The sequence below is a fragment of the Chryseobacterium sp. CFS15 genome, assembly GCF_031118795.1.
Lineage (GTDB): Bacteria > Bacteroidota > Bacteroidia > Flavobacteriales > Weeksellaceae > Chryseobacterium > Chryseobacterium indoltheticum.
On the sequence record NZ_JAVHYL010000007.1, the window covers coordinates 1 to 57,671 of the forward strand.

At 34.1% G+C, this 57,671-nt stretch carries 52 protein-coding genes; 31 read left to right on the forward strand and 21 right to left on the reverse strand.

The window, feature by feature from the left end:
• Window positions 1-342: 342 nt before the first annotated feature.
• The 13 genes from OH814_RS12140 to OH814_RS12200 form a co-directional block, all read right to left on the reverse strand.
• A complete protein-coding gene (locus tag OH814_RS12140; protein ID WP_123886708.1) occupies window positions 343-1,026 on the reverse strand; it encodes a hypothetical protein in 684 nt (227 codons plus the stop codon).
• A gap of 1 nt (window position 1,027) precedes the next feature.
• Window positions 1,028-1,888 carry a dTDP-4-dehydrorhamnose reductase gene (gene rfbD, locus OH814_RS12145; RefSeq protein ID WP_115621006.1) on the reverse strand — a complete coding sequence of 287 codons (861 nt, stop codon included), beginning with the start codon at window positions 1,886-1,888 and terminating at the stop codon, window positions 1,028-1,030.
• Between the two features lie 10 nt (window positions 1,889-1,898).
• Window positions 1,899-2,384: an acyl-CoA thioesterase gene (locus tag OH814_RS12150; protein ID WP_308828321.1), complete on the reverse strand. Its 486-nt coding sequence runs from the start codon at window positions 2,382-2,384 to the stop codon at window positions 1,899-1,901.
• A 69-nt stretch (window positions 2,385-2,453) separates the two neighbouring features.
• Window positions 2,454-2,957 carry an OmpH family outer membrane protein gene (locus OH814_RS12155; protein WP_115621004.1) on the reverse strand — a complete coding sequence of 168 codons (504 nt, stop codon included), beginning with the start codon at window positions 2,955-2,957 and terminating at the stop codon, window positions 2,454-2,456.
• Between the two features lie 74 nt (window positions 2,958-3,031).
• Window positions 3,032-3,577 (reverse strand): OmpH family outer membrane protein, encoded by a 546-nt coding sequence (locus OH814_RS12160; protein WP_279196810.1) that lies wholly within the window; start codon window positions 3,575-3,577, stop codon window positions 3,032-3,034.
• Window positions 3,578-3,581: 4 nt separating this feature from the next.
• On the reverse strand, window positions 3,582-6,122 hold the full coding sequence (locus OH814_RS12165) for a POTRA domain-containing protein (RefSeq protein ID WP_308828322.1): 2,541 nt from the start codon (window positions 6,120-6,122) through the stop codon (window positions 3,582-3,584).
• A gap of 28 nt (window positions 6,123-6,150) precedes the next feature.
• Window positions 6,151-6,900 carry a polyprenyl diphosphate synthase gene (gene uppS, locus OH814_RS12170; protein WP_076561895.1) on the reverse strand — a complete coding sequence of 250 codons (750 nt, stop codon included), beginning with the start codon at window positions 6,898-6,900 and terminating at the stop codon, window positions 6,151-6,153.
• A 6-nt stretch (window positions 6,901-6,906) separates the two neighbouring features.
• The gene (locus OH814_RS12175; protein ID WP_308828323.1) at window positions 6,907-7,800 is read right to left on the reverse strand and encodes a DUF6089 family protein; all 894 of its coding nucleotides are present in this window, start codon (window positions 7,798-7,800) and stop codon (window positions 6,907-6,909) included.
• A gap of 217 nt (window positions 7,801-8,017) precedes the next feature.
• Window positions 8,018-10,510: a polysaccharide biosynthesis tyrosine autokinase gene (locus OH814_RS12180; protein WP_308828324.1), complete on the reverse strand. Its 2,493-nt coding sequence runs from the start codon at window positions 10,508-10,510 to the stop codon at window positions 8,018-8,020.
• A gap of 3 nt (window positions 10,511-10,513) precedes the next feature.
• Entirely contained in the window at window positions 10,514-11,353 is an 840-nt protein-coding gene (locus tag OH814_RS12185) for a polysaccharide biosynthesis/export family protein (RefSeq protein WP_076561898.1), read from the reverse strand.
• Between the two features lie 30 nt (window positions 11,354-11,383).
• A complete protein-coding gene (locus tag OH814_RS12190; protein ID WP_076561899.1) occupies window positions 11,384-12,514 on the reverse strand; it encodes a glycosyltransferase family 4 protein in 1,131 nt (376 codons plus the stop codon).
• Window positions 12,515-12,613: 99 nt separating this feature from the next.
• The gene (locus tag OH814_RS12195) at window positions 12,614-13,615 is read right to left on the reverse strand and encodes a glycosyltransferase (protein WP_308828325.1); all 1,002 of its coding nucleotides are present in this window, start codon (window positions 13,613-13,615) and stop codon (window positions 12,614-12,616) included.
• A 3-nt stretch (window positions 13,616-13,618) separates the two neighbouring features.
• Window positions 13,619-14,689 (reverse strand): formimidoylglutamase, encoded by a 1,071-nt coding sequence (locus tag OH814_RS12200; protein WP_308828326.1) that lies wholly within the window; start codon window positions 14,687-14,689, stop codon window positions 13,619-13,621.
• Between the two features lie 131 nt (window positions 14,690-14,820).
• On the opposite strand from OH814_RS12200, the gene OH814_RS12205 reads away from it, so the two are divergent.
• Window positions 14,821-15,987 (forward strand): aspartyl protease family protein, encoded by a 1,167-nt coding sequence (locus tag OH814_RS12205; RefSeq protein WP_308828327.1) that lies wholly within the window; start codon window positions 14,821-14,823, stop codon window positions 15,985-15,987.
• Between the two features lie 42 nt (window positions 15,988-16,029).
• Here OH814_RS12205 and OH814_RS12210 read toward each other — a convergent pair whose 3' ends face one another.
• Window positions 16,030-17,115: a glycoside hydrolase family protein gene (locus OH814_RS12210; RefSeq protein ID WP_308828328.1), complete on the reverse strand. Its 1,086-nt coding sequence runs from the start codon at window positions 17,113-17,115 to the stop codon at window positions 16,030-16,032.
• A gap of 227 nt (window positions 17,116-17,342) precedes the next feature.
• On the opposite strand from OH814_RS12210, the gene OH814_RS12215 reads away from it, so the two are divergent.
• The 3 genes from OH814_RS12215 (at window position 17,343) to OH814_RS12225 (ending at window position 19,511) form a co-directional block, all read left to right on the forward strand.
• Window positions 17,343-17,822: a hypothetical protein gene (locus OH814_RS12215; RefSeq protein ID WP_308828329.1), complete on the forward strand. Its 480-nt coding sequence runs from the start codon at window positions 17,343-17,345 to the stop codon at window positions 17,820-17,822.
• Window positions 17,823-18,181: 359 nt separating this feature from the next.
• Window positions 18,182-18,937, forward strand: a complete 756-nt coding sequence (locus tag OH814_RS12220; protein WP_308828330.1) for a DUF6348 family protein — start codon at window positions 18,182-18,184, stop codon at window positions 18,935-18,937.
• A complete protein-coding gene (locus OH814_RS12225) occupies window positions 18,930-19,511 on the forward strand; it encodes a hypothetical protein (RefSeq protein WP_308828331.1) in 582 nt (193 codons plus the stop codon). The genes OH814_RS12220 and OH814_RS12225 overlap by 8 nt, the downstream gene beginning before the upstream one ends.
• A gap of 134 nt (window positions 19,512-19,645) precedes the next feature.
• On the opposite strand, the gene topA is transcribed toward OH814_RS12225, so the two are convergent.
• The 4 genes from topA to OH814_RS12245 form a co-directional block, all read right to left on the reverse strand.
• The gene (gene topA, locus OH814_RS12230; protein ID WP_308828332.1) at window positions 19,646-22,216 is read right to left on the reverse strand and encodes a type I DNA topoisomerase; all 2,571 of its coding nucleotides are present in this window, start codon (window positions 22,214-22,216) and stop codon (window positions 19,646-19,648) included.
• Between the two features lie 271 nt (window positions 22,217-22,487).
• A complete protein-coding gene (locus OH814_RS12235; RefSeq protein WP_308828333.1) occupies window positions 22,488-25,934 on the reverse strand; it encodes a T9SS type A sorting domain-containing protein in 3,447 nt (1,148 codons plus the stop codon).
• A 252-nt stretch (window positions 25,935-26,186) separates the two neighbouring features.
• Window positions 26,187-27,326: an EpsG family protein gene (locus tag OH814_RS12240; protein ID WP_308828334.1), complete on the reverse strand. Its 1,140-nt coding sequence runs from the start codon at window positions 27,324-27,326 to the stop codon at window positions 26,187-26,189.
• 3 nt (window positions 27,327-27,329) lie between these two features.
• Window positions 27,330-28,427, reverse strand: a complete 1,098-nt coding sequence (locus tag OH814_RS12245) for a hypothetical protein (protein WP_308828335.1) — start codon at window positions 28,425-28,427, stop codon at window positions 27,330-27,332.
• A 101-nt stretch (window positions 28,428-28,528) separates the two neighbouring features.
• On the opposite strand from OH814_RS12245, the gene OH814_RS12250 reads away from it, so the two are divergent.
• From OH814_RS12250 to OH814_RS12275, 6 genes are all read left to right on the forward strand, one after another.
• Window positions 28,529-32,182: an MMPL family transporter gene (locus tag OH814_RS12250; protein WP_308828336.1), complete on the forward strand. Its 3,654-nt coding sequence runs from the start codon at window positions 28,529-28,531 to the stop codon at window positions 32,180-32,182.
• A 42-nt stretch (window positions 32,183-32,224) separates the two neighbouring features.
• A complete protein-coding gene (locus OH814_RS12255) occupies window positions 32,225-33,139 on the forward strand; it encodes a hypothetical protein (RefSeq protein ID WP_115620991.1) in 915 nt (304 codons plus the stop codon).
• A gap of 2 nt (window positions 33,140-33,141) precedes the next feature.
• Window positions 33,142-34,281 (forward strand): beta-ketoacyl-ACP synthase III, encoded by a 1,140-nt coding sequence (locus tag OH814_RS12260; RefSeq protein WP_076561911.1) that lies wholly within the window; start codon window positions 33,142-33,144, stop codon window positions 34,279-34,281.
• Window positions 34,281-34,712, forward strand: coding sequence for a hypothetical protein (locus OH814_RS12265; RefSeq protein ID WP_308828337.1), 432 nt, complete (start codon window positions 34,281-34,283; stop codon window positions 34,710-34,712). The genes OH814_RS12260 and OH814_RS12265 overlap by 1 nt, the downstream gene beginning before the upstream one ends.
• 135 nt (window positions 34,713-34,847) lie before the next feature.
• On the forward strand, window positions 34,848-35,291 hold the full coding sequence (locus OH814_RS12270; RefSeq protein ID WP_308828338.1) for an ABC transporter permease: 444 nt from the start codon (window positions 34,848-34,850) through the stop codon (window positions 35,289-35,291).
• 88 nt (window positions 35,292-35,379) lie between these two features.
• The gene (locus tag OH814_RS12275) at window positions 35,380-35,646 is read left to right on the forward strand and encodes a hypothetical protein (RefSeq protein ID WP_123886690.1); all 267 of its coding nucleotides are present in this window, start codon (window positions 35,380-35,382) and stop codon (window positions 35,644-35,646) included.
• A 76-nt stretch (window positions 35,647-35,722) separates the two neighbouring features.
• On the opposite strand, the gene OH814_RS12280 is transcribed toward OH814_RS12275, so the two are convergent.
• A complete protein-coding gene (locus OH814_RS12280; RefSeq protein ID WP_308828339.1) occupies window positions 35,723-38,635 on the reverse strand; it encodes an insulinase family protein in 2,913 nt (970 codons plus the stop codon).
• Between the two features lie 109 nt (window positions 38,636-38,744).
• On the opposite strand from OH814_RS12280, the gene OH814_RS12285 reads away from it, so the two are divergent.
• From OH814_RS12285 to OH814_RS12385, 21 genes are all read left to right on the forward strand, one after another.
• The gene (locus OH814_RS12285) at window positions 38,745-38,951 is read left to right on the forward strand and encodes a hypothetical protein (RefSeq protein WP_279196828.1); all 207 of its coding nucleotides are present in this window, start codon (window positions 38,745-38,747) and stop codon (window positions 38,949-38,951) included.
• A gap of 169 nt (window positions 38,952-39,120) precedes the next feature.
• Entirely contained in the window at window positions 39,121-39,525 is a 405-nt protein-coding gene (locus OH814_RS12290; RefSeq protein ID WP_308828340.1) for a hypothetical protein, read from the forward strand.
• 2 nt (window positions 39,526-39,527) lie between these two features.
• Entirely contained in the window at window positions 39,528-40,523 is a 996-nt protein-coding gene (locus OH814_RS12295; RefSeq protein WP_279196829.1) for a BtrH N-terminal domain-containing protein, read from the forward strand.
• Window positions 40,524-40,565: 42 nt separating this feature from the next.
• Window positions 40,566-41,618 carry a hypothetical protein gene (locus OH814_RS12300; RefSeq protein WP_308828341.1) on the forward strand — a complete coding sequence of 351 codons (1,053 nt, stop codon included), beginning with the start codon at window positions 40,566-40,568 and terminating at the stop codon, window positions 41,616-41,618.
• 72 nt (window positions 41,619-41,690) lie between these two features.
• Window positions 41,691-42,446, forward strand: coding sequence for an ABC transporter ATP-binding protein (locus tag OH814_RS12305; RefSeq protein WP_279196832.1), 756 nt, complete (start codon window positions 41,691-41,693; stop codon window positions 42,444-42,446).
• Entirely contained in the window at window positions 42,436-43,698 is a 1,263-nt protein-coding gene (locus OH814_RS12310) for an ABC transporter permease (protein WP_308828342.1), read from the forward strand. The genes OH814_RS12305 and OH814_RS12310 overlap by 11 nt, the downstream gene beginning before the upstream one ends.
• Complete coding sequence (locus OH814_RS12315; RefSeq protein WP_115620981.1) at window positions 43,688-44,107, forward strand: thioesterase family protein; 420 nt, start codon at window positions 43,688-43,690, stop codon at window positions 44,105-44,107. Before OH814_RS12310 ends, OH814_RS12315 begins: the two co-directional genes overlap by 11 nt.
• Window positions 44,108-44,159: 52 nt before the next feature.
• Entirely contained in the window at window positions 44,160-45,305 is a 1,146-nt protein-coding gene (locus tag OH814_RS12320) for a beta-ketoacyl synthase N-terminal-like domain-containing protein (RefSeq protein WP_308828343.1), read from the forward strand.
• A gap of 51 nt (window positions 45,306-45,356) precedes the next feature.
• The gene (locus tag OH814_RS12325; protein WP_076561924.1) at window positions 45,357-45,956 is read left to right on the forward strand and encodes a Uma2 family endonuclease; all 600 of its coding nucleotides are present in this window, start codon (window positions 45,357-45,359) and stop codon (window positions 45,954-45,956) included.
• Window positions 45,957-45,980: 24 nt separating this feature from the next.
• Entirely contained in the window at window positions 45,981-46,223 is a 243-nt protein-coding gene (locus tag OH814_RS12330) for an addiction module family protein (protein WP_308828344.1), read from the forward strand.
• Window positions 46,213-46,500: a type II toxin-antitoxin system RelE/ParE family toxin gene (locus OH814_RS12335; RefSeq protein WP_308828345.1), complete on the forward strand. Its 288-nt coding sequence runs from the start codon at window positions 46,213-46,215 to the stop codon at window positions 46,498-46,500. The genes OH814_RS12330 and OH814_RS12335 overlap by 11 nt, the downstream gene beginning before the upstream one ends.
• An 18-nt stretch (window positions 46,501-46,518) precedes the next feature.
• Window positions 46,519-47,058: a 3-oxoacyl-ACP synthase gene (locus OH814_RS12340; protein WP_308828346.1), complete on the forward strand. Its 540-nt coding sequence runs from the start codon at window positions 46,519-46,521 to the stop codon at window positions 47,056-47,058.
• Window positions 47,059-47,164: 106 nt separating this feature from the next.
• On the forward strand, window positions 47,165-47,422 hold the full coding sequence (locus tag OH814_RS12345) for a phosphopantetheine-binding protein (protein ID WP_123886679.1): 258 nt from the start codon (window positions 47,165-47,167) through the stop codon (window positions 47,420-47,422).
• 81 nt (window positions 47,423-47,503) lie between these two features.
• A complete protein-coding gene (locus tag OH814_RS12350; RefSeq protein ID WP_308828347.1) occupies window positions 47,504-48,703 on the forward strand; it encodes a beta-ketoacyl-[acyl-carrier-protein] synthase family protein in 1,200 nt (399 codons plus the stop codon).
• On the forward strand, window positions 48,700-49,761 hold the full coding sequence (locus OH814_RS12355; protein WP_308828348.1) for a beta-ketoacyl synthase N-terminal-like domain-containing protein: 1,062 nt from the start codon (window positions 48,700-48,702) through the stop codon (window positions 49,759-49,761). The genes OH814_RS12350 and OH814_RS12355 overlap by 4 nt, the downstream gene beginning before the upstream one ends.
• Window positions 49,762-49,889: 128 nt before the next feature.
• The gene (locus OH814_RS12360) at window positions 49,890-50,621 is read left to right on the forward strand and encodes a polysaccharide deacetylase family protein (protein WP_308828349.1); all 732 of its coding nucleotides are present in this window, start codon (window positions 49,890-49,892) and stop codon (window positions 50,619-50,621) included.
• 79 nt (window positions 50,622-50,700) lie between these two features.
• The gene (locus OH814_RS12365; RefSeq protein ID WP_308828350.1) at window positions 50,701-51,327 is read left to right on the forward strand and encodes an outer membrane lipoprotein carrier protein LolA; all 627 of its coding nucleotides are present in this window, start codon (window positions 50,701-50,703) and stop codon (window positions 51,325-51,327) included.
• Between the two features lie 130 nt (window positions 51,328-51,457).
• The gene (locus OH814_RS12370; RefSeq protein WP_308828351.1) at window positions 51,458-51,928 is read left to right on the forward strand and encodes a hypothetical protein; all 471 of its coding nucleotides are present in this window, start codon (window positions 51,458-51,460) and stop codon (window positions 51,926-51,928) included.
• Window positions 51,929-51,931: 3 nt separating this feature from the next.
• Window positions 51,932-52,303, forward strand: a complete 372-nt coding sequence (locus tag OH814_RS12375; RefSeq protein ID WP_201133145.1) for a 3-hydroxyacyl-ACP dehydratase — start codon at window positions 51,932-51,934, stop codon at window positions 52,301-52,303.
• Between the two features lie 5 nt (window positions 52,304-52,308).
• Window positions 52,309-52,785, forward strand: coding sequence for a hypothetical protein (locus OH814_RS12380; protein WP_076561933.1), 477 nt, complete (start codon window positions 52,309-52,311; stop codon window positions 52,783-52,785).
• Window positions 52,786-52,789: 4 nt separating this feature from the next.
• Window positions 52,790-53,974: a DUF2062 domain-containing protein gene (locus OH814_RS12385; protein WP_308828352.1), complete on the forward strand. Its 1,185-nt coding sequence runs from the start codon at window positions 52,790-52,792 to the stop codon at window positions 53,972-53,974.
• A gap of 111 nt (window positions 53,975-54,085) precedes the next feature.
• On the opposite strand, the gene OH814_RS12390 is transcribed toward OH814_RS12385, so the two are convergent.
• Together OH814_RS12390 and OH814_RS12395 are read right to left on the reverse strand one after the other, a co-directional pair.
• Window positions 54,086-55,843 (reverse strand): C45 family peptidase, encoded by a 1,758-nt coding sequence (locus OH814_RS12390; protein ID WP_308828353.1) that lies wholly within the window; start codon window positions 55,841-55,843, stop codon window positions 54,086-54,088.
• Window positions 55,833-57,368 (reverse strand): NAD(P)-binding protein, encoded by a 1,536-nt coding sequence (locus tag OH814_RS12395; protein ID WP_308828354.1) that lies wholly within the window; start codon window positions 57,366-57,368, stop codon window positions 55,833-55,835. Before OH814_RS12395 ends, OH814_RS12390 begins: the two co-directional genes overlap by 11 nt.
• Window positions 57,369-57,671: the final 303 nt, after the last annotated feature.

Consider the following 57,671-nt stretch of genomic DNA (forward strand, 5'->3'; position numbering starts at 1 on the left):
AGCAGCAGGGGAATAAAATCCGGGGCGATATCTTAGTATCAGTGAAGCGTCTGCCTTTATCCTGCTGCTTTTGCTCTTTGGTTGATTTTTTTAACCAAATTATTAATCTATTTTTACTAATGCAAACTTACCATTGAACGGCATGTCTGAGCTCTTTTTGCCGCAAAGGAAAAGCACGGCGCAAAAAAGCGAGTAGTGAAAGCCGGAAATAGCTACAAGAAAAAAGTTGGAGCGTTGGAGAATGGAAGGGTTGGAAAGTTTTAGTTGGAAAATTTTATCGGAATAGGTAATACTTATATAAAAAATACCTCCGAAAGTTCAGAGGTAAATGTATGGGTAAATTTATTTGTTTTCAGTGTAAATCATTCTTAGAAAATCACCAAACGACTTGTCGAGGCCAAGAATGTCTCCCGATTTTAGACTGATACCCGGCTCACCAAAAGTGTTTGACTTAATTTTGGTAGCAGAGATTTGAAAATATTGAGCCGGAGCATTTGCATTTACCGAAATCTTAATGGTAGAACCTAAGAATTTTTTGGTTGAAACTGTATAAATTTCTCCAGGAATGCCTTGAATCGTTGTAAACGATCTAGGTGGCAAAGTATAATCTTTTCTGTTGACGCTTATGGTCTGGGGTTTTGAAGATGATGAAAAAAAGTATATTGAATTTGATGGCTTTAATAATTCTTCTTTTGTACTATAATAAAGCTCCAGCCGATAATTTGCTGGATTGAATGGCTGAGTTTTTTCATCAACACTTTCAAATGGTTTGTAGGAAAAGGCATTGGCTCCGATTTCTTTTGCTTTTTTATAGATTGCTGCAAATACTGAAGCATCATCACTTGAAAACCCTTGCACATCAATCTCACCCAAATATTCTACAGTAGAGTTTTTGGGATCTATCTGATAAAAATATTTGTCTTTATTATCTTTCGTTTTTTCAACTTTAGACAAGTAAACATTTTGGGCACTCATGAAGCTCACGGCCATCAAGAGAATGAATATGGCGATATTTTTAATCTTCATTTTAATTGGAAAGTATATTAACACAATCTTCTAAACTGTTTTCCCAATGTTTTGACTCAATTTTGTAGATGTTTTCAATCTTGTCGAGACACATTGTGCTTCTTTTGGGTCTTTTTGCCGGAGTTGGATATTGCTCTGTTGTCAATGCATTCAGTTTTACTGATGACTTGGAGAACTCGGCAATTTTTTTTGCAAACTCAAACCACGTTGTTTCCGGATAGTTGGAAAAATGGAAAACACCAAAAGTTTTGTTTGGGTTTTCGATAATGCTCATAATAGCTTCTGCCAAATCGTTTGCATTAGTAGGCTGGCCAAACTGATCGCCAACAATTCCTAATTCATCTTTTTGCGAAAATAAGTTAAGCATTGTTTTCACAAAATTTTTGTTGAACTCTGAATACAACCAAGACGTTCTTAAAATAATGGTCTTTGGATTATTTTCTAAAGCTAGCTCCTCTCCTTTTAACTTGGATGCTCCGTAAATTCCTATAGGATTTGTGAAGTCATCTTCAGAGTAATCTAAATTGGTTTCACCATCAAAAACATAATCAGTAGAAACGTGAATGAATACTGTCTTGTAATCAGCACATGCTTTTGCAAGGTTTCCGACACCTTCTGCGTTTACGGCAAAGGCTTTTTCTTCTTCTTTCTCAGCTAAATCTACCGCAGTATATGCTGAAGCATTGATACAGAAATCTGGTTTCTGATCATAAAAGAAATCATTAATCTGATCTTCGTCTGTAATATCTAAAGATTGGGAATCTGTAAAAATAAATTCATAATGAGTTTCAAAATCTGGAGCAATTTTTCTGATGCAGTTTCCCAACTGGCCATTACTTCCTATTACAAGTATTTTTTTCATTTAAATAGTTTTATGAATTTTTTGCGTTCTGTGATCTTAAAAACTTAACTCTTAACTGGAAGTCTTTTTGTTCTAAGTCAACATAAAATTTTCCAAAAGTCTGCATGATGTCTTGCGGATGAACTTCAGAACGTCTTGTTTTTATATTAAAATAAATTACCGTCACCCAAAGTACTGCGTGAATCGTTTTCTCATCAACACTTTTCATTAGGATTTCTACTTTAGAAATTCGGTCTCCTATTTCGATGGTTTTACTGCTGATGACAACCCGGGTATTGTATTTTACTTCTTTAAGGTACGCTATTTCATTTTGAATAGCGATCCATGTACAACCCGTTTTTTTGGTATATTCTTCGTAGGTAAATCCATAAAAAGTTTCTACATGATCTTCTCTTGCATTGAACATGTAATCTAGATATTTGACATTATTTAAATGCCCAATCGGATCACAATCGCTGAATCTTACTTTTACGGTCGTTGAGACTTCTTTTTCCATAGCGCAAAAATAAAAAAACCACTTCTAAATGAAGTGGTAGTTTTTATAAATCTTTGTTAATTTCAGAAATTATTGAAGACCTAACTCTTTTTTAACAGCTGGCGTAGCATCAGGACCTCCTTTGTAGATAAGACCTGTAGAATTTACATCCATCACATACTCATAACTGTTTGCTTTTGCCACTTTGTTTACAGCATCCATCACTTTCTTTTCGATAGGAGCGTAAGCTAGTTTTTCTTTTTCAGCAAGATCTTTTTGTGCTCTTTCGCTCATTTGCTGAGCTTCAGTCTGCAATTTCTGCATTTCTTCTTGTCTTGCTTTGTTTTCAGCTTCAGTTTTTGTAGGAGCTTCTTTAGTATACAAAGCATACTTGGTTTGCATTACATCAGTCTTCTTTTTTATTTCACTTTCTTTAGCATCAAGGAAAGCTTTTAAATCTGTATCTGCTTTTTTCTTTTCAGGCATTGCATTAAGTACGCTTACTAAGTCTAGAGTAGCAATTTTCTGAGCTTTTGCCATCCCAACAGAGACAACCATCATTACTGCTCCAAATAATACACTTAATTTTTTCATAACGGGTAATAAATAATTAATTTTGTTTTTAGATTTTAAATTTAAGTAAAAGTTAAGTTCTGATAAAACTTTTACTACTTTTTATTAGTTTTCTTTTCTTTTTCTGTTCCTTTCAATAAGATCGTTAATACTTTGTCTGTATAATCATATCTTGGCTGTAAGAAAACTACATTTACATGGCTATTTTTATCAAGAACTATGCCCAAACCATTTTTCTCAGACATTGTCTTTACAGCGTTCCAGATCTGATCTTCAAAAGGTTCAACTAAATTAGCCCTAAGCTGATTGATCTCGCCGGTTTTACCGAATCGTAAACTTAGCGTTGTCTGAATACTTTTTTCAAGATCCGCGACTTCTTTTTCTCTAAGCTTAAGCTGATCACCAATTAATAAAACTTTTTCACTTTCGAAAGCAGATTTTTTTTGCTCGTACTGAGATTGTAAGGCTTTAATATCCTGTTCCCAAGTATCGATCTGAGAATTTAGCCTTGCTTCAGCTTCTTTATACTGAGGCATCTTATCCAAAATATATTGGGTATCGATAACCCCTATTTTCTGAGCATTGCTAAATCCAAAAAGCAAAATTACTGCTAAAGTGAAAAGAGTTTTAAAATTTTTCATACTGTTATAGAGATTGGTTCATTAAGAAGTGTGTTCTGCTTCCAGATACATCACCACTAATTGTTTTATCAAATCCGTAAGCGAAATCGAATCCTATTAAACCAAATGCTCCCATATAAACTCTTACCCCAACACCAACTGATCTTTTAAGCTGGAAAGGATTATAATTTCCCCAAGAGTTCCAAACGTTACCTCCTTCTGCAAATGTAAGTGCATAAATTTTGGCTGTTTGATTTAATGAAATCGGATATCTTAATTCTAACGTAAATCTGTTGTAAATAGTACCTCCACCTCTCTGAGTAATGTCTTCTGCCTGACCACCGTATGTAGAAGCATTTTCGTAACCTCTCAACGGAATCAATTCTCTACCATCAAATCTACCTCCGAAAAGACCGGTTCCACCCACATAGAATCTTTCAAATGGCGGTGCACCCAATTCTTTGTTGTAACCATCCATGAAACCCATTTCTGCTGAAGATCTTAGAACTAGTTTTCCGATCACTTCATTATAAACATCAGCTTTGAACTTCACTTTGTAAAATTCCATCCACTTATATTTTTCTGTAGGCGTCATAGTAGAGTAATTTTTATTACTGAACAATGAATATGGTGGCGTAAATTTACCTGACAATTCAATATTTGAACCCATTGTAGGGAATATAGGATCTATACCTGCAGAGTTTCTGCTTAACCCAACATTTAAACTTAAATTGTTTGCATTACCATACAATTCTGTGGTATCACCAAACTCGAAAGGGTAATTGCTGAAATTATATTTTTGAAACTGAATTCCTGTATACAAAGAGAAATAATCGTCAGGCCATTTCAAGTACCTATTTAAACCAACAGTAGCTGAGAAAATATTTAGTCTCTGATCCGGCCCTGTAACCTGACTATAATTAACTCTTGAATTGTTTAAACTTACAGAAAGTGCTGTCGGTTTTGTACCAAACAACCAAGGTTCTGTAAATGAAACCCCATAATTTTGGAAGTATTGCCCGGCTTGAGCCTGAATAGATAAAGTCTGACCATCACCTTGAGGTACAGGTCTGAAGTCTTTAAATTTCAAAAAGTTTTTTAATGAAAAGTTATTGAAAGTAAGTCCCAAAGTTCCGATGAAGCTGTTACCACCGTAACCCGCCTGTAACTGAACCTGAGAAGAACCTTTTTCTACCAGTTTCCACCCGATATCAACAGTGTTATCCTGCTGATTTGGCTGAATATCCTGACCGATCTGTTGTGGATCAAAGAAAGACATCGAAGCTAAATCAAAGAATGTTCTTTTGATCTCTGTTTTCTTAAACAATTCTCCCGGTTTGGTTCTCAATGCTCTCAAAATAACGTGGTCATGAGTCGTCGTATTACCAGACCAAGTTACTTTATTCCAAGTAGCTTGCTCTCCCTCGACAATTCTGATCTCAAGATTAATTGCATCACCATTAACTGATTTTTCAACAGGAGTAACGTTCGAGAAAAGATAACCATTATTCATGTAATTCGATTTGATATCAGAATCATCTTCTTTTCCGCCGTCTTCACCCACTTTTTTGTTGAATCCTACTGCATCATAAATATCACCTTTCTTATATCCTAAGATTCTTTGCAGATATTCTGTAGAATAAACTGTATTTCCGGTAAAGGTAATATCACCGATGTAATATTTCTTCCCTTCTTTCAGCTTAACGTTGATTTCGTAGTTATTTTTTTTATTTCTCCAAACAGAATCAGAAACAATTGCGGCATCTCTGTATCCCAATGAGTTATAATAATTTATCAAACTTTGCTTGTCTTCCTGGTATTTTTCTTCAACAAATTTTGAAGACTTTAAAATACCACCAATACCAAATCTTTTTTGCTTGGTTTCTTTGAAAGCTTTTTTTCTAAGTTTTGCATCAGTTACACTTTCGTTTCCTTCGAACTCGATGTGGCTGATTTTTATCCTTTTACCTTTGTCTACATTAATCGTCCAGTCTACAAGATTAGGGTCACTTGCGTTTACCTTATCTTCAATGGTGATTTTTGCATCGGCAAAACCTTTTTTGATGTAGTCTTTAGGAATATTTGTTTTAAGGCTAGAAACAAGATTTTGAGTAATCTTTGTTCCCGGCTTTAAGTTATTGTCTTTTGCAAGTTTTTCATTTTTAGACTTACCGATCCCTTTACCTGTAAATTTCACTTCTCCAAGATCCTTCAGGTCTTGCAGGTAAAATCTAAGAACAACGGTCTGTCCTTCAATGCTTTCTACATAAACTTCAACTTCAGAGAAAGATTGAGAATCCCAAAGTTTTTTGATTGCGTTACTTACCTTTTGCCCCGGAATGTCTACAATTTCACCTTTCGATAAACCTGTAAATCTAAAGATCTGAGCTGGTGTGTATTTTTTTACCCCATCAACAACAATGTCCTTCAGCGTGTAAGTTCCTGTTTGATTTTCTGCGAGAACAGCAGCAGCGGTATCAACCTTTGTACTGTCCTGTGGAGTTACCTGTCCATAAAAATGTGCAGAAGCAGCAAACATAATGATGGGTAATAGTCTAAACTTCATTTTATCGTAATCTTTCTTTTCTTAAAATTTACTGAATTTGAATTTGGTCGCCTGTAAGACCATATCTTCTTTCCTTATTTTGATAATCAACAATACATTGGAAGAAAATATCTTTTGTAAAGTCTGGCCACAGAACATTGAGAAACTGAAGTTCTGCATAAGCAATCTGCCAAAGCAGGAAATTGCTTATCCTTATTTCACCACTTGTTCTGATAAGAAGATCCACTGGTGGGAAATCTTTTGTATACAGATAGTTTTCAAATAATTTTTCATCAATATTCTCCACTTCTAGTTTTCCTTCTTTTACATCGGAGCTTATATTTTTTACGGCATTTAGTATTTCGCTTTGTGAGCCATAGCTTATTGCTAGTACCAAATTTCCTTTTGTGTTTCCTTTTGTAAGATCAACTACGCTAAGCAATTGATCTTTTACCATAGCTGGTAATTTATCTAGGTTACCAATGACATGCATTCTTAAACCCTTTGTGAAAATCTCTTCAGCTTCTAGTAAAAGTGTCTCAGCGAGCAGGCTCATCAAGGTATTTACTTCATCTGTAGGTCTGTTCCAGTTTTCTGATGAAAATGTATAAAGTGTAAGATATGGGATATTAATCTCATTACACGCATTGATAGCGTTTCTTACAGCATTAATGGCATTTTTATGACCAAAAGTTCTTTCTTCACCACGAGATTTTGCCCATCTTCCGTTTCCATCCATAATGATGGCTACATGCTGTGGTAAATTCTCAGAATTTATTTCTTTTTTTATCAACGACATAATTTCTTAATCACAATAACATGGTGGTCTACCAAAAGAGTAGGTCAATCCTAAACTGAAAGTATTCATCCAATCTCTAGATTTGGTATCACCCAAAGACCTTTTACTTATAAAAGATGCTTCTCTTTCTTTAGAAACACTATAATAATTTCCTGTTTGCAGTAACGAGCCTCCTGTTGTAGGACTCAAAATATCTGCATTATAATTACTGATCACATCTTTTGCAAGAATTTTGCTATGATCTAACTGATCAGTTAAGCTATATCTGAAAGTTGCTTCAGCAAAAACAGCCCATCCATGATTAAATTTATATTTTAAACCAACTCCAAAAGGAATCTGGGCAACTGTTTTTTTCCCCAGAGAATATTCTGTAGTGGTTACAAAATCTGTTTCACTAATTGGCGCCTGCGCCACACCATCTGCATTTCTTCTGAAATCGTGAGTGAGAGTAGCTTTTGGAGCATCAAACATTATCCCTCCAATTCCCCCAAAAACATAAGGGCTCAGCATACTCATCTGCTCATTATTTACCGGGAACAAATTATATTCAAACACTAAACTTGCTTCGTAAATATTGTTTTTACCAAATGAGTTTCTGTTTCTTCTGTATTCTTCTTTTGCTGCCTTATCGCTAAACTGCACCTGATTATACCCTAAGTCTAATCTAACTGTCTGGTGCGGGTTAAAATTAAATCTATATAAAATACCACCATAAAAAGGAACGCCCCATTCTGAAGCTCTATCCAAATCCAAAGGTTGCTGTAAAATGTAATTGGTGTTTCCTATATCGCCAACAAGATTACTCATCCCTAAGCGAATTCCCAACTCATTTCTTTGTGCTTTTAAACTTACCACAGTTCCTAAGAGGGTAAGGAAGCTAAACAATAATTTTTTATTCATAAAAGAATATGGATTTATGGTTATTTTAAAAATTAATTTTTGCAAATATAAAACATTTTTATATTAATGATAATCTTAATGTTTAGTTAAAAATAAACAAAAAAATATAATTTGTTATAAAGTAAACGACAAAGTGACAAATTTATTCTTTTTTTAAATAGTTCTGTAGAGAATTTGCAAATAATAAATCCCCAATTAATGAGGATCTATTTTATCTCTATCTATTAAAAATTGCTTTGATTTTGTTTCGAATTTTAATCAAAAGCGGTTCTTTATAATTTTTGTCTTCATCAAAATAGCCATACCCGTAACCATACCCATATCCGTAGCCATACCCGTAGCCATATCCTTGTTTTATTATATAATCATTATACACAAGCCCCAAATGTTTGATCTCATTAGCGTGGTACTTTTCGGTAATCATCTTTAGCATATACTTTTCGGTATATTCATGACGTACAACATACAAATTGGCATCAGAATGCTTCATCAACTCATAAGAATCTGCAACAAGACCTACCGGCGGCGAATCTATGATAATAAAATCATATAATTTTCTAAGCTCTTCTATAAACTTAAGATTTCTGTCACTCATCAATAGCTCAGACGGATTGGGAGGTATAGGCCCTGAAGTAGCCACATCAAGATTAGGAATATTGGTTTTGTTAATGATTTGATCTATTGTTGTTTCGCCGGTAAGATAATTTGAAATACCGAGCTTATTATCAATATTAAAATCTCCGAAAATTTTTGGTTTCCGCAAATCCATTCCCAATAAAATAGTCTTTTTGTCGCTCAAACCTAAAACTGAAGCCAAGTTTATAGAAATATAGGTTTTCCCTTCGCCTCCAATAGATGAAGTCACCAAGATCACTTTGCTTCTGTCATCTTCCCCTGATAAAAATCTTACATTTGCCCGAATCCCTCTAAAAGCTTCTGCAACCGAAGATTTCGGAGTATTGATAACCGTAAGCATATTCTCATTGTTGTTATTACCAATCACACCCAATAATGGAATTCTTGTCGCGCTAACCAATTCTTTAATATTTCTGATCTTACTGTCAAAAAGACTTCCCAAAAGAATTAAAACAAACGGAAATGCAAGAAACCCAATGATAATAATCATTTTTGTTCCTTTCACATTGGGTCCTATTGGCCCTTGCCCCAGATTTTTAGCCGGGTCAATCACTGTAATATCAGACTGATTGGTAGCCAATCTCATCTGGCTTTCGTTCTGCCTGCCGAGCAAACTGTTGTATGTCGCCTCGATCATATTGTACCCTCTTTCTGCATCAAGATATTTTCTCTGTTTGTCAGGGTATGTTGTAAGATCTGTACTAGCCTCTGCAATTTGCTGATCTATTTTATTGAGCTCTGTACTGTATACCGTGTGAACGTTTCTAAGAGATCCCGAAGAATTTGCTTTCGCCTCACTTATCAAACGGTTTATTTCTTTGATTGGTTCTGAATTTGGCGTATAAATGGATGCTAATTCTCTCTTTTTAAGATAAAGCGCTTTCAGCTCAGAAACTGATGCCGTAAAAAGGCCATCATCAAATCCTGCCGCAGAAGGACTAATCATTCTATCGAAACTTTGAGATTCTACAGAATTTCTGATGCTGCTCAAAGAATTCATTTTGCTTAGTATATCTGCTTTTCGGGCTTCCAGATCTTTTATTTTTTGCAGTGATTTCTCGTCTCTGTTTGTAATATCGTACAGTTTTTCTGAAACCTTAAGATAATTGAGATATGCAGCACTCGAATCTAGTTTTCGTCTGATGTCTCCCAAGCTGTTTTTTAAATACTGCTCTGTATTTTGATCAACTTTTATCTTATCATTAAATCTTTTTTTCTGAAGCTCAGTCACAGACTTATTAAGAAAGTTAACGGTATTATTAAGATTAAAACCTTTTTTGGAGATAATCATAATGGTACTGATTTCCTTATCAAAATCAACACCCACCGTAGAAACAATACCATTTACAGCATCATTTACCGTAGAAAGGCTTACAATAATATTTTCGAATTTGATGGAAGGCGATACCGGATTGGGAACCAATTTAAATCTAAGATTGGGAGTTGTATACCATTCATTTACTTTGATGGTTTTGTTGGCTGGTCTTCCAAAGCTTTCAATATTCTGAAAACCTTCAACATCATAAGAGTATAGATGATTTGATTGCCCCTCTTCCGGCAAACTTATCTGGTAAGAATTTCCTCCTTTTGGTGTTATTGTAATAGGATAATTGACTTGTTGTAAGTGTTTGCGGTCTATTTCTAAAAATACAGGCGAGTCATTTTTATCCAGATAAGTAGATTTAATGATTCCTTTGGTACTATAATTTACAAAAAGATCCAGTTCATTGACTAAAAACTCGTTGTGAGATCTAGAAAGCAACATTTTCTTTAAATAAATACCATCCTGATTACCACTCTGCCCCCAGATAAAATTAATTGACTGGCTGGGTGTGAAATAGCTTGCTGTATTATTTGAAATACTTAATTTAAGATCTGACGCATAAATATTCTGCGCATAATACTTGCCATAGAACCAAGATACCGCATATCCGAAAAACAACATCAGTAAAAACCAATACCAGTTTCGGAGAACTCTTCTTAAAAAATGTTCTATATCAAATAAAGCAAATGATCCATACTTTTCTTTTTGTGGCTCATTTTTACCTACTAAAGCTTCTTTTCCTGGGATCATAGATTAAAGGTTTTTAATAAGTAGATAAATTGATAATGCCGTTGTTAGCACAGAAACACCACTAATCAATGTTTGTATAGGGTCTTTTCCAAAACCGTTGAGCGCTCTTCTCTGTGTAGTAAGGAAAATCTCGTCCCCGTTTTGTACATAATAATAAGGAGAATTCATCACATCTTCTCTGGTAAGATCAATCTTAGCTTTTTTGATCCCTTCCGGTAATTTTCTGTATACTACAATGTTCTTACGATCTACAGTTCTGTTTAATCCACCATTGATAGAAATTGCTTCCGTTAATGTCAATGTATTTTTGTGAGCCTTTTTCTCACCTGTAATTCCTACTGTTTCTATATCGCCTAAGACATAATATGTGATTCCGTCTGTATTGAGTCTTACTTCAGATTTACCGTCCTGAAAATTTTCATTTACTTTTTGCTGAAGCTCCTGCGTGATCTCTTCTATGGTTCTGCCTTCTGCCTTTACGTATCCTATGCCGAAAACCAATATATCTCCTTTGGAATCAACTTTCAACCCATTAAAATAGATCATGGCATTTCCACCGGTTCCTGCTCCTCCGCCGGCACTAAACGAGATATTATTTCCCGCAACGGGAGCATTTAAAGAAGAATAAAACTGTGCTGCATCCCCTTTGGGAGTGGTAATAATATTCAAGGTCAACATATCGTTTTTGGTGACTCTGTAAACAGGAATATTGTAAGGAATTAAACCCTCTTCGTTGATAACAAGGCTTTCACTGGGCTGCATATACGTTACATCTTTCGTAGTGATACAGGAAACCAATAAAAAAGGTAAAATTAAGAATGGGAAGTACTTATAAATTTTCATCGTGATAAATGTAGTTTGCAAAAATAGAATTTAATTCTCAGTTTTCAGCTTATTATTCCTCAGCATAATTATGATATCCGGAATATAAGCGCCTAAAAAACCTAAGAACAGAATAACCGCCAATAATAGATTCACATTAATGTGCCTAAAACAATAGGTGATTATAACAATAAAAAGATAATAACAAATGATATAAAAACTGGATCTTCTGTGCGTAAGATCTAGCTTCAGTAGTTTATGATGGATATGATTTTTATCTGCTTCAAAAGGTGATTTTTTATTCCAAAGTCTTATGATAATAACGTTTAAAGTATCTACAATTGGTAGAATAAGAATAGCAACAGCTACGACGGGAGCAGATTTCAAATGATATCTCGGAACATTCACAACGTTCCTGTCTATAAAAATATCTATAAAACATATACAGGTAAATGCCAGTAAAAACCCTAGAAGCATAGAGCCCGTATCTCCCATAAATATCTTTGTAGCCCGTAAGTTTGATAAATTATAATATAAAAACGCCAATACAGAACCAATCAAAACGACCGATAAAATAACCAAAGGATAATTATATTCTCCCAAACGAAAGTAGCTAATCCCAAAAAGGGCACTGCTAATAAGAGAATAGCCACCGGCAAGACCATCAATTCCATCGATAAGATTAAAAGCATTGATGAGAATAATAAAAGTAAGAATTGTAAAAATAACACTTACAAAATAATGAATTTCATAAACACCAAAAATTCCAAATAAATTTCTGATCCTCACATCTGAACCAATAACAATAAAAGCCGATACTATAATCTGAGCAACCAACTTTTTGTACGCACGCATCACTACAATATCATCCATAATCCCTACATACAGCAGAATAATCAGCGATGCAAAAAGAAATTTATACAGATCAAAAATTTCATAAGCAAAAATTGAGGTGCACACTCCTATTGAATAAAACATCGCAATGCCTCCCAGATTAGGAATTTTCCTGAGATGCGAGCTCCTTACACCGGGCTCATCCATCAGGTTTTTACGCTTTGAAATTTTAATGATTGTGGGAATAGAGAAAAACGTAATCAGAAAAGAAGACAGGAAACCCAACCCTACTTTTACGTAAAAAATAGAAATCCCTGTTTCATTTAAGAATAATTCAAAATTTTTCATCTATTGCTTTTTGAGCTCGTAGTATTCGGTTATATTAAGCGAGAATTTTAATGTTAATCATTTAAAATCTATCATAAAATACCGAAATTTAATTTGTGTTTATATAAGTTTTCTTATTAGTTTTTTCTGCCCGGCAAAAAAAAGCAGATAAAAAATCATTTTTTTCACGGGTAAAGATAAAAGATAATTTTTACCAAAACGACTGTAACACAATATATCTTTGATTTTAACATCTCTTTTCCTCATAAAATCCTGCAGTTCCTGAGACATTTTGAAAAATTGAGTTTCATTTTTAACAAAAGCCAGATAAGCCAAAAACGTGTACACTCCTTCCAGAATCTGAAAGTTTTTCAGTTCTCTTTTTTTTGAAGAATACGGTGAAGTTTTAAAAAATTCTTCCACATCTTCTACTGCTCTTAAAATATCCAAACCCTTTTCGTTATGGGTTTTTGAGATAGAATCTTGGCGTTCCAGATATTGATAATGAAAATGTTGCGTCTGCGCTATTGTTTTACATTCCAGCAATAGCTGAGGAATCAGCTGAATATCTTCAAAATGAACTCCTTTTTTAAATCTTTTATGCGCAAAAAGTTCTTTTTTAAATAATTTATTGCAGGCAAAATAGCTCAAATCGGAGAAAACAGAAAAATTAGATTCCAAAACAATTTTTTCAGGCATATTCGGAATTTGCGTCAATTTCTGCGTAACATTTCCTTCTTCATCTACTTTCTGGATATTGCAGATTACCATTTCAGCATCATGTTTTTCGGCAAGATTCAGCATTTCTTCAAACATTGTTTCAGAAACGTAATCATCACTGTCTACAAATCCTATATAATCTCCTGTGGCTTTATTTATTCCAAAATTTCGGGCATCGCTCAAACCACCATTTTCTTTAGTAAAAGCTTTTATTTTATCGGGATATTTTGCTGAATATTGCTGAATAATATTTTCCGAGCCATCTTTACTCCCATCATTTACAACGATAATTTCAATCTTTTGCAGACTTTGGCTCACCAAAGAATCCAGGCATTTTGCCAAGTAATGTTCAACATTATAAACAGGCACGATGACCGAAACTTTCGGAACCAAATTTTCCATCATTTAGATTTTTGTAAATCTTGCGCTCAGCCAGCCTTTCTTAGCTTCATCAAAATCTTTTCTCGAGCAGGGAATGCAGTTTTCAATATTTTCATCATCTCCAAAATACCAAAGATTACTGAAGGTATCACGCTTGAAAGCATATTGCCGGTCTTCAATCAAAACATAAAAAATTTCGTAATGTCTTTCTTTTGGATGAGATTGCTGTATGTTGATTCCTTCAATCAGATACCAAAGCATTTGCGCCAAAAGCTGATGATTGAGCTGGTTTTCAGAATAAATATTATAATTAAAAATTCCTACCGATTTTAGATTTTCGCTTAAGCCAATTTCTTTCATGTAGGCACAGATTTCTCTTCGGTTTAAACCATTTACCTGCGGATTCATTGAAAAAGCATCACCAAAACTTTCAATTGCATCACAATTTACCGTTACCAGATCTGCTTTTCTGAAAAACGGTTCGGTTTTCTCCGTAGAATTCATCATTTCAGCCAAACGTACAATATCAAACTCAACTTCTTTGATGAGCTTTACAGAATCTTGTTCGTTCAGATGTTTTTGATATCCTAAATGATGATAATTTTTTATTGAGAAATTTTTTGAACCTAAAATTTTGCTTAAAAAAGTATGTTCATTAATATTTTCACCCTGTTTCAGTGAAATAATATTGCTGATTTGAGTATAATTAATATTTTTCTGATGGAAATTTAAACCTGAAAATAATGAGAACGCAAAATCATTCGAACCACCAATAATCACGGGAATTGCTCTTTTAGAATGGCATGCCGACAAAACTTCCTGTAAAACGTAATGAGAATCTTCCACCGATTTTCCGGAGACCAAATCTCCCAAATCAACGATCGGGATCTCAAAATCAAGCTGCGAAAGTTTGTAAAATTCTTTTCTTACTGCAGTAAAATCCTGAACTTCAGCCTCGCCATTTGCTCCTCTGTAATCAGAAACAAACAAAAGCACAATGCTGTCTTCCTTTATTTCCTTTGTAATCTTACTTCCGATCTGCCAGTTTTCTGTTCTGAAATTTCTTGGTGAAATTATAAAATCTTCAAAATCCATGTTCTCAAATACTTATTAAAACTCAAAAATATTAAATTTAAATGAGGAATTCTATCAAAATTAAAATTTTACCATTTTAAAATAAATGGTTTTTATATTATATTTGATAAAAATATCAATAAACACAATTCATGAAAAAAAGGTTCATTATTCTTCTTTTTATTTTTACATTTATTCATTGTCAATTCTACGCACAGTCAGTCACAACAGTCAATAAAAACAGAATATCTTTTGAGATTGACGGATTGATTATTTTCAAAGGAATGATTAATGGTAAAGAGGCAAATATAATTTGGGACAACGGATTTTCTAACACCACAGTTGACCAAACATTCTACAAAAAAAATAATTTAAAAGAACTTGAGGGAAAAGCACGAGTGATAGATGCTAACGGAAAAAAAATTGATGTAAACAAATCTATGCTTAAGTCATTAGAATTTGGAGACATCTTAATTTCAGACCTTTCCGTTGATGTCGTTGACTTTTCCGTATTTCCTTTGAAAATAGATGTAATTCTGGGAGCTGATATCATTAATCAACATGTATGGGATTTCAACTTTGACAATAATGAATTTCATTTCTCGAAAAATCAAATAACGCAGAAAACAACCTATGAAATTCCCTTCTCAATAGGAAAAAAATACAATAATAACCATACAATGGATGCTTATATCAACCATAAACCCATTGAAATACAAATTGATTTCGGGAACACTCATGAGTATTTAACGGTAAAAACAGATTCTTTCGAAAAAGTTTTCAGCAAAAAAAAAATGCTGACTTTCGAAGGTTGGGGCGCTATTGGAGTTGCCGGTATTGATAATAATGATATAAATCTTTTTTTGGACAATGATTATTCATTCAATTTGGGTGGTGTCAATCTACCCAGAAAACACACTCCATACGCAGACAATCAAGACAATATGATCTATCCAGCAACCTTAGGTTTTCAATTTTTCAGGAAATTAGGAAATCTGATTATTGATCCTTTTTCCAAAAAGTATAAAATTTATTCTTCCTCTAGACACATCGAGCCATACAGTTATTCAAGCTTTGGATTTAATTTATTTGTAAATGAAGGAAAAATTATAGTTGTCAAAATAATTAAGGAAAGTGATAATGTTAGAAAAAACAAGATATTGGTAGGCGATGTTATAAAATCAATCGACGGTCACGAAGTATCAGATTTTAAAAAATTTCAGGAAATTCGGGATTACTTAAATGCAAAACAACAGATAAAAATTATCACAAGCACAAACAAAGAAATCATTTTAAACAAAGAGAATTACTTTAAATAAAAAATATTCATTTTTTAAATTTCCAAAAAGTGCATCATCGTTTTAGCCTTTCAAAATCTCAAACACAAAAGTCGTAGAAGTTTCAAACGCTCCGCCTTGTGTTGCACCAAATAAAAACTGGGGTTTCTTTCCATCTTTGCTCATCAAAATCATTGGGCGCTCCAGTCTTCCAAATCGTTTTAAATGTTTTGGCGGATTCGGTTCCTGAACGTAAGACTGCATATTAAGATAAGCGATTTCAGGTTTCGTCCATTCAATTCCGTTTTTTGTCGTTAGATGTAAACCATATTCATGGTTAAAAAAACCCATATCGCGGGCAATCATGTGAAATTTTCCATTTTCTTTCCAGATAAAAGCGTCTTCAAGTTGGGCGTTGTTTGGTAAGTTTGAAAAATCAATCACAGGATTTTCAGAAACCTTTGTGTATGGCCCGATTGGAGAATCTGCTTTTGCCAATCCGTATTTTCGGTTTCCTCTTACAGCGCCTTTCTGAGTTTCGTATTCGTGGGTATTCCAGGATTTGTAGAAAAGCCAGTATTTCCCGTCATTTCCTTTTACAAAGGCAGGATTTGTTGTACAATGATCATCCCAGGAACCTTCTTTTCCCGGAAGGAGTAAAGGTTGATCGGGTCTTTTCCAATCTCCGTCAAGACTTTTTGAAACAGCCAACCCTATTCTTTTGGTATTTGTTTTTCCATTGGAATTTCCCATAAAGAATAACAAATATTGATCTCCAACTTTTTTAATTAAAGGATTGTGACACGTTGTTGCATCCCAAAACTCGCCACCTCTCGGTGCAAGAATAACTTGCTTGTGTTGAAATTCTTCAAAAGGCGAATTGGCTTCTGCCCGGCAAATTTCAGAACCATTGAGCCAGCCGCCCATTCCTTTTTCTTTTTTCCAGCGTGAATAAAAAAGATGCACTTTTCCGTCTTCGCCCCAAATCGGGGAAGAACACCAAATATAATATCCTTCGAGTTCCAATGAACGACCAATCGGCTTTAATTTAAAATAAGGTTTGTCGGAAAAATCAAATGCTTTAGTAAATGACGAACCCAAAAATACAGCTGTCATTCCTAAAGCTGAAGTTTTTAAAAAATCTTTGCGAGTATATTTTGATTGGCTCATTGTATTTGATTTTCAGCTAATGTAAAAGAAACTGATTTTAATAGTATCCTGCACTTTAGGGTTATAATATTCTTATTAATTAAGCTCTATCCCGGAGATATTTACAGCTTAACATCACCAATGATAATATTATTTCAACGAATACATTGATACTTTAAAAACTTATCATCCAACCGCATGTTTTTATTCATTACTTTTGAATTACAAACAAATTAAAATCACAAATGATGAGTGCAAAAAATCAAATCAGTGTAGAAATCCCTCAAGCTGTAATTGCAGAGGTGAATCAAAAATTACAAGATTGCAGAGCGCTGCTTGCGCCTTACCTTCAAGGCCTTACTCCCCAAGACAGGGAAACTCTTTTTAAGATGGGCGACAAAACGGTGGCTACCGTTCAGAAAGTGAAAAGCTACATGGATACCAACCCCGAATTTATCCCGAGTTATATGGATAAAGTTGAATTCTTAAAAGACGAAGCGGTAGTTACAAGCCTCAATCCGTTGGGCAATCTGGCAACGCAACTCGCAACAGATATCGGAGATACGGTAATGCTTGTCGGTAGCGAAGCTATAACCTCTGCATTGTTCTACTACGGCTCTGCAAAGGAAGCCGCCAGCAAAGGCGTTACCACAGCAAAGCCTATTTACGAAGACCTTAGTCAAAGATTTGCAAGAAAAGGCTACAGGAAAACTCCTAAAGCTGAATAAGTAATCCTTGCCTATTATTAAAACGATCCTTTTAGGCTCAAAATTCAGCCAAAGAGGGTCGTTTTTCATGCTAAAAGGCTGGCGAGCCATGCAATTAGGATGAAAATTCAACCTTAAAGGCTGGAAACTTATGCAAAAAGGCTGGTTTTTGAGCCTCGTAGGGTGAATTTTGAGGGTGAAAGGATGGCAGGTGAGTGTTTTTGGGTGAATTGGGAATGTGAGGATAATTGTTATATTTGAATTATTAATAATAAGGAAACAAACTTCGCTAATGCTTCTACTTTCGGCTAGATAAACGCAACCTTTGTTTCGCTAATAAAGACGTTAGCGGTAAGCTTAATAAAAAAACACAAACACAAATGGGACTATTTGACTTTTTCAAGAAAAAACCTTCTAAAAACAAACAAGCAGACAGACAACAATCAGAACCTGTTGACAATAATTCGTATTTAATTGATACGCTAAAAAATCGACTGATAGAATTAGACTATCAAGTCGAAAAAAAACCTCAATATCTTGCTCTTATCGTTAATGACGAAATCGAAATTGCTACCGTCATTATCGAAAATCCAAATAATCATCCAAACATTTTACATTTGATGATTTTGACAATACATCCAAAATACTTTCCAAATGGCATCGAAGAAAATATTGTAGGTGTTGGAGTAACAATTGAAGAAAAAGTAAAATCAGTAATAAGTAATTATATTGACACAACTTTTTCTCCAATCATTGACAGCTTCACGGACAGTCATAGTCCTGACTTGGATTTTATAGCAATAATGAATGATAAAAAAGTTCTTTGGCATCCAAAATTAGGAAATCTAACTTTTCAAGGACAATGGAATGAACATCCTCAAAACGAAACATTTTTTGAAATTATCAAAGACAAACTATCAAACAAACTGACATCCAACAAAATAAATTGGTTGAAACTTTACATTTCAAAACGTTCTGATGGTGTAATAATTGGAGAATGTCTTTTTAACAACGAGCATTGGGAAGATGGATTAAATGACATAACCGAATATGCAAAATCTTGGAAAATAAATGGTGATTTTCAAGGTCTAAAGCAGTTTATTGTATTTCGAAAATGTGACATAGACGATGAATAAAAAACCTACCATCAACAAGGGTTTTGCAATACTGGGGCGAAACTGCAAAGTTCAATGGTATTTCTTGTGCTATTGTAAAAAGACTATGTTGAAACAAATTTTCATAATAATCATTTCAATTTTCACTTTACTAAGTTGCTCGAGTCCGAACGACAGAATTTATACAAAATTTGAAAATGACCTAAAAGATTCCATTAAAATAAATAATGCTAAAAAATTTGAGTATACTGATTTTATTTTACATCCACAAAAATCCTATTTCGTAAATTCAAAGTTAAAATTATTGATCTTGCAAGGCAGTGGAGAGATGTGTGATAGTGAAAGTTATTACTTATTTGACTCTAAAAGTGACTCTATTTTGTTTGTTGTTACTAGAACTGAATGTTTTGAAAGTCCGGATAGATGGAGAAAAGAGACAGACACAATTTATGTTACTAATTTTAAAAATGCAACTGAAGAAAAGTACGCAAACGGTGTTTTAGTAAAAAATACAAAAATCAAAAATGATGATTATACTAATGATATCATTTTCGAAATTAAAATTAATACCGAAAATAAATACAACAGCAGATAACAAGGTATTGCTAAAAGCGTGGCTGAACCTGATCAAACCCATAACGCAGATAAGAACCAAAAAAGCACAGACAAAAATCTGTGCTTTTTTTATGTTCAACCTTTTCAAAGTTTAAAACTTTGACAAGGTGTAAATTATTTCTTCGCTGCCGGTTTTTTAGCAGGAGCTTTCTTCGCTGTTGTTGTTTTTTTTGCGGCTGGCTTCTTAGCTGCCGGTTTTTTCTTTTCAGCAAAAGCTTTAGGATCTTGTGCGGTAATCCATTTTTTTACCTCATCGACAGAGACGTCTTTCAGCTCGTCTGCTTCATACTTGGTATCGTCTTTCTTTTTAGGAATTTTATAAATATTCTTTCCATGTTTTACAATAGGGCCCCATCTCGCATTTTCAATTGAGATTTTTTCTGCTTCCCATTGTTGGATATAACGGTTGGCTTCTTTTTCCAGCTTGGCTTCTACCAATTCGTTGATATCACTTTGAGAAAGGTTTTCGAAGTTATATTTCTTCGGAACGTTGATGAAAATACTTTTATATTTAATGAAAGGGCCAAATCTACCTGATCCTTTCGTAATAGGCTCGCCTTTGTATGAAGCAATTGGCGCATCGGCCACTTTCTTTTCAGCAATGATTTCTTCTGCACGTTTTTGATCTACAGAAAGCGGATCTTCACCTTTGGGAATACTGATGTATGTTTCGCCCCATTTCACATAAGGTCCGAATCTTCCGACACCTACAGAAACCGCTTGCCCATCAACTTCGTTCAGATCAAAAGGAAGCTTAAACAATTCTAAAGCATCGTCGAAAGTAATGGTTGCGATATTTTGTCCTGACATTAATGATGCGAAAGCTGGCTTTTCTTCATCTTCGGTTTCCCCAACCTGAATCATAGCACCAAATCTTCCTATTCTGGCATATACATTTTTGCCCGTTTTAGGATCAACTCCCAATAATCTCTCGCCATTTGCACGGTCTGCATTTTCTTCTACATCTGCAATTCTCGGGTGAAATTTAGAATAGAAATTGGTCATCATTTCTTTCCATTTCTGAGCACCGCTCGCAATTTCATCGAAGCTTTCTTCTACTCTGGCGGTAAAACCATAATCAAGAATTTCTGTAAAATTATCGGTCAGGAAATCATTTACAACCTCACCAATGTCTGTTGGAACAAATTTATTTTTGTCGCCCCCGAATTTTTCGTCAAGAACTTCTTTTTTAATTTTATCATTTGCTAAAGAGATCTTTACCACTTCACGAGTGTGAGGCTCAATTTCTCTTTTATCTACATATTCACGGTTTTGAATGGTCTGAATCGTTGGTGCATAAGTCGATGGACGACCAATTCCCAATTCTTCTAGTTTTCTTACCAATCCGGCTTCTGTATATCTTGCGCTTGGTCTTGTAAATTTTTCCTGTGCCGTTATCTTTTTATAGCTTAACACTTCACCAACCGTTACTTTTGGCAACAGCTTTTCGTTGTTTTCTTCGTCTTCCTCTTCTGTTTTTACAATTCCGTATGCTTTTAGGAAACCGTCAAAAATAATGACTTCACCCTGCGCTTCAAAATGCTGCGGAAGTTTGGCGTTACCAATTTCGATAACCGTTTTCTCAATTTTAGCATTTGCCATCTGAGAAGCCAATGTTCTTCTGTAAATCAACTGATACAGCTTGCTTAACTGCACATCTGAAATTGATTTTACAGAAAAATCTGTCGGACGGATCGCTTCGTGAGCTTCCTGAGCCGATGATGATTTTGTAGTATAGTTTCTTGGTGCAGAATATTCTGCTCCGTATTCTGAGACAATTTGTTTTTTTGCGCCTTCAATTGCTTCCTGAGAAAGGTTTACCGAGTCGGTTCTCATATAAGTAATGAATCCTTCTTCGTAAAGTCTTTGTGCAAGACGCATCGTGTTTGTAACGTTGTAACCCAATCTTGAAGAAGCTTCCTGCTGAAGTGTAGAAGTCGTAAACGGTGCAGAAGCAGAACGGCTTCCCGGTTTTGTTTCTACATTTAAAACTTTAAACTCAACAGTTTTTGCCAGTTCTAAAAATTTCTCGGCCTCTTCTTCTTTTTCGAAATCTTTTTTAAGCTTAGCAGCGATTTCCTGCGTTGCTTTATTTAAGAAAATTCCGTCTAGCTTGAAGCTTGCTTTTGGAGTAAACTCACGAATTTCTTTTTCTCTTTCAACCACCAATCTTACCGCAACCGATTGTACTCTACCGGCAGATAATCCCGGTTTTACTTTTTTCCAAAGTACCGGAGACATCTCAAAACCTACAATTCTGTCTAAAACTCTTCTTGCCTGTTGAGCGTTTACCAGGTTCTGGTCAATATCTCTTGGATTTTCAATTGCTTTAAGAATCGCATTTTTAGTAATCTCGTGGAAAACAATTCTTTTTCTGTTTTCGGGTTTCAGTTTTAATTCATCTGCCAAATGCCAGGCAATAGCTTCTCCTTCGCGGTCTTCATCGGAAGCAAGCCAAACCATTTCGGCTTTCTTTACGGCAGACTTTAATTCTGTTACCAATTTCTTTTTGTCGGCAGAAACTTCGTAATCCGGACTGAAGGTCTCCAAGTCAATCCCCATCCCTTTTTTAGGAAGATCTCGGATGTGTCCGAAACTGGATTTTACTTCAAAATCCTTTCCTAGATATTTCTGAATAGTTTTTGCTTTTGCCGGGGACTCAACGATTACTAAATTTTTCGACATATAGAAAATTTTTGCAAAAGTAAAGCTTTTTTATTAGATGGGTTTTGCTAAATAATTTTATTAATACATGAAACAACTTAAATTCTGGTTCATCAGCAGATTTTTTTAAAACTAAACATCCATTCGCCAATCGATTACCAAATAAAAAAGACAATTACAGAAAAACTTTACTTCTATTGAAATAGACAGAAACGTTTGATCTATTTGATTTTTTAAATAACACGAAATCAAAAAGATTAGTTTTAACACTATATTTCTTAATTATGTACTGTTATTTTTTTACAATTTTAACTACAGTTTCAGAATTATTTATCCTTACCAAATAGACTCCGCTTACCAAACCGGAAACATCGGTGAAGTTATTTTCAAACTTTCCAGCCTTCACCAACTGTCCGGTTGCACTGTAAATTTGATAGTAATAATCTTTATCATCTGTTGCTTTGATATACAATAGGTTTTGTACCGGATTTGGGAAAAGAGTGATTTTATTTTCCTTTATTTTTACTGAAATATCATCTTTGGTGAAAATATTTGAAGCTTTTACATTATTACCCGCCGTTACCGGAATTGCAGGAATAGGACCTTCTTCATTTCCGTTTGGATCGTATTTTACTTTTACACAACGGCAGTTCATCCCAAAATAAGGATCATTGTTATCATGAAAAGCCATGAAACGATTAGCCGACGAGCTCGAATCAAATAAAATATTAATCGGTCTTCCGATATAATTTGAGTTTAAAGCTGCTGTCCAAACCCCGGAATATTGAAAATTATTCACACCATAAGTTCCAACAGGAGTCTGATTGGCCATTACACTTCTGAAACCACGTGATCCGGCATTAGGATAATTCCCTATCGCATAACTTGCATTATTGAAAATAAAACCAACACTTGCATTAGCTGAATTTTTCACCTGTACTCCCGAATAATCAGTTACTAAGCTATAGCTGGTCGCAACTTTCTTATCAATTTTATACCACGGCGACAGCCCAAAATCTCTATTTGTAACAATTGCTACTCCTGTAAGATCAGGAATCCTCCATCCTTCAGGACATGGATCGAAAGGTGATTTTTTTCCACCTCTACCCCAACGATCATCAGCAACATTGGGTTCATTTAAAAGCCAGTCTGTTCCATTTGTATAATTGGGAATTGCGCTGTTGTAAGGAGCAAAAGAGCTAGGAATCATATAAACCATAGGATTTTGCACTGAATAAGAAAGTACTTTCGATACTTTTTCGTTCACTTTGTCATTTGTTAAAACATTTGCATTTGATGCATTTGTGTAGGTATTGTAGGGAACAATATAATTTCCCGACATGTCATTGTAGGTGGCTGCAGTAAGTGTAGTATACGCTATTGCTCCATTTGAATTCACATTTCCTAAAAATATATTATAAGAAGTTCTGTCCGCATATTGAAATGAAGGAAAAGGATCTTTTCTTCCCCATTGGTACTGCAGTCCTGTAGAAGCATTGATTTTTGAATATTCCTGAACTGTAGGAGCTAAAGGATTTGCAACAAGAGGAAACGCATCAACAGCACCAAGGTTTCTATCCATAAATTCTGTTTTCAAAACATCACCTTTCGGCACATAATTGACATAATTGGTTGCTACAGCATTAGGCATTTCGGTTGTATAAATAGTAGATTCTATAGGAGTATCTGTTACCCAGATATGCCATGACCAATAAACCGGATTTGTAATGCTTCCATTATGCAATGTAACCACAGCATTTCCACTTTGATTCGGTGCTAAATTAACCACGATTTTAGATGTTGATAAATCTGCCAGCGAGCCGGGCGAAGGATTTACAATATTTACGGTATTGATTAATGCCGTATTGGTAGTCCATAGAACATTAGCTTTCAAATTATTAAAACTTGAAGCATTTAATATATCAGTATTATTTAACAATTGGCTCTGAGCCGAAAAGGCTTTAGTTACCGGAATTTCAACAATTGAAGAAGCGGCAGACTTTACAACCTGATAGCTGTTTGGATTATCTAACCCAACCGTATATTCAGTAACAGGGCTTATATATTCGATAGGAAAATCATAATCATTAAGCTGATACAAAGGGTCTTTTATACATCTGCACGCATTAGCATCTGAAGTTTTGGCAGTTGACAACGGCATATACCAATATCTTCCTTTAATGGTAGGGTTTGCAGGATCTGGAATATCTCCCTGATATTTTTCCGGAATCATATACAGCATACGTGAGCTCACAGCGGGAGTTGTATCGTAAAAACGAGTCATTGTTGAGGTCCACAAACCGACATGATGTTGATCGGTATATTGCCCTCCCTGAGCATTAATCGCAATCTGTCCTGTTCCCGGAAAGATCCCCATATTGTTACCGCCAACATTTGACAGATCAAAACCAATATTTGTGAATAACTTAAATCCCGTCATGAAAGCAGGAACATTGTTATCATTGGGTTTTATAATGTGATAGCCATTAGATTCGAAAGCATTTTTTCCTATATTTGTTCTGGTTCCGAACGGAGAAAAATCGACTCTTATATTATCAACATATCCTCCTGAAGCCAAATTTGCAACAAGCATTGATGGAATTCGCCATCCGTTCGGACAAGGGTCAAATGAAGATTTATTTCTGTATGGAGCACTGCTCGCATCACTTGTATAATCTGTATTTAATCTACCTCTTGAATTATCTGACCATAAATTGAGCTCGGTAAGCCTGCTGTCTGTAAAAGCAACTGTTCTCCCAAACCAATTGATCATAAGATTTGCATTATTATTGTAATAAGCGGGACCAGAATTATCGTCTTTATTCACATAAATCAGACTAAGTGGATTTTTTACAGAAAGCTTTATATTATTATCTACAGTCGCATTGGATAATAAAACAAATTGTCGAAGATTATCAAAATTAACAGCATTGTTAAAGTTTTTTGCACCTCGATGACGCACTCGTCCAATAGAACCTGAGACTTCATAAAAATCGTTTCCTCTGTAAACCAACGGCGGAATAGGATCTTTTCTACCCCATTGATACAGCAAGCCTCCGTTTTTATTCCAGTCATCTGCAGTGATTGAATTGCTTAAAGCACCTAAGTTACGATCCATCCATTTCCATTCTGCATCAGGAATTACTTCTACGGTACCATCGCTTTTTTCCCTTTTGACGCCAGCGAAGCTTTTGTAAGCAGAGCCGTTGGTCGGATCATCGGTAACCCAAATATGCCACGACCAGAAAATCTCACCATTTACTCTAAAAACTACAACTGCATTCCCTTCTTTTGATTTATTTACGGGTACTTTTATTTTAGCATTCTCCCCGGCACCTTCAATTTCTAAAGCATAATTTAAACCTGACCTGATCAGTCCGTGATTATCTTCCCAAAGAACATCTGCAGTAACAATTCCGTCTGGAATGATGGAATATCCTAGAAATTTGTAACCAGCCCACATAGCGTAGGCCTTTTTCACAGGAATATAAATCCCGTCGTTTGCTTGTGAGGTCTCAAAAATATAACTATTTGGAGCCTTCATCCAATCTTTTGCAGCTACTCTCTCGGTTGTTCCGTTACTTTTATCGGGAAACTTATCACCTAAAGTGTCTGTTTTTACGTTCAATGCTGAATATTCTGACTTAGAAAAGTTGTTTTTTGATTTTAATAAATCTTGAGCCTCAGCAGAGAAGAAACAGAAGGCTGCTGCAATACTGTAAAAGTATTTTTTATTCATATTGTCATTTGATTTGGCAAACTAAATAGATTTTCATTAATACAACATAAATTACAAATATTAATTAAATAAAAACCTATAAATAAATTATTTTACAAATTAAATAATCATATGTATAAATGTATGAAAAATTCATTCCAAAATGTTTTGCCCACAAAAATATAACATTGTATACATTAAAATACAAAGGCAGAATTAACTTTTATTAATGAATAATAAAAATTTGAAGAAAACAAAATTGAAAAGTAAAGCTTAAGGGAGTAAGTAGTTCTTATACAGTTCGGATGTAAATCTGCCGTTTACAATGTTTTTAAAACTAGCAAATACAATAAAATTAAATAAAAATAATGCAATGATAAAAGCGTATATCGTTTTTTTGGTGTTCGCAGAAACCACATACATCGTATTGGGTATAATAATATATGCAAAGCCGATAAAAGCACCTGCCATTCTTGAAGAAAATATACTATTGTTTCTAAACACAAAATACATACAGATCCCTATCACTGCATACACTTTGTGATATTCATAATACGGAAATTTCTCCATCATTTCATCATCAAACGTAAACAGGAAAAATGTAAGAATCGCCAACATACCTTCGGGAATACCAATACCTCCATTCAATCTCTCAGCAGACTGATTCATATACCCGTTGAAACCTTCTACAAGCATACTGTCTGAAGCAAAACCAGTCAGAAAATCTCCGAATACCCTATAAATCTCAAATGGCGAAGCAAAAATCGAAGCGATGATTAAAATCAACATCAAATACTTATTCAAAGGAAGGCGAACAAGCCAGTACATTGGTATAAACAGATAACAAACATTGTGAATGCCTGAGGCTATGAACATCCAGAAAAGATAAAGAATAAGTTTTCTCTGTTTGATGTATCGCAACGCAAAATACACAATAAAAGTTCCGAGATTTTGCCTTATCTGTCCGCTTTCCCCAATAAAAAACCCGGGAATAAACATAAATAAAGTAAACGTAAAAGGATAAAAGGTATTATCATCTGTGTATTCTACTTTAAAAAATACAGCACAAATAGCAATGACTAATGTAAGTATGTAAAATGGAGCATTAAATACATTGAGCAATACTTTATTGATTAATGCAAATAACCATTCCAGATCTACATTTTCAGAGCCTTGTATATGCAGCGCTTTCAGGAAAATATTAATATATTCTTTACTGTCAGCATATACGTAAATCATTACATAACTTCCATAATCCGGACCCACATTCTCACGAAGACCGGCAACGATCATCAGATAAATCCCTAAAAACCAAAACCATTTTTTCGGCACCTTATTTCCAAAGACTTCCTGAACGCTAAAAAATAGCATATAGACAATAGCAATCAGATAATAAGGGTGCAATAAACTCATCGCTTAATTATATAGTTTTTTAAAATCATGACACGCTATTACTACTCCTGTCAGAATAAGTGGTAAAAATAATCGTACTTCCCAAAAAAGTCCGACCAAAGTGATCATGCCAATATAAGGTAATGAAAAGAATAAATATTTCTTGAAAACCAGTTTATTTTTGTCGTCTGCGCAAAGTTTATACATAAAATAAAGTACAACAGCCGAAAACAACAATCCTGCAAGATTAAAAGGGCTTGTAAAATTAGCAACAATATAAATTCCTTCCATGAAAGAAGATTTTTCTTCTTGATTCAAAAAGATTCTCAAACCTAAATATGGCATCAGGAAAGATAAAAGTAAAGGGATCACTTTCCAAATAAATTGAAAATTTTTCTGCTTTATTTCTTTTAAACTGAAAAAAACGGCAGCAAAAAAAGCAATATTTAAGCACGCAGTTTCTCTTACTAAAGTTGACACTGCAATAAGAATAATCAGCAGATAAAAAAACAGGTTTCTGTTGGTATGATGATATTTCAAAGTCAAAACAATTCCTACTAAATAACAAAACAAAGCAATCGTATCGCAGTTTGAAGGCGTATACTGAGTCATCACAATAAAGAAAACCATCAAAAGATGAACAATTCTTCTCATCATAATATTCGAAAAAAAATCAAACGATCTAAATTTCAAAATCGCATTAATAATGACCGAACTTAAAATAAAAAACACGGTATTCGTCAAAAAGAGACCGTGATAAAATGGAGTTCCATTTTTAATGAAAAAATTTTTAAAAGGTGACAACAAAGGATTATTGATGCAATACTCCATTAAATCTGTCATATAAATGCTCAGGTAATTAGGAATTATTCTGTATGAATATACCGAAGAAAATAGAAAATCCGGTGGTCTTTCGGAAGTTTTAAAATGAGTGTAAGAAGACTCGAACCCATAATACGACATGAAAAACAGCAGAAACGGTAAAATTACTACAGACAGAAATCCGGAAAATTTTTCATCAAATGTTTTCAACATACAAAACAGTTGTGCCTTTAAGGATAATTTCTTGCCAAATACAACCTGACAATGGGGAACTTTTACAAAAGTAAAAGTTTTTTTCATTTTACATTGAATATTTTACTGATTTTCAGTGAAAACTTATAATATAATTGTTTGAACTACTCCATAAAAATTTAAATTTGCAAACCTGATTTGAGAAACTCATGCATCGTTTTTTCATCCATTTATATTACCTGATTTCCAAAAATCGTCCTATTTCCCTTGCTGTAGCGTTGGGAATATTAATAATTTGCGGTTTTTTTGCCTCAAAAATTAATTTTGAAGAAGATATTAATCAAATTATTCCGAAAAACGAAAAATCTGATCTAACTGCAAAAGTTCTGAAACAACTCAACTTTTCAGACAAAATCATTGTCATTATTGAAAAAAAATCAAAAGACGACAATTTTCAGCTTTCTGAGACTGCAGATACTTTCCTAAATAAAATTGAACCTTTACATAAATACATCGGCTCTGTTCAGGGAAAAGTAAATGACAATGAAATTTCTGAAACTTTCGATTTTGTCAATCAGAATCTTCCTTTGTTTTTAAACGAAAAAGATTATGCAGAAATTGAAAGAAAACTCAATAAAGACAGTATTGCCAAACAGGTTGAGAACAACTATGTTTCGTTGGTTTCACCTACAAGTTTAGTGACTAAAGAATTCATTAAAAAAGATCCGCTCGGAATTACTTTTTTAGGAATCAAAAAACTGAATGCGCTAAATATCAGTAAAGATTTCAAGCTTGAAGACAACTACATTGTTACCACAAACGGAAAAAATCTGTTGCTTTTCATCGATCCTAAAAACAAAAGCAACGACACCAAAAACAACGAGCTTTTCGTCAATCAATTAAACGAAATTAAAGACGAAATCAACAAAACTTTTAACGGAAAAACCGAGATCAGCTATTTTGGTTCGCCTGTAATTGCCGTTGCCAATGCCCAACAGATCAAGAAAGACATCCAGAATACAGTTATTATTTCGATGACGGTTCTGCTGATTTTGCTGATGTACTATTTCAGAAACTTCTTCACGCCGTTGATTGTGTTTTTGCCGACTGTTTTTGCGGTTTTCATTTCACTGATGATTCTATACTTTATTAAAGATAAAATCTCGGCAATTTCCCTAAGCGTTGGCGCGATTCTGATCGGGATCACCATTGATTACGCCCTTCACATTCTTACGCATTACAAGCACAATAATAATATTGAAGAGCTTTATAAAGAAATCACGCAACCCATTATTCTGAGTAGCGCAACGACAGCGGTTTCGTTTTTATGCCTGGTTTTTGTTCGTTCTGAAGCGTTGAAAGATCTTGGTCTTTTTGCTTCGATTACGGTTTTCCTGTCTTCTTTTGCAGCGTTGATTATTGTTCCGCAACTGTATCATCCGAAAGCAGATAAAGAAAAAACCAACACCAATTTCATCGATAAAATAGGAAGCTATCCTTACGAAAAGAACAAACCTTTGATTATCGGATGCTCTATAATTATTATTGCGTGCCTTTTCGGTTTCAGACATGTTGGCTTCAATGAAGATATCGGCGATCTTAATTATATTCCAAAAGATTTAAAAATAAGTGAAGCCAAGCTTGAAAAATTATCTGATATCACTTCAAAATCGATTTATACCATTTCTTACGGAAATTCTGAAAGTGAAGCATTGACAAGAAATTCTCAATTGAGTCAGTTTTTGGAAAAGGAAAAACAGGAAGGGAAAATTTTAAGCTACAATTCGATTGGAAATGTAGTTCTATCCGAAAAAGATCAGCAGAAAAAAGTAGAACAATGGAATCAGTTCTGGAATCTGAACAAAAAAGACGAAATCATTTCTGAGTTGGTCAACAATGGAAATAAATTTGGCTTTAATGCTTCGGCATTTGATCAGTTTAATGAAAATTTAAATAAATCTTACGCCACTTTAAGTTTAAAAGATTACTCAACCATCAAAGCCTTTCAAATTTCAGAATTTCTGAGCAATGAAAAAGGATTTTACACCGTTTCGAATGTTGTAAAAGTTAATGAGAAAAACAGAGACGCATTCATCAAAGATGTCGAAAAAAGCCATGAAGCTTTAGCAATCGACCGTCAACAGATGAATGAGAACTTTTTAGGTTTGCTGAAAAGAGATTTTAATACACTGATTAATTATTCTCTTTTAGCCATTGTTTTAACGATTATTGTTTTCTTCAGAAATTTCGAGCTTTCGCTTTTAACGATGTTTCCGATTGTTTTAACGGGAGTTGTCACCGCAGGAATGCTCTATTTTTTAGGATTGGAATTAAATATTTTCAGCACCGTCGTTTGTACTTTGGTTTTCGGGGTTGGGGACGACTTCAGTATTTTCCTGACAAAGGCAATGCAGAAAGAACATACAACCGGTAAAAATGAACTCCCAACTTACAGAACATCCATTATTCTGGCAGTTTTCACTACTATTTTATCGATTGGCTCATTGATTTTTGCCAAACATCCGGCTTTACATTCTTTAGCTTTGGTTGCTTTAATCGGTATGTTTTCGGTGATTGTGATTACCTCAACTCTATATCCGTTTTGGTTCAGATTTTTAATTATCAACAGAGCAAAAAAAGGATTATCGCCAATTACTTTGAGGCTGTTTTTAAATTCGCTCCTTTCATTCATCTATTATGGCTTAGGCGGATTGATATTTTCTGCAATCGGCAGTATTTTTGTGAAAAGATCGAAAGGAAAAACTTTAGATTTCATTAAATTAATTTTAGCGAAATTTTTGACTTCAGTTTTATATTCGAATCCGTTTGTGAAGAAAAAAGTCATTGCAAATCCGAATGAAGATTTCAGCAAGCCTGCAGTAATTATTGCCAACCACACATCTTTTCTAGACACTTTGGCCTTAGGAATGGTCAATCACAAGATCATATATCTGGTCAATGATTGGGTTTATCATTCTCCGATTTTTGGAAAGTTGGTCAGAGCTTTAGGTTTTTATCCTGTGTCTCAAGGTATCGAAAATGGTATCGATCAATTGAAAGAAAAAATTGAACAAGGATATTCTCTTGTTGTTTTTCCTGAATCTGAACGCTCTTATACGAATGACGTAAAAAGGTTTCATAAAGGCGCATTTTATATTGCTGAACAATTTAGTTTAGATATTGTTCCTATTTACATTCACGGAAATTCTGAAGTACAGCCAAAAGGAGATTTCATTATTTACGACGGAAGCATCACCGTAAAAGTGGGCGACAGAATTCATAAAGACGATTTAAATTTTGGCGAAAATTATTCTGAAAGAGCAAAAAAAATCAATGCTTATTTCAGGGAAGGATTTGCCAAATTGAGAAATGAAATTGAAGATGAAAACTACTTTAAAAATAAACTACTTTTAAGTTTTTTATATAAAGAAAACGAAGTAATAAAGCCTGTAAAAGAAGATTTCAGCAAAAATAAATCGTCTTATTTTGAGCTGAATAAGCATATACCAAACGATGCCACTATATTTCATATTGCGGATGATTTTGGGCAGAAAGACTTTTTATTAACCTTACAACAGGCAGGAAGAAGAGTTTTCAGTTTAATCACCGATAAAGAAAAAAGATTGGTTGCAAAAAACAGTTATCTGGTACAGAGAAGAAAAATTTTTTACGTTGATAATCAGGCTCAAATCAATAAAAAAATTGACACCCTTTTAATTTCTGATCATAATTTTAATCTTAATAGGATAAAAGATTTTCCGGAGACTGTTATTTTATTGAATTGCGAAAATAAAACTTTTGAAAACCCCGATTATAGAGAGGTTGTTATTTCAGAATCAATAAAAATATTTAGGCACGAATAATAAATATGAAAATCTTATTTTTGTAATCCATAAAATTGATTAATGCAAAAAAATATACTTGTCATTTATTACACTCAAACCGGGCAGCTCGAGGATATTATAAAAAATATCGCACAGCCGTTTGAAGATAAAAAAGACGAATATAAAGTGACGTATTACAACATTCAGCTCAAGAAAGATTTTCCTTTTCCGTGGCCGAGTGATGTTTTCTTCAACACTTTTCCCGAATCTTATTTACAGATTCCCAGCGAAATTCTTCCGCCGCCGGAAGAAGTGCTCAATACTAAATTTGATTTGATACTTTTTGGATATCAGGTTTGGTATCTTACGCCATCAATTCCGATTATTTCATTTCTGAAAAGCGGATTTGCAGCAGATATTTTAAAAAACACCCCGGTGGTTACCATTTCAGCAACCCGAAATATGTGGATGCTTTCTCAGGAAAAATTAAAAGTATATTTGAAGAATTTTGAGGCTAAACTGGTAGGAAACATTGCATTGGTCGACAGAAGAGATAATTACACAAGCGTATTGACCATTCTTCGTTGGATGACGACCGGGCAAAAAGAAAAATCAGGCATTTTACCTGCTGCCGGAGTTTCGGATGAAGAGATCAACGGTGCCGGAAAATACGGCAAGATCATTGAAAATCATTTTGAGAATAATAACTTAGCCAATCTGCAGCCTGAGCTGGTAAAAAACGGAGCTGTAGAAATAAGAGCTTTTCTGGTAAGAGTAGAGAAAGTAGGCAACAAAATCTTTACAATCTGGTCTAATCTGATCATTAATAAAAAAGAAAAGCGACCATTGCTGATAAAATTCTTTAAGGTATATTTGATGGCAGCAATTTGGATAATCTCACCTATTGTGTTGATTTTTCATATATTGCTTGCTCCAATTTTATGGTCAAAAAGACAAAAACAGAAAAAATATTTACAAGGAATTAATTTAAAATAGAAATGTACGACGTATTTATAACAAAAGCTTCAACATACTTGCCAAATGAGCCGGTTTCTAATGAAGAAATGGAGAGCTATCTTGGCTTGGTAAATAATACACCTTCAAAAGCGAGAGCTTTAATTCTAAGGAACAATAAAATCAAAACAAGATATTATGCTTTAGATAAAAACGGAAATGCTACGCATACCAATGCACAGATTACGGCAAAAGCTGTGGAAGGTCTTTTTGATGAAAAATTCAATAGAGCAGATATGCAGTTGCTCTCTTGTGGAACGTCTTCTGCAGATCAGATTCAGCCGTCGCACTCGTCTATGGTACACGGTGAGCTAAACATCGGAAAATCTATCGAAGTAAATACAGCTACCGGACTTTGTAACTCAGGAATGAATGCCTTAAACTACGGTTTTCTGAATGTAAAAGCCGGAATTAAAGATAACGCAGTCTGTGTAGGCTCTGAAAGAATGTCTGCATGGATGACCGCCGATAAATTTAATCATGAAGCTGAAAACTTAAAACTTTTGGAAGAAAGACCAATCGTCGCTTTCAAAAGAGAATTTTTGAGATGGATGCTTTCTGACGGAGCCGGTGCATTTTTATTGGAAAACAAACCAAGAGAAAACGAAACTTCTTTAAAAATAGAATGGATCGATTTCTATTCGTATGCTCACGAGATCGAAGCGTGTATGTATTCAGGATGTGAAAAACAGGAAGACGGAAGCTTAAAATCCTGGGCAGAATATCCTGCTGAAGAATGGCTGAACCAATCTATTTTTGCTTTAAAACAGGATACAAAACTTTTAGATAAGTATATTTTGGTGAAAGGTGCAGAAAGTTTACGGGCATCTTTTACCAAACACGATCTCGACCCAGATTCTATCGATCACGTTTTAGCACACATTTCTTCTGGCTATTTTAAAGAAGGATTAAAAGAAGAATTTGCCAAAGTAGGTCTCGATTTCCCTTGGGAAAAATGGTTTTACAATCTTTCGGAAGTTGGAAACATCGGAGCCGGATCTATTTTTATTGCAGTTGAACAGCTAATGAATTCCGGTAAACTAAAAAAAGGAGAAAGAATCATGCTTTGCATTCCGGAAAGTGGAAGATTTGCTTATTCTTGTGCTTTATTAACGGTTTGCTAATGAATATTTCTTTACCAACATCTGACCAGGATTTCGTAGAAAATTTAATTCCTCAGAAGTTTCCTTTTGTGATGGTAAATAGCATTTCAGAGTATTCTGAAGAGCATTTGGTTTCAGGATTTACGATTAAGGAAGAAAATATTTTTGTGCATGAAGGAGTTTTTCAGGCTTCAGGCTTGATCGAGCATCAGGCGCAAAGTGTAGCGCTTCATACGGGATATAAATTTTATCTTTTAGGAAAAGAAGCTCCTACAGGATATATCGGCGCCATTAAAACCTTTCAGGCTGAAACTCTGCCGAAAATTGGAGATCAACTGGTTTCTGAAGTGAAAATCATCAATGAAATGATGGGTGTAACTTTGGTTCAGATCAGCACGACGGTTAATGATCAAGTGATCGCAACGGCTGAAATGAAGACGGTAGTAAAATAAATTTAAACAGTATTCGTCAGTTCGAGTAAAATTTTGCAAGAATTTGTATCGAGAACTTTAATCAAAAACTTCTCGATACGATTTATCAAAATCTACTCGAAGTGACGTTATCAACAATAGGTTTAAAAAAAACCAATGGAATTAAAAGAAGAAAACCTCATCAATATTCATCATTTTTTGCCTCATCGCAATCCGATGTTAATGGCAGATTATATTCTGGAGCTCACTCCGGAGAAGGTGGTGACTTCTTTTGAAATTACTCCAGACAATATTTTTGTACACAACAATCAGTTTGTACAAGCAGGATTAATTGAACATTCAGCACAAACTTCATCTTCGATTCTCGGACAAAGCTTTTTTGAAAATCCGGAATCAAATACTAAAGTAATTGGCTTTATTACCAACATTAAAAAAATTGAGGTTTTCGGGTTGCCGCAAGTTGGTGATAAGATTATTTCTAAAGCCTCATTGATCTCGAAATACGAAAATATCTGTAATATCTTTTGTGAAACTTTTCTGGATGATCAACTGCTGATTCGTACACAGATTAGTTTGTTTATTCAGGAAATAGAATCATAGAAATGTTTATAAAAAATACGAGAGTCAACTTTAAAAGTTGGCTTTTTTTATTGATCAGATTATAGATATATTTGGTAAAAATAAAGTTATGAGCATAAAAGTAAGATTCTATTCGTACGACATTGAATTTGAATTTGAAAACTCGGTAGAATTTCCGGTAGCCCCGCAAGTTGGCGATGAGGTAAACCTGATTTCTTTTTTTAAATATCAAACCTCTGAAAGAATAGAATATTATGAAAATATGGAAGATCTCGGTTTATACAACAACGCCTTGGTTATTGAGCGAACCTGGCATAATGATCTTGAGAAGAACGAAATTTATCTTTTAGTTCAGTTGAAGTATAAGAGGAGATAAAATTCCGGGATAAAGTTTCAACCAAAAAAAAGTGAGACATTTCTGCCTCACTTCAAACAATTTATATTAATGAAAATTAATATCCAAAGATTTCTTCTAAAGTCACTTCTTTAAATTCTCCCATTTTGTTAATAGAGTCCATTTTCAGGTTTTCTCTTTTCCCGATAATGGCTGTGTTATACTTCAATGGCTTAATTTCTGTGTTATAAAAACCTGTTAATTGAGGTAAAGTCAACGATTGAATTTCAGCATAAATATCTTTTCTGATATCATAATCAACGCCCAGTTTTTTAAGAGCCAATTGATTGTAGAAAATATTGATTCTGTTGATTCTGTTTGACGCAATTTGCTTTAAAGCCGAACCTTTAGAGTTCTCAAACTGAGCCGGAATCTGAGGAAAATCGGCCATCAACTCATTCATTGCAGTTACCGCTAAAGGCAATTTATTAGACTGCGTCCCGATATAATTGGTAACATAGTTCGGATGGTCTTTTTCGTTCGCTGTAGCATAAGAAACGTAAGCAGAGTACGCCAATGACTTACTTTCTCTAATTTCCTGGAATACGATTGATGACAAACCTCTACCAAAATATTCGTTGAAAACATTGGCTTTACCAAAGTCGTTGATATTTACCTCGCTGCCTTTCGCTATTTTAGACATTTCCATTTGTACCATGTCGTAGTTGGCAAAATAAACAGTTCCTCCAGTTGCCGGTTCTGCGTATACTTTAGCTTTTGCAGGCTGCAAAGTTGCATTGGTAATAAATGGTTTTACCGCTTTCTCAAGATCTTTCTGGCTTTCTCCGTAAATGAATACTTCGTAAGGATAATTATTTAAAGTCTTGATTTTCGACATCAATTCGGTTACATTGATGTTTTGAAGACGTTCTTTAGAAATAATATCAGTCATTCTGGAATCTTTCCCGTACTTAGCATAGTTGGAAAGTGCTGCCATAATTCTTGTCTTGTCTTTTTTGGCAACAGCTCTAGATTCAAGAATTGTTTTTACGGTCTGATTGTAGATTTCCTGATCTGCTTTTACATTTTTCAGCCAGTGATTCAACAATTCTACTCCTTTTTTCATATTTCCTTCAAGACCGGTCAATGTAATAAAAGTCTGGTCATTTGAAGTTCTGAAGCTGTTTGAAATTCCTAATTTGTAGAATTCTTCTTTCAATTGCTCCGGAGTATATTTATCGGTTCCTAAGTATTGTAAAACACTTACACCTAAAGAAAGTTCTTTGTCATTATCTGTTCCGAAAGGAAAAATATAACTTACCTGAGCAACTTTATTGTATTTGTTATTTACGAAACTTACTTTCTTATCTTTGATCTGAGTCGTTGCAATTGCAGTTTTATAATCTACAAACTGAGGTTTGGTGTCTGCAACTTTTGTACTTAAAATATCTTTAAGGAAAGGTGACTGCGCATCTCTATTCAGTTTAATCGGCGTAATGCCCGGGTTTTCTACACGAACCAGTTTATCATTCACCCCTTTCTCCTTGTAGATCACAACATAATTATCTTTAAAGAAATCATTTGCAAATTTTACAATGTCAGCTTTTGTAATTTTTTCAAACTGATTGATTTCGTCAAGCTCTTGTTCCCAAGTTCTTTCACCAATATAAGTGCCGTAAAGCGTTGTTGCCAAACCATCTGCAGTTTCCCAACCTTTCATACGCTGAACTCTCATATCGTTTATGATAGCTTTCAACATCCAATCCGGAAACTCCCCTTTTTTAATTAAATCAATCTGAGCAAAAAGCAGTTTTTTGGCATCATCAAAACTCTGCCCCTCTTTCGGAGTAACATACATATTAAATGAACCGTATGTTTTTAAAGGATTTGCATAAGCTCCCGCTCCTAAAGTTGCTTGTTTTTGGTTAATATTAAGGTCAATTAAACCTGCATCACCGTTGTTACTTAAAATCTCACCTACCATCGTTGCCAATCTTGCCTCTTTAGTCCCGTTAGAATCTGTTCTCCAGGCGATTGTCATTCTTGGTGTAGATGGGCTTTTTACAGTTCTGCTTACAACAGAAGTCATTGGTTCTTCCGAAACCATTTTCTTCATTGGTAATTCTTTGTATTTGAATGAACCGAAGTATTGATCAACTAATTTTATAGTTTTATCAAAATCAAGATCTCCAACCAAAACTACTGCCATATTATTAGGCACATAATACGTGTCAAAATATTTGTGAATAGCTTCCATTGAAGGGCTCTTCAAATGTTCTGAAGTTCCGATCGTCGTTTGCTGTCCATTTGGATGTTTTGGAAAAAGAGCGTCCATTAATGCATAATTTACCAAACGTCCGTCGTTATCCTGCGCTCTGTTAAATTCTTCGTAAACCGCCTCTAATTCTGTATGGAAAAGCCTTAAAACCAATTCCGAGAAACGTTCTTTTTCAACTTTTAGCCATTTTTCAAGTTCGTTTGCAGGGATATTATTTTTGTAGACAGTTTCATCCAACCAAGTATGAGCGTTGGTTCCTGTTGCTCCCAAAGATGAAATTGCTTTGTCATATTCGTTTGCAATTGCGAATTTTGATGCTTCCTGAGAAACCTCATCAATTTTTTTATAAAGTGCTTTTTTCTTTTCAGGATCTTTTTCGGCTTTATGCTGTTCGTACAGATCAGAAATCTGCTTTAAAATAGCTTTTTCTTTTGCCCAATCCTGAGTTCCCAAATGGGAAGTTCCTTTGAAAACCATGTGCTCCAAATAATGAGCAAGACCGGTATTGTCACCAGGATCATTATTAGAACCTGTTCTTACCGGAATATATGTCTGAATTCTGGGTGCATCGTCATTTTTAGCAAGATATACCTTCAAACCGTTTTTCAAAGTATAAACCCTTACTCCAGACTGGTCATTTTTCACAGTTTCGAAACTGTAACCCTGAGCATCCGTTTGTTTCTGTGTTTCAAATTTTTGTGCGGCTGCGTGAAACATCACAAAAAGAGAAAGAGAAATAAAAATTTTCTTCATATGAAATTGATTACTTTAATTACATTAGTCTCTACAGTTTTTGTTTCGTTACAAATCGTTCATACAATAAAGCAACTTCACCCGCGTTTGATATATAATTAAATATATTATGAAAAGAAAAACTTTAAACATTCTTACCGTATCTGCAATTATTACAACAATCGGCTTTCTGATGGATGGTGATATGAAAGAACCAAGCATGACAATGCGCTTTACAGAATTTTTTGCGATGATGACGATGTTATTTTTAGCAATATCAGCAATCTATCTTCCAGTAAATTCTTTAACAAAAAGACTGCAGAGAATACAAAACTAAAATTGAATTACCTATTTATTGTTAGAGCGCAGAGATTTTCTTTGCGTTTTTTTACTTTATCCACTAATGCTTTTGTTTTCAAACTCCTTCTGATAATTTGCTTAATACCATGTCCTGCATTTTTACTATTTTAGCGGATTATTAAGACAATAATTAATAGAATTTTCGGGTGAAAAAACAAGACATTCCACAGGACGAAAGTAATCTTCAATCAGCAAATATGACCGAAATGTTGTACGTTACTGATGAGAATAACAATTACACAACTGCTCAGAGTATCGGTTGGGAAGCTAAAAAAGCAGCCCTTGACGAATCGATGGAGCTGATCAACGAGCGTATCGAAGAAGCAAGACAGAATGTGGCAAACAATTTGGTAAGTCCTATCGTCTATTTTATGGAACTAAATAAAATGGATATGCAGGTTTTGGCAGCTTATGTTAATATGTGGCAATGGACTGTGAAAAGACACGCAAAACCCAAAACTTTCAAAAAACTCAACGATTCTACTCTCAAAAAATATGCAGATGCATTTGATATTTCGGTAGATGAATTAAAAAATTTCAACGGAAAATAAAAATGAAAATCAATTTTGAACACCATCAGACTGCTCATTGCGAAAACGGTGTTGCCTCCAATCTACTTCTCAACAGAGGTCTAAAACTCAGCGAACCGATGATTTTCGGAATCGGCTCGGGATTATTTTTCGTGTATTTACCTTTCTTAAAAGTCAATTTTGCACCAGGTTTTAGCTACCGTCCGATGCCGGGTGCTATTTTCAGCAAAGCGGCAAAAAGATTGGGAATTAAAATAAAAAGACAAAAATTCTCAAATCCTCAGGAAGCTCAAAAAGCTTTAGAGAAAAATTTAGAACAAAATATACCGACAGGTTTACAAGTAGGCGTTTTCAACCTTACCTATTTTCCTGAAGAATATAAATTTCATTTCAATGCCCACAATCTGGTCGTTTACGGAAAAGAAGACGGGAAATTTCTTATCAGCGATCCTGTAATGGATTTTGCAACCACATTATCCGAAACGGAACTAGAGAAAGTACGTTATGCCAAAGGCGCACTTGCTCCGAAAGGTCATATGTATTTCCCAACACACATTCCAGAAAACGTAAATTTGGAAGAAGCGATTAAAAAAGGAATTAAAGACACCTGTAAAAATATGCTGGCTCCCGTTCCGATTATTGGCGTAAAAGCAATGCGCTGGGTAGCAAAAAGCATCCCGAAATGGGCAGAGAAAAAAGGCACGAAAGTAACCAACCATTACTTAGGACAATTAATCAGAATGCAGGAAGAAATCGGAACCGGCGGTGGCGGATTCAGGTTTATTTACGGTGCTTTTTTGCAGGAAGCATCTGTAATTCTAAAAAATGACGAATTAAAAGAATTGTCCAAAGAAATCACTGCAATCGGTGACCTTTGGAGAGATTTTGCCGTAGATATTGCCCGCGTTTACAAAAACAGAAATTCTAAAAGTGATATTTACAATAAGCTTTCAAAATCGATGCTGCATATTGCCGATTTGGAAGAAGCATTTTATAAAAAATTGAGAAAAGCGATTTAAACTTGTCAATGTGAAATTACTAAGAAGGCAATTTAGAAATTGATGAAAACAGTATATCAAATAATTATATTTTCTATTTTCTTTACGTCGTGTAAAGAAGAAAAATATAAGTACGACATTTCTGACTTTCGAACTGAATTGAGACCTTCTTTAAAAAGCCTATCAAAAGAAAAATCGCTTCCATCTCAAGATACGATTGCAAGAAACTTTATCGAGAAAAATGCCACAAAGGAAGAACTTATAAAATTAATGGATTCAAAAAGTCCATTACTTAGGGTTATCGCATATAGAACAATAGTAAATAGGCAGGAACCTGAATATTTTGATTTATTAACAAAACATCTGAGTGACACAGCAAAAGTAACTTGGTGGTATTATGAAGACGCAGGAAACAATTTTTATGTTTCTGACTTAATGATTAGAAAAGCTCACGATAAAAATGGTTTATCCCCGATTCAAAAAAAATATTTAGTGGAAAAAGTCATGCGCGAACATCCTTATTTAGAAACCTCTATCTGGATGATTCAAGACATTAGTCCAAATGAAAAATATTATAATTTGATTAAAAAAAGAGCTGGATTAAAAAGAGATAGGTGCGGAGAACAATTATCTGCATGTTTTGCTTTAAGTAAATTTAAAAAGAAAGAAGATGTAAATTTGCTTTACGAGGTTTTCAATCAAAACATTAAAAATCAATATTGCACAACCTTGATTTTTAGAAGTATCGAAAAGTATCCAAACGAAAAATTCTTTCCAATTTTAGAGGACTATTTTAATCGAAAAATAAAAGGAAAACTTTCAACAGAGGAGAATATATTTGATGATGTATTATATTTTTCAAGAGCAATAGCTTCATTTAAAAATGAGAATGCGTTATCGATTTTGAAATATATAGAACAAAACAATACTTATATCAACAAGCCGTATTGGCCACCTTCAAATAAAGAATATGTATATAAAGCTTTACTTATAAATTACGATACAATTTATAATGATTTCATCAAACAGATTGCAAAGGAATTTAAAAAAGAAGATTTAAGTAAATTCCGATTTGGACAGGATTTACTTGAATACAATGAAAAGCCAAATTGGTAAAAACATTAATAACTAGTTTTTTATGTTTAGAAGTATAACGCAAACTTCTTTTAATCATTTTTAAAATAAAAAATGTCAAATTTCATCATCGAAATAAAAAATCTTTACAAGAAATACAAAAATTCGGAAGACTTTTCGGTTAATGATATTTCTTTGAACATCGATAAAAACGAAATCTACGGAATTCTCGGTCCGAACGGAGCGGGAAAAACCACCTTGATTTCTATGCTTTCAGGTTTGATTAAGCCAACCTCAGGAAGTTTTACGATCAACGGATTATCACCTAAAAAAGACAGTTCGAAAATTAAACAAATCATTGGTGTTGTTCCACAGGAATATGCACTCTACCCGACCTTGACTGCGAAAGAAAACCTTTTGTTTTTTGGAAGCTTGTATGGTTTAAAACATAAAAATCTTCATAAAGAAATCGATGAAGCTTTGGAATTGATGGGCTTAACGAAATTTGCCAATAAAAAAGTCGACCAGTTTTCGGGCGGTATGAAACGCCGTTGCAATCTGATTGCAGGAACGCTTCACAATCCTAAAGTTCTGTTTCTGGACGAGCCGACCGTTGGTGTGGATGTTCAATCGAAAAAAGCAATCATTGATTATCTTTTGGATTTAAATAAAAAAGGCACGTGCATTATTTATACTTCGCATCATCTTTCGGAAGCGGAGGAATTCTGTACAAAAATTGCCATCATCGATCACGGGAAAATCCATGCGACAGGAACACCGCAAGAATTGGTGGAAAGAGTTGCCAATGCTGAAAACCTTGAAGACGTTTTCATTTCATTAACCGGAAAAGAATTGAGAGATGTTGTATAAATTGTGGAGAAGTTTCATCAAAGAAATTCAGTTGCTGAAAAGAGATTCGGGCGGAATTGTCATTATATTTTTAATGCCTTTATTGCTGATTATTACAATTACCTTAATTCAGGATTCAACATTCAAAAATCTGGAAGGCTCAAAAATCCCGATTATTTTTATTGACAACGATAAATCTGAAGTTTCCAAAGTCATCAAAAAAGAACTGGAAACCAGTAAAACATTTGAACTTGTCACCGATTACAACGAAAAATCGGCGGAGAAAGCTGTTTTCACAGGTGATTATCAAATGGCCATCGTTATTCCTGAAAACTTAACGAAAGATTTAAATTCAAATATCGATTCTAAAGTTCAGACCGTCGTAAGCTCATTTGGCTTAGAGCCTGATTCGACAGTGACAACAGCCGTTGCCTCAAAAGCGAAAGACATTCATCTTTATTTTGACCCCGCAACCAACGCTGGTTTCAAGAATTCTGTAATGAATGCCATCAATAAAATGGTTTTTGAAATTGAGAATAAAAAAATATACAAAGCCTTTCAGGAACAGTTGGGAACAACGGAAGACCTCGAAAATAAAAGTTTAATTACTTTTAAAGAAATCACTCCGAACAAAGGCAAAGAAGAATTGATGCCAAATTCCGTGCAGCATAACGTTCCGGCTTGGGCGTTGTTTGCGATTTTCTTTATTGTAGTGCCATTGTCCATTAATTTGGTCAAAGAAAAAAGTCAGGGGACGAGCGTGAGAGTTCGAGTAAGCCCGACACCATATTACATTCATATTTTAGGAAAAACGTTTACGTATCTTATTATTTGTATCATCCAGTTTTTACTGATGGTTGCAGTGGGAATCTGGCTATTCCCATTGATGGATTTGCCTCAGTTTGATGTTTCAGGAAAGATGCTGCACCTTCTTATTGTTACATTATTTGCAGGCTTGGCAGCGATCGGATTTGGGGTATTGATTGGAACGGTTTCTGATACACAAGAGCAGTCGGCACCGTTTGGAGCTACTTCGGTGGTGGTTTTGGCAGCGGTTGGCGGAATTTGGGTTCCGGTTTTCCTGATGCCAGAATTTATGCAGAAAATTGCGCAGTTTTCCCCGATGAATTGGGGCTTAAATGCGTATTACGATATTATTTTAAGAAACAGCGGCATTAGCGAAATTGCCAAAGAACTGATTTTCTTATTTTTATTTTACATTGCGATGGTAACCATCTCTTTACTTTACGAAAGAAAACAAAATGCAGTCTAAAGATTTAACTTGTACTGAAGAAGTACGCGTACGTTTCAATGAGACAGATCCTTTGGGAATTGTTTGGCACGGTCATTACATCGTGTATTTTGAGGACGGAAGAGAAGCTTTCGGAAGACAGCACGGTTTAACCTATCTCGACATTCAGAAAGCTGGATTTGTAACGCCGATTGTAAAAAGTACGTGTGAACATTTTCTTCCATTAAAATATGGCGAAACATTTAATATTGTAACAACTTTCGTCAATTCTATTTCAGCGAAATTGATTTATAAATACGAGATTTTCAATCAGGAAAACAAATTGGTTTGCAGCGGCGAAACCATTCAGGTTTTTTTGGACTCTGACAATAACTTATGTCTGTACAATCCTGAGTTTTTTCAGACCTGGAAAGATAAAATGGGATTATAGCCGATTTTTAACTGTTGGCTTTTCAAAATATGAATCTAAAATTTCATAATTAATGAACAGAGAAATTTACATTACAGATTACAACTGCGTCACACCTTTAGGTTTTGATGTAAAATCAAACTGGAAAGCTCTTTTGGAAGGAAAATCCGGAGTTGCATTGCATAAAGTTATTGATAATCACGTTGCCTTTTTTGTTTCTAAAATTGATTCTGAGAAATTAGAAATTGAATTTAACAGATTCTTCGACTCCGCTCAGAATGACAATTTCACAAGACTTGAAAAAATGTTTTTACTAAGCCTAAAACCTTTGGTGGAAAGACATAATATTACAGAAGAAACTGCTTTCATTTTATCTACAACAAAAGGAAATATCAGTTTATTAAAAAATAAAACAGATTTACCGGAAGGCGTTTACCTTTCCAATTTAGCCCAAAAATTAGCTGATTTTTTTGGGTTTAAAACCAAACCAATTGTAGTTTCCAACGCTTGTGTTTCTGGAGTGATGGCGATTTCTGTAGCGAAAAATATGATTCAGGCAGGAAAATACAAAGATGCTTTTGTCATTGCCGGAGATGAAATTTCAGAGTTTGTGATTTCAGGATTCAATTCTTTTCAGGCGATTGGAAGTGAACCTTGTAAACCTTATGATAAAAACCGTAACGGAATTAATATTGGTGAAGCAACAGCAGCGGTTTATATTACTTTAGAATTAAATCAGAACGAAAAATTTAAGTTTAAAGTTTTAGGTGATTCAGCCATTAATGATGCCAATCATATTTCGGGTCCTTCAAGAACCGGTGACGGATTGTTTGCAAGCATTCAAAATGCAATGAAAGAAGCAAAAGTTTCCGCCGAACAAATCGATTTTATTTCCGCTCACGGGACGGCAACACTTTATAACGACGAAATGGAAGCCATCGCTTTCAACAGAATGGAATTACAAAATGTTCCTCTGAATAGTATGAAAGGATATTACGGACATTGTTTAGGAGCATCTGGTTTGTTAGAAAGCATCATTTCTATGGAAGCTGCTTTACAAAACACTTTAATCCCTTCTAAAAATTTTGAAGAAATAGGCATTTCACAGGATTTGAATATTATTAAAGAAAATCAATCGGCAGAAATCAAGTATATTCTGAAAACAGCTTCAGGTTTTGGCGGATGTAATGCGGCGATTGTATTTGAGAAGTTGTCTTAAAATAAAAATTGAGAAAATATCAGTAAATTTGTTTTGACTAATTTTGATTTTATGGAAAATTTTGTTACAGATATTAATGATTTAGATTTAAAAAAAACATACACTTACAGCGATTATATTTTATGGAAGTTTAAAGAAAGAGTGGAATTGATTAAAGGAAAAATTTTCAAAATGAGTCCTGCGCCCAATATATCCCACCAAGAAATCTCACGTAATATCAATCGCATTCTTGACCATTATTTTTTTAATAAATCTTGCAAAGTATTTTACGCTCCTTTGGATGTTCTGCTTACTGATAAAAAAAAATCTTCGGAAGAAAACGAAATCTATACCGTTGTACAACCGGACCTTTGCGTGATTTGTGATTTGGAAAAAATTGCTGATGGAAAAAAATGTGTAGGCGCACCAGATTTAGTTATTGAAATTCTCTCTCCCGGCAACTCTAAAAAAGAGATGGATTCCAAATTTGACCTCTATCAAGAATCAGGTGTTTTAGAATATTGGTTAGTTTATCCTGAGGAAAAGTCTATTAACATTTTTGTTTTGAAAGACAACAAATATATAGGCCTTAAACCAGTTTCTGAAGGACAGATTTTAACTTCATATATTTTCCCAGAATTGAAAGCGGATATGGATAAAATATTTATATAATCAATAGAATTAAAGTTTTAGGAAATGAAATCTACCTTGGAAATCAGAAAAAGAATTCACGAATTCATTGATATTGCAGATGAAAGAATTTTGCGAATCATCAACGGAATTTTAGATGTTGAGGAGCAGGAAGACAACTATCCTGCTGTTCCGGATTGGTATTATGAAAAGCTTGAAATTGAAAGAGAAAAACACTTAAAAGGCGAAACCGAATCTTATTCTTGGGAAGAAGTAAAGCAAAGATTGATGAAAGACTATGACTTATAAATTAATTTTAAAGTCAAAAGCTCACATTGATTTAGCTGAAGCAATTGAATATTACCAAAGTAAAAGAAAAGGTTTAGGTCTTAAATTTTTAAAATGTGTTCAAAAGTTCTTTGACAGAATTACCAAAAATCCGCTTCATTACCCTTTAAAGAGTAATCAATTTCGTGAGGCATACATTCAAAAATTTCCTTACGTTATCATTTATGAAATTATAGACAACGAAATTGTGGTCTTCTCTGTTTTCAACGCTCATCAAAATCCAACAAAAAAGCCTTAAACTTTTTGAAATTTATTAATGAAGAAAACAGACACTTGCAACATAAAAAGTTCAAAAATCATTCTCAACGACGAAATTATTTTTGAATCTCAAACAGAAAATTTCTCAGACTTTGCGAAAGAAGCCTATAAAAGTTTAGAACTGAATTATCCTAAATTTCATAAAATGGATAATCTCAGCAAACTGGCTTTTCTTGCCTCAGAGATGATTCTGAAAAACAGTGATCACAGCAAAACTGCTTTGGTTTTTGCTAACAAATCATCAAGCCTCGACACCGATTTTAAATATCAGGAAAGTATCAATTCACAGGAAAATTATTTCCCGAGTCCTACCGTTTTTGTGTATACTTTACCCAACATTTGCGTCGGCGAAATCAGTATTAAACATAAAATGCAGACCGAAAATGCTTTTTTCGTTTTAGATGAATTTGATGAAGATTTTTTAAACACTTATTCGGCACAGATTCTGCAATCAGGAAAAGCTGAAAAAGTCTTGTGCGGCTGGGTCGAACTTTATCAGGAAAGTTATAAAGCTTTTGTATATTTGCTTACTTTGTAATATAACAATATAACAATGTAACAGTTTACCAATAATTAATTACCTCAAACATCATTGGTACATTGTTAAACTGATACATTAGTACATTATAAATGAAATTTATTTTATGGAAGATTTAAAATTAGAATTAAAAACAAAAATAATAGAAGTTCTTAATCTTGAAGACGTTGCAGTTGAAGAAATCAAAGATACAGACCCACTTTTTGGGGGCGGTCTTGGATTAGATTCTATCGACGCTCTTGAGCTTATCGTACTTCTTGACAAAGAATACGGAATAAAATTGGCAGACCCAAAGAAAGGAAAAGAAATTTTCGAGTCTATCGAGGTTATGGCAAAATATATCCAAGAAAATAGAACAAAATAATTCAATCTAACACTGTATCAATCTATTAATGTACCAATATTGTTACACTGTTAATTGATACATTGCTACATTATTTAAAAGATGAGTCAAAAAATTGCCATCACCGGAATGGGCATTATTTCCTCCATTGGTAACAATGTCGAGGAAAATTTTATTTCACTGACAACCGGAAAACACGGCATTTCAGACATTCAGTTGTTTGAAACACGTCACGCCGGAAATATCAAAACAGGCGAAATAAAATTGTCTAATGAAGAATTGGTGCAGAAACTTCAGCTTAGTGAAGACAACAACGTCACAAGAACGGCTTTATTAGGAATGGTTGCTGCAAAAGAAGCTGTAGAAAGTGCCGGAATTTCAGATATTAATGAATATAAAACCGGCTTGATTTCCTCAACAAGCGTTGGCGGAATGGACGTTACTGAAAAATATTTCTACACTTACGAAGATTTCCCTGAGAAACAAAAATATATCGACTCACACGATGCTGGAAATTCATCATTGGCAATTGCAGATTTTCTAGGTCTGAACGGGATGGTTTCTACGATTAGCACAGCCTGTTCTTCCGCTGCCAATGCAATTATGATGGGAGCAAAACTCATTAAAAATGGTGTTTTGGATCGTGTTATCGTTGGCGGAACAGATTCTCTTTCAAAATTTACTTTGAATGGTTTCAATACGTTGATGATTTTGACGGATTCTTACAACACGCCTTTCGATAACGACAGAAAAGGATTAAATCTTGGCGAAGCAGCCGCTTTTATTGTTTTGGAATCTGATGAAGTTGTGAAAAAAGAAAACAAAAAAGTACTCGCATATCTTTCCGGTTACGGAAATGCCAATGATGCGCATCATCAAACTGCTTCTTCAGAAAACGGACAAGGCGCATTTCTCGCAATGGAAAAGGCTTTGAAAGTTTCAGGTTTAGATAAAGAAAACATCGATTATATCAACGTTCACGGAACAGCGACACCAAATAATGATTTATCGGAAGGTATTGCGATGATTCGGATTTTTGGTGAAAACCGAGTTCCGGAATTCAGTTCTACTAAAGCGTTTACTGGACACACTTTGGCTGCTGCTGCGGGAATCGAAGCAGTTTACTCGATTTTGGCAATGCAGAATAATGTAATTTTTCCAAATTTAAATTTTAAAACCAAGATGGAAGAATTTGATTTGACTCCGGTTACTGAACTCAAAGAGAAAAACATCAATCACGTTCTTTCCAATTCATTTGGTTTTGGAGGAAATTGTTCAACCTTAATTTTTTCAAAATCGTGAGTGCCGTTTACATCAACAGTGCAGCCTGCATCTCAGTTCAGGACACTTTAAACGAAAACTTTTTCCAAAATTTACAACCGGAAAACTCAGTTCAGATTGTAAAAGCGATTGAACCGAATTACAAAGAATTCATTCCGCCTGCAGCAAGCAGAAGAATGTCTAAAACAGTAAAAATGAGTTCTGTTGCTTCAAAATACGCATTGAAAGAAGCCGGAATCGAAAAACCCGATGCCATTATTGTCGGAACCGGAATGGGCTGTTCGCAGGATTCTGAAAAGTTTCTGAAAAATGTCCTTGAAAATAATGAAGAGTTTCTGACTCCAACCTATTTTATTCAATCGACCCATAATACCGTTGCCGGCCAAATTGCTTTGGGATTGCAATGTCACGGTTACAATTTCACATACGTCAACAGTTCATCTTCACTCGAATTTTCAATGCTGGATGCAAAATTGCAGATTAACGATGGCGAAGCAGACAATGTTTTAGTGGGTTCTACAGACGAACAAACCGACAGAACAATGGAATTGTACAAACTAAACAACACTATTAAAAAACAAGAAAATCTTCCTGTTGATTATTTAGATTCAAAAACTGAAGGCGTTATTTGGGGTGAAGGTGCAAGTTTTTTTGTGTTAGGAAAAGATAAGGCAGAAAATTCTTATGCTCAACTAAAAGATATTCAATTAAATAATAAATTAGGTTTAGAAGAAACTCAAAAATTCATTGAAGATTTTTTAACTAAAAACAATTTAATAACTCAAGATATTGATGCTGTCATTTTAGGTTTCAGCGGAGATGCAAAATCTGATGTTTATTATACAAAAGCAATGGATTTATTTTCAAATTCAGCATTGTTATATTACAAACACTTAAGCGGAGAATATAATACAGCAAGTGGTTTCTCAACGTTTATGGCTTGCCATATTTTGAAAAATCAGGAAATTCCTGAAGTGATGATGATTAATTCTGTGAAAAAAGAAGAAATTAAAAATATTTTACTTTATAATCATTTGAGTGGAAATGATCATAGTTTGGTTTTGCTGGGGAAAGCTTGATTTGTTGAATTCTTTTAACATAAATAATCAGCATCTTGGTCATTCTGGAATCTAAGCAAACTTAAGACACTTTCGAGATTCCTACACAATGACAAACAGATTGTTAATTTTAAAATCTAAAAACAAAGATGAAACACTACCCATTTATTCTATTTTATCTTTTCTGTAACGTATTTATTTATATGTTTCAAGGGAGTTTTTGGGTGTATCTGTTTTTGTTTTTACTGTTTTCAGCGTTTGTAGTTTGGGGTTCTTTTGATATCACATTAGGATATTTTGTCAACAGTTTCACTCATAAAAGAACTAAAATCAAAGAAGTTGCATTGACTTTTGATGATGGACCTACAGAATTTACTCCGAAATTTTTAGATATTTTAAAAGAAAATAACGTAAAAGCTACTTTTTTCTGCATCGGAAAGCAGATTGAAAAATATCCTGAAACTTTTCAACGAATTATTTTGGAAGGTCATACGATTGGAAATCACACGTTTTCACATTCTAACAACACCGGTTTTCTGTCAACTCAAAAAATGATTGAAGAAATCGAAAAATGTGATGAAATGATGCTGAAAGTCGCAAACATAAAAACCAATTTATACAGACCACCTTTCGGGGTTACCAATCCGAATATTGCAAAAGCGATTAAGAAAACTCACAAAAAAAGCATTGGCTGGAATGTACGTTCTTTGGATACAATCACAGAAAATGAAAAGAAAATCTTTAGAAAAGTTACCAAAAACCTGAAAAAAGGCAGCATTATTTTGCTTCACGATACTTCGGAAAAAACGTACAATGTTTTGGTCGATTTATTGCTATTTTTGGAGGATAAAAAGTATTCAACTTTTACAATAGATAAATAAAAACGTTGAAGAAAAGTTCCGAAGGGACGATTTAACAAACGATTGGATGAAATCCAATTTAAATAAAACAAATTCATAAATGTTTAAAAATATAATTCTCGGAGCATTTTTATTAATTTCAAGCTTCTTTGTTGCTCAAAACACAGCAATGAGCGCAGCCGAAGCAAAAGCATTCGTAACCAAAATTTCTTCGGAAACAAAGGAAATAAAAACTTTACAGGCCGATTTTATTCAAACCAAAAAGATGGATTTTTTGGACAAAAGCATTATTACGTCCGGTAAAATGTCTTTAAAATCACCAAATACACTGAGCTGGAAATACACAAAACCATATCAATACAGCATTATTTTTAAGGAAAATAAAATTTTCATCAACGACCAAGGGAAAAAATCTTCGGTAGATGCAAAAAGCAAAACTTTTGAAAAAATCAATAAATTAATTGTCGGAAGTTCAAACGGAAAAATGTTCAGTGACCCGGAATTTGCCGTTGCCTATTTTAAAAACGGAACTTCAAATATCGCAAAGTTTACTCCGAAATCTGCTCAATTATTGAAATATATCAAACAAATTGAACTTCATTTCCCTAAAAACCAAACGACGGTTTCACAGGTAAATATGACGGAAGCTTCAGGAGATACCACGAATATTGTTTTCAAAAACACAAAAATCAATGCGCCGATTCCTGCTTCAGAATTTTCTTTATAGCCTGATTTTCTTACTGTTTGTTTCCTGTAAAACATATAAGCTTACAGATGTAAAAACTGTTTCAAATTCGGACAAAACGGTTGAAAATTTATACTTTTCTTCCAACGAAGATTATGTGTATAAATGTCAAATGGATATTTATAAAAATCACGTCAGCGGAATTTTAATTATCAAAAAAATCAATGCCCAATTTCACAGAGTTGTGCTTACATCAGATTTTGGAAATAAACTGATTGATTTTGAAGTTTCGGAGAATGATTTTAAACTGAATTACGTTCTTCCCGATTTAGATAAAAAAATCGTCATTAATTTTTTGAAAAATGATTTCCAGGAACTTTTAAGGCAAAAATATCCGGTGAATGAAAGCTTTGAAAATGAAAATTCTAAAATCTATCTTTCAAAAATTGATAAAAAAAGCTATTATCTATTCTTCAACAAAGAAAATAATCTGCTCAAACAAATCATTTATACAAAGAACAATAAGGAAAAAATCGATTTTAGTTTTGATGCAAAAAAACATATCTTCGCAGATAGTTTGAATCTTCAACATAAAGATTTCAAAATCAATATTAAACTATTTCAAATCACTGAAACTGAATAAATAATGCAGACCATTCTTACAGATTTTTACACTTTAGAATCCTCGGAAAAGGCAGAAAACGGAAGTTTTATTGCGAATATTTCTCTGAATAAAAATCACGATATTTTCAAAGGGCATTTCCCAGGAAATCCTGTAACTCCGGGAGTTTGTATGATGCAAATTGTAAAAGAGCTGACTGAAGAATTTACTGGAAAGAAATTGTTTCTAAAATCGGCTTCCAATGTAAAATTTATGGCAATCATCAATCCTTTTGAAACGCCGGATTTAACGTTACAATTGGATATTAACGAAGGTGAAGAGGAAATCAAAGTAAAAAACACCACTTCTTTTGGCGAGACTATTGCATTAAAAATGTCGGTAAACTATAAAAAATAGATATTATGCAACTTATTTTCTCGTTTTTGACCGCTTTTTTTCTGTTTTTTCAATCAGACCTTGATGCGTTGAGAAATAGCTATGAAAAGGCAAATTCTTCTACTGCAAATACGCAAAGTTTCATCAATATTGCTGAAAAACAGACTGGTTCTGACGCAGTAACAAGTGCTTACAAAGCTGCGGCGAAAATTATGGAAGCTAAAATTGTAACCAAAAACAGAAAAGCACTTGTAAAATCTGGCGCAACAAGTCTTGAAACCATTATTAAAAACAATCCGAATAACGTAGAATTAAGAGTTATACGAATGAGCGTTCAGGAAAATATCCCGAAAATTGTAGGTTATTCTAAAAATCTTAAGGAAGATAAAATGTTCATCATCGACAATTATAGTAGACAAAACCCGGCTCTGAAAACTTATATTAGAAAATTTGCAGCGCAGTCTAAAACAATGAATGCAGCAGAAAAAAATTCTTTAAGATAATCAAATGACCCTTCCTGAAGTACAAAATGCAATTTCTGAAAAAAAAATCTGCGTTTTAATTCCTACTTACAATAACGAAAAAACTCTGAAAAGAGTCATTGACGGCGTTTTAGAGTACACCGAAAATATTATCGTTATCAATGACGGGTCTACCGATTCTACTTTACAGATTTTAGAAAAATATTCGATTACGGTTATTAATTTATCAGAAAATAAAGGAAAAGGAAATGCGCTTAAATTAGGTTTCAGAAAGGCAAAAGAATCAGGCTACAATTACGCCATAACCATCGATTCAGACGGGCAACATTATCCTGATGACATTCCGGTTTTTGTTGAAAATCTATTGAATGAAAACGAAGATGTCTTACTGATTGGAAACCGAAATATGTCGCAAGACGGTATCCCGAAAAAAAGCAGTTTTGGAAACCGTTTTTCTAACTTTTGGTTTTGGTTTGAGACCGGAATCAAGCTTGAGGACACGCAATCCGGTTATCGTCTTTATCCTTTGCATAAAATTCCAAAGAAATATTTTACTCCAAAATTCGAATTTGAAATTGAAATCATTGTAAGAACAGCCTGGAGACACGTTCCTGTAAAAAATGTTCCTATAAAAGTTCTGTACGACCCTGCAGAAAGGGTTTCACATTTCAGACCGTTCAAAGATTTTACAAGAATCAGTATTCTGAATACGATTTTGGTAACCATTACTTTATTTTACATTATTCCGAGAAACTTCGTAAATAATTTCAAAAAAAAAAGCTTTAAAAAATTCATAAAAGAAGACGTTCTTGAAAGTGACGGAACCAACCGCATTAAAGCGTTTTCCATCGCTCTGGGCGTTTTCATCGGGCTTTCTCCGTTTTGGGGATTTCAGACTTTGTTGGTGATTTCTCTGTCGGTACTTTTCAAACTGAATAAAGTTTTGGCATTTGTGGCTTCCAATGTGAGTTTACCACCCTTTATTCCGTTTATTATTGCTGCTTCACTCTTTTTAGGATCGCCTTTTATTTCAGGAAATTCTAATATTTTGAGTCAGGATTTAAATTTCGATTTGGTTAAAAATAACTTGTTGCAATACATCATCGGTAGCTTTATTTTGGCGACTACAATGTCTGCCGTTTCTGGAATTGCTGCTTTTCTTTTTTTGAATAAAGTGAATCCGGAGAATAATGGATCCTTAAAACATTAAGATTATATTAAGGAGTTAAGTTGAATTAAGAAAAATCACAATATTTTTTTAAGCTAAATGCAAAGAAAACTTAATATTCTTCAAAACTTAACAAATCTTAATGGTTCAAAATCATTTCAATTTCCGCAACGTTTTCTTCAAATATTTTTCAACATTTTCTTTGTCGGGAAGAGTTGTAATTTCCTTCGTTAAAGCTTTTTCAACTTCTGTTTTTGCCTTTGAATATTCCTTTTGTTTAAAATAATATTTCCCGGATTGATAATAAACCAGCCAAAAATCAGGATTTAAAGATTGATAATGCGGAATAAAATCATCCGTAAGAATCATACTATCCGAATCAATTGCATTTTGTATTTCAGAATGGGCAAATTTAAACTCTTCATAATTTTCAAATTCCTGAGAATTTACGAAAGGGTCTTTTGCAATATTTAAATTTGACTTTGAAAATTCACCGCTTCTCAATCTTTTATCTGAGAAAATTTCGTTTAAATCATAACAGACAAATTCACCCAACTGATAAGGATTTGAAGAAACCCAAACCAGTCTTTTCTGTGGCGAAAAAATAACGGCGTGATGCGCTAAAAGCTGGTTAATCGCCTTTTCATTTCCATAACCTATTTTTTCATCTTTCAAACCGGATTTATCTCTTAAAATGGAAGCCATTTTTTCAGGATTCAGTTTTTTGTTTTCTTGTAAAAGTTCCTGGAGTTTTTCGTAACGGTATTCAGAATGACTTTCTACAATATGTTTTTGATTTCTTTTATCATCTTTATAAGCTTCAGATTGAAAATGGTTGGTACAAAAAACCTTACTTGAATTTTCAACTCTATAAACTCCGAAATTATCCGGAGAAACCTCAATAATAACTGCATTTTTATCATTTGCACTTCCTACCAAAATAGATTCGGAGACGAAAACTTTTCGCTTTTTTGCAATTTCAATCGCTTCGTCAATCGTTGTGGCGTATTGCAGGATTTCTCTTGTCACAAAAGAAATCGGAGTCTTTGCCGTCAACGGAATTTTAGATTTTCCGGCATTGATTGTCACCGTAATTCCTTCCTTATTCATCCCGGAAACTACGCCAATCATTCCGGGCCAACTTACCGATAGATAAGGAATTCCGTTTTCGGGTTCTACAAATTCTATCAATTTATTTTTAGCAAATTCGTCACCGACATAAAAATCAAAATTTCTTCCAATCAATAGATCACCGTCTTCTGTATTTTCATTCCAAACCGCAAGAGAAGTACAGCCAACAACCATCAAATCCTGCATTGCGTGCCCAATATCGTGTGCCCCGTGCAAATACATTGCTCTTCTGAATTTTGGAGCAATAAAATCATATTTATCTGATGAATATTGGGATAATCCGTACAATTCAGCCTGAAAATCGTCTCTTACATTAAGATACATTTTTCGGTTGTACCATTTCAAAAAGCCGCTCAATAATTTTTGCTTGAATTTTGAAGGAACAAAACCTTTTACTTTAGAAAAGAAAATCTCTTCCTGTTTCTGCATTAAATCTTGCGTTAAAGCTCCATTGTTATAGCCCAACTGCAAAGAATTTCCTTTGATGTACAATTCCCAAAGCTGTTGTTTATTTTTGGTTAAATAATTCTGATTAAAACTAAAAGTAGAATCGTTAATGATATTAACTTTCGGGATTTCTAAAGAATATTGGCTTACATCAGGAGTGTGTTTTATTGATTTTCTGACACCGCAAGAGCTCAGATTGAGAATAAGGATAAGGCTGAGAAAAAATAAAATTACAGCTCTGTCACTTCGACGAAAGGAAGAATTTATCTTAAAATTAGATTCATCGTTACGCTTCGCTTCACTCTGAATGACAAAAGTATTTTTAGATTTCATTATTATTTTTAATCATTTGTGTCAAACGTTCATCAATTTTTTCCTTTCCTAAAATCTCTGCGCAGGTATTGAAAGCTCCAATCGTGCAGCCCAAAATCCCGTGCATGTTGACAGATTGCCCAGTCAGAAAAAGATTGTCAATTTTTGTGCGTGGAGAAACCATTGTTTTCAGCGGATTTTCTGAACTTTTGCTATAACCGTACATATTTCCATTAAAACTTCCGATATAATCGCGGTAAGATAAAGGTGATGAAGTATAAATATTTTTGATTGAATCTCTTAGATTCGGGATTTTCTTTTCTAAAGCATCAATCATTTTTTCTGCTTTTTCAAGCTTAAATTTTTCGTAATGTTTTCCTCTTTCCTGTTCTTCAGCAATTGTATTTACTGTATTTTGCCAAGCTTTGACCTCATCAAAATCCATATAAGAAATGGCGGTTAAGCTTTCTGCAAATTCAGGATGATGTTTTGAAGGCGTGGAAGAAAGCATATAAGTTTCGGGCCACGATTTTTCATCGTAACGGTAAGCATTCCAAACCGATTCTTCGGATGAATAATGGTAAATATTATAATTGAAATTTGGAATTGTTTGAGGTTTTAAAACTAAATAAACGCTGAAACACGACGAAACAGGCTCCCAACTTAAGACTCTGTTTAGAAAAGATTTTTTCAGTCTTTCTTCACCGATTAATTTAGTTAAAGAACGAATTTCAATATTAGAAATAAACTGTTTAGCAAAAAATTCTTTTCCTGATTTTGTTTTTACAGAACTTAAAACATTATTTTCATTAAAGATAATTTCAGCCACTTCCGAATGCTTGTGAACATCTGCGTCATATTCTCTTAATTTTCGAATCAAAAGTTTTGAAATCTGACTTCCTCCTTTCACACATTTGTAAGCACTTTGAATGTAAGAATTCACTGTCAATGCGTGAACGTAAAAGGGAATATTTTCAGAATCACCTGCGTATAAAAAATTGGAACCCAATAAAACAGATTGTAGTTTTGTATTCTGAGTAATCGATTCGATGAATCTTTTGGTATTTAAATGAAGGATTTCTTCACTGTAATTATTTTTTCCAATCAAGTTATATCGAGGAAAGTGATTGCAAACACGCTGAATTTCTTCGCAATAATTTTCTAAATTTTCTCTTTCTTCAGGAAAATAGTTGGACAATTGCTCAACAAAATTATCATAACCTTGAGCGTGCGGATATTCAATTTCATCGTCTCCGAAAGTGATTTTATCATAGCCATTTTCATCCATTTTCTGGAGCTCTAAATCATCCATTATTTCCAGGTAAGAAAAAAACTGATGCAGGTTTTGACCTTTTGAAAGTCCGCCCAAATAATGAACGCCGGTGTCGAAAATCAATTTGTCTCGGGAAAAGGTCTGTAAGTTTCCGCCATATTGATTGTTTTTTTCCAGAATGCAGACTTTCAAGCCTTCTTTTGCCAAAATAAGCGCCGAAACAAGACCTCCTATTCCGCTGCCGATAATCAATATGTCGTAGGTTTTTTTCAAATTCTGATTATAGTTTAACGGCAAAAGGTACAAAAGTTTATCAAACTGTTTAGAATAATGTGTCTAAAAATATTTACGAAAAACTCAATTTATATTGCATTATTTAAACGCAAAGGACACAAAGTTTTTTTTTAAATTATTGAAAATATTTTTCGTTCGCAAAGGCGTTTCACTCAGCAAAGGAACAGTACTCTATAATCCTGTTTACCAAAAACTTACAATACATTAATTTAATAGATGTTTTAATCTTGGATCTTTAAAATTTTACCTTGGCTCCTGTATTATGGAATTGCACACAGCCCG

Excerpts from the sequence above, each read along its gene's own strand:
- OH814_RS12140 (WP_123886708.1), bottom strand. The coding sequence starts at position 1,026 with ATGAAGATTAAAAATATCGCCATATTCATTCTCTTGATGGCCGTGAGC.
- rfbD (WP_115621006.1), bottom strand. The coding sequence starts at position 1,888 with ATGAAAAAAATACTTGTAATAGGAAGTAATGGCCAGTTGGGAAACTGC.
- OH814_RS12150 (WP_308828321.1), bottom strand. The coding sequence starts at position 2,384 with ATGGAAAAAGAAGTCTCAACGACCGTAAAAGTAAGATTCAGCGATTGT.
- OH814_RS12155 (WP_115621004.1), bottom strand. The coding sequence starts at position 2,957 with ATGAAAAAATTAAGTGTATTATTTGGAGCAGTAATGATGGTTGTCTCT.
- OH814_RS12160 (WP_279196810.1), bottom strand. The coding sequence starts at position 3,577 with ATGAAAAATTTTAAAACTCTTTTCACTTTAGCAGTAATTTTGCTTTTT.
- OH814_RS12165 (WP_308828322.1), bottom strand. The coding sequence starts at position 6,122 with ATGAAGTTTAGACTATTACCCATCATTATGTTTGCTGCTTCTGCACAT.
- uppS (WP_076561895.1), bottom strand. The coding sequence starts at position 6,900 with ATGTCGTTGATAAAAAAAGAAATAAATTCTGAGAATTTACCACAGCAT.
- OH814_RS12175 (WP_308828323.1), bottom strand. The coding sequence starts at position 7,800 with ATGAATAAAAAATTATTGTTTAGCTTCCTTACCCTCTTAGGAACTGTG.
- OH814_RS12180 (WP_308828324.1), bottom strand. The coding sequence starts at position 10,510 with ATGATCCCAGGAAAAGAAGCTTTAGTAGGTAAAAATGAGCCACAAAAA.
- OH814_RS12185 (WP_076561898.1), bottom strand. The coding sequence starts at position 11,353 with ATGAAAATTTATAAGTACTTCCCATTCTTAATTTTACCTTTTTTATTG.
- OH814_RS12190 (WP_076561899.1), bottom strand. The coding sequence starts at position 12,514 with ATGAAAAATTTTGAATTATTCTTAAATGAAACAGGGATTTCTATTTTT.
- OH814_RS12195 (WP_308828325.1), bottom strand. The coding sequence starts at position 13,615 with ATGGAAAATTTGGTTCCGAAAGTTTCGGTCATCGTGCCTGTTTATAAT.
- OH814_RS12200 (WP_308828326.1), bottom strand. The coding sequence starts at position 14,689 with ATGGATTTTGAAGATTTTATAATTTCACCAAGAAATTTCAGAACAGAA.
- OH814_RS12205 (WP_308828327.1), top strand. The coding sequence starts at position 14,821 with ATGAAAAAAAGGTTCATTATTCTTCTTTTTATTTTTACATTTATTCAT.
- OH814_RS12210 (WP_308828328.1), bottom strand. The coding sequence starts at position 17,115 with ATGAGCCAATCAAAATATACTCGCAAAGATTTTTTAAAAACTTCAGCT.
- OH814_RS12215 (WP_308828329.1), top strand. The coding sequence starts at position 17,343 with ATGAGTGCAAAAAATCAAATCAGTGTAGAAATCCCTCAAGCTGTAATT.
- OH814_RS12220 (WP_308828330.1), top strand. The coding sequence starts at position 18,182 with ATGGGACTATTTGACTTTTTCAAGAAAAAACCTTCTAAAAACAAACAA.
- OH814_RS12225 (WP_308828331.1), top strand. The coding sequence starts at position 18,930 with ATGAATAAAAAACCTACCATCAACAAGGGTTTTGCAATACTGGGGCGA.
- topA (WP_308828332.1), bottom strand. The coding sequence starts at position 22,216 with ATGTCGAAAAATTTAGTAATCGTTGAGTCCCCGGCAAAAGCAAAAACT.
- OH814_RS12235 (WP_308828333.1), bottom strand. The coding sequence starts at position 25,934 with ATGAATAAAAAATACTTTTACAGTATTGCAGCAGCCTTCTGTTTCTTC.
- OH814_RS12240 (WP_308828334.1), bottom strand. The coding sequence starts at position 27,326 with ATGAGTTTATTGCACCCTTATTATCTGATTGCTATTGTCTATATGCTA.
- OH814_RS12245 (WP_308828335.1), bottom strand. The coding sequence starts at position 28,427 with ATGAAAAAAACTTTTACTTTTGTAAAAGTTCCCCATTGTCAGGTTGTA.
- OH814_RS12250 (WP_308828336.1), top strand. The coding sequence starts at position 28,529 with ATGCATCGTTTTTTCATCCATTTATATTACCTGATTTCCAAAAATCGT.
- OH814_RS12255 (WP_115620991.1), top strand. The coding sequence starts at position 32,225 with ATGCAAAAAAATATACTTGTCATTTATTACACTCAAACCGGGCAGCTC.
- OH814_RS12260 (WP_076561911.1), top strand. The coding sequence starts at position 33,142 with ATGTACGACGTATTTATAACAAAAGCTTCAACATACTTGCCAAATGAG.
- OH814_RS12265 (WP_308828337.1), top strand. The coding sequence starts at position 34,281 with ATGAATATTTCTTTACCAACATCTGACCAGGATTTCGTAGAAAATTTA.
- OH814_RS12270 (WP_308828338.1), top strand. The coding sequence starts at position 34,848 with ATGGAATTAAAAGAAGAAAACCTCATCAATATTCATCATTTTTTGCCT.
- OH814_RS12275 (WP_123886690.1), top strand. The coding sequence starts at position 35,380 with ATGAGCATAAAAGTAAGATTCTATTCGTACGACATTGAATTTGAATTT.
- OH814_RS12280 (WP_308828339.1), bottom strand. The coding sequence starts at position 38,635 with ATGAAGAAAATTTTTATTTCTCTTTCTCTTTTTGTGATGTTTCACGCA.
- OH814_RS12285 (WP_279196828.1), top strand. The coding sequence starts at position 38,745 with ATGAAAAGAAAAACTTTAAACATTCTTACCGTATCTGCAATTATTACA.
- OH814_RS12295 (WP_279196829.1), top strand. The coding sequence starts at position 39,528 with ATGAAAATCAATTTTGAACACCATCAGACTGCTCATTGCGAAAACGGT.
- OH814_RS12300 (WP_308828341.1), top strand. The coding sequence starts at position 40,566 with ATGAAAACAGTATATCAAATAATTATATTTTCTATTTTCTTTACGTCG.
- OH814_RS12305 (WP_279196832.1), top strand. The coding sequence starts at position 41,691 with ATGTCAAATTTCATCATCGAAATAAAAAATCTTTACAAGAAATACAAA.
- OH814_RS12310 (WP_308828342.1), top strand. The coding sequence starts at position 42,436 with ATGTTGTATAAATTGTGGAGAAGTTTCATCAAAGAAATTCAGTTGCTG.
- OH814_RS12315 (WP_115620981.1), top strand. The coding sequence starts at position 43,688 with ATGCAGTCTAAAGATTTAACTTGTACTGAAGAAGTACGCGTACGTTTC.
- OH814_RS12320 (WP_308828343.1), top strand. The coding sequence starts at position 44,160 with ATGAACAGAGAAATTTACATTACAGATTACAACTGCGTCACACCTTTA.
- OH814_RS12325 (WP_076561924.1), top strand. The coding sequence starts at position 45,357 with ATGGAAAATTTTGTTACAGATATTAATGATTTAGATTTAAAAAAAACA.
- OH814_RS12330 (WP_308828344.1), top strand. The coding sequence starts at position 45,981 with ATGAAATCTACCTTGGAAATCAGAAAAAGAATTCACGAATTCATTGAT.
- OH814_RS12335 (WP_308828345.1), top strand. The coding sequence starts at position 46,213 with ATGACTTATAAATTAATTTTAAAGTCAAAAGCTCACATTGATTTAGCT.
- OH814_RS12340 (WP_308828346.1), top strand. The coding sequence starts at position 46,519 with ATGAAGAAAACAGACACTTGCAACATAAAAAGTTCAAAAATCATTCTC.
- OH814_RS12345 (WP_123886679.1), top strand. The coding sequence starts at position 47,165 with ATGGAAGATTTAAAATTAGAATTAAAAACAAAAATAATAGAAGTTCTT.
- OH814_RS12350 (WP_308828347.1), top strand. The coding sequence starts at position 47,504 with ATGAGTCAAAAAATTGCCATCACCGGAATGGGCATTATTTCCTCCATT.
- OH814_RS12360 (WP_308828349.1), top strand. The coding sequence starts at position 49,890 with ATGAAACACTACCCATTTATTCTATTTTATCTTTTCTGTAACGTATTT.
- OH814_RS12365 (WP_308828350.1), top strand. The coding sequence starts at position 50,701 with ATGTTTAAAAATATAATTCTCGGAGCATTTTTATTAATTTCAAGCTTC.
- OH814_RS12370 (WP_308828351.1), top strand. The coding sequence starts at position 51,458 with ATGGATATTTATAAAAATCACGTCAGCGGAATTTTAATTATCAAAAAA.
- OH814_RS12375 (WP_201133145.1), top strand. The coding sequence starts at position 51,932 with ATGCAGACCATTCTTACAGATTTTTACACTTTAGAATCCTCGGAAAAG.
- OH814_RS12380 (WP_076561933.1), top strand. The coding sequence starts at position 52,309 with ATGCAACTTATTTTCTCGTTTTTGACCGCTTTTTTTCTGTTTTTTCAA.
- OH814_RS12385 (WP_308828352.1), top strand. The coding sequence starts at position 52,790 with ATGACCCTTCCTGAAGTACAAAATGCAATTTCTGAAAAAAAAATCTGC.
- OH814_RS12390 (WP_308828353.1), bottom strand. The coding sequence starts at position 55,843 with ATGAAATCTAAAAATACTTTTGTCATTCAGAGTGAAGCGAAGCGTAAC.